The sequence below is a fragment of the Shinella sumterensis genome, from assembly GCF_004514425.2.
In the GTDB taxonomy this organism is placed as follows: Bacteria; Pseudomonadota; Alphaproteobacteria; order Rhizobiales; family Rhizobiaceae; genus Shinella; species Shinella sumterensis.
Genome location: NZ_MYFN02000001.1, coordinates 738126 through 795410 on the forward strand (window position 1 = coordinate 738126; position 57285 = coordinate 795410).

Sequence of the window (57285 nt, forward strand, 5' to 3'; positions counted from 1 at the left end):
ATTCCACCGCGCGGATGCCTTCGATACGCAGGGCCTTGCCGCGATCGAGCCGCGACCGACGCTTGCCATCGTTTCCGGCCTCTACGAACTCTTCCCGGACAATGCCATGATCGAGGCCTCGCTTGCCGGCCTCAGCCGTGCGCTGCAGCCGGGATCGCTGCTCGTCTATACCGGCCAACCCTGGCATCCCCAGCTCGAGATGATCGCCCGGGCGCTGACCTCGCATCGCGGCGGCGAAGCCTGGATCATGCGCCGCCGCACACAGCAGGAGATGGATCAGCTCGTCGCGGCGGCGGGCTTCCGCAAGATCGAGCAGCGCATCGACAAGTGGGGCATCTTCACCGTTTCGCTGGCCGAACGCGTCTGAGGCCGTCATGGGGGAAGGGGTCGCATCCATGCCGGGGAGTGAGCGTCGCGCCGTGTTGCGCGCGGCGGCGCTGTGGCTGCTTTTCCTGGCGCCATTCTTCTACCTGACCTACGGCACGGCGAACTGGCTGGCCTCGCTGCGATCCAATGTGCCGAACGTTGCCTTCGGCTGGGAACGTCACATTCCTTTCCTCGCCTGGACGATCGTGCCCTATTGGTCGATCAATGCCTTCTATGCCATCTCGCTTTTCGTGAACGACACGCCGGAGGCGGTCGGCCGGCTGGCGCGGCGTTATCTGACGGCGCAGGTCATCGCCGTCGCCTGTTTCGTCGCCTTTCCGCTCCAGGCCATTTTCGTTCGGCCGCAGACCGGGGGCCTGCCGGGCTTCATGTTCGATGTGCTCGGCGGTTTCGACAAGCCGTTCAACCAGGCGCCCTCGCTGCATATCGCGCTTCTGGTGATCATCTGGGATCACTGGCGTTTCCGGTTTGCCGGCGCGGCCAGAATGATCTGGCATCTCTGGAGCTTCCTGATCGGGATATCGGTGCTGACGACATGGCAGCACCACGTGCTCGACATTCCGGCCGGCGCGCTTCTCGGCCTCTTCGCACTCTGGCTTTTCCCGTTGGGCGACAAGTCGCCGCTTTCCGGCTTCCGGTGGACCGTGGAGGCAAAGGCGCGGCGGCTCGCTGCCTTCTACGCAGGCGGAGCAACGGTCCTGCTCATTCTGGCAATCCTCGCGACACGCAGTTCGGGCGCCGGTCTGCTGTTGCTCTGGCCGGCGCTGGCCCTCGCCATCGTGGCGCTCGGCTATGCAGGCGCGGGCGAAGCGGTTTTCCAGAAGGCGGCCGACGGCCGCATCAGCCTGGCGAGTCGCTGGCTGCTCATGCCCTACCGGTTCGGCGCGTGGCTCAACATGCTCTGGTGGACGCGCCGGCTTCCGGAGACGGTGGACATCGGCGATGGCGTGCTGCTCGGGCGCTTTCCTAAACGCAGTACGCTCTCGACGATTGCGACGGTAATCGATTTGACGGCGGAGTTCCCGCGCCTTGTCGTGCCGGGTCTTGCCTGGCGCGCCTTTCCCTGCCTCGATCTCTTGTCCTTGACGGCCGGGCGCATTCGCGAAGCAGCGCTCGCCGTTGAGGAAGCCCGCCGCCACGGCCCCGTTCTCATCTGCTGCGCGCTGGGTTTCCAGCGCAGTGCCGTGGTTGCGGCCTGCGTTCTGGTTCGCGCGGGTTATGCGGCAAGTGCTGCAATTGCCGTGGCGCAAATCAGGGCCGCCGGCCGGCCGGTTCATCTGCCGGTCGAGACATACGCTGTGATCGACGAGGCAGCGCGATGACGGACTGGAGGATGCCGATCACGAAAGCGGCGCTGAGCCTCAGGCGCAACGCGCTCGCGGGCGGCGCTCTTGCAGTGCTGATCCTCGCCATCGCACCGCCGACCGCCGGCGCCCATGGTTTTACCGCGCCGCTCGGCTGGTGGCTGCTGCTCGCCTTCTGTCTCGCGCCGCTCGCGCTTTCGGCTCACCTCCTGTTCGATGCGGCACTGTTCAGGCTGGCTGCCTCCCATGACGCGGAAGCGGCCGGGCTTTCGGCCATCGACGATGTGCTGGAGCGCATGGGCCTTCGAAAGCGCGACGGCCGGCCCGCACCGCTTGCTGTCAGACTTGCGGGATGCCGCCGGCTCATCTGGATGCAACGCATTCTTCTGGCCGTTGCACTTGCGCTTTTTGCGATCCTGCTGCTCGACGGCCTTGAGGGCGGCGGCGCATGAGCGGGGCGAGCCTTCTCCAGAGAGCGTCTGCCGCTATGCTCGCCGTGCTCGCCCGCGCCGTGACCGGCGTGCGCCCGATCTGGGCGGGCACGTCGCCGAACGGGCCGCTGCGCATCTATTTCGCCAATCATGCCAGCCACGGTGATTTCATTCTGGTTTCCACCTGCCTGCACCCGGCCGAGCGCGGCCGCACGGCGGCGGTCGCCGGCGCGGATTACTGGAACGCCGGTCGTGTCCGGCGCTTCATCGCCGGCAGGCTGCTGCGCACCGTGCTGGTGGAACGCAACTGGGTCGAGCGGCGGGCCGATCCGCTTGCGGTGATGCTCGCGGCCCTCGATGCCGGCGAGAGCCTGATCTTTTTCCCAGAGGGCACCCGCAACATGACGGAGGAACCGCTGCTGCGCTTCCGCTCCGGGCTGTACAATCTGGCCGCCGCGCGTCCGCAGGTGGAGCTCGTGCCGTGCTGGATCGAAAACATGTCCCGTGTCCTGCCGAAGGGAGCGTTCCTGCCCGTCCCGCTGCTCTGCCGCGTCGTGTTCGGCGCGCCGCTCAAGCTGGAAGACGGCGAGGACCGCAAAGTCTTTCTTGACCGCGCCCGTACGGCGCTTCTCGCGCTTGCGCCGCGAAAGGATGGAACACCGCAATGAGCGACGATACCACTTGTCTTTTCCTCGGGCTTGTCGCGGTGCTGACGGTGGCGAGCCTTGTCGCGGCCATCCTCTCCTGGCGCAGTCCCAAGCCTTTGCCTTCCACGCTCGACAACCTGAACGCCCGTATCAAGGCATGGTGGATCATGGTGGCGGGCATTTCCGTGGCCTTCCTGTTCGGCAAGGGCGGCGTGATCCTGCTTTTCGCCTTCGTTTCCTTCGCGGCGCTGCGGGAATATGTGACGCTGACCAATACCCGCCGCGCCGATCGCTGGACGCTGCTCGGCATGTTCCTGATCGTCATTCCGGTGCAATACTACCTGATCTGGATCGACTGGTATGGGCTCTATTCGATCTTCATTCCCGTCTACTGCTTCCTTGCCATGCCGGCGATTACGGCGCTGCGCGGCGATACGTCCCGCTTTCTCGAGCGGGTCAGCGAGCAGCAATGGGGCATCATGCTTTCGGTCTACTGCCTGAGCCATGTCCCCGCGCTGGTGACGTTGCCCATTCCCGGCAATGAGGGACGCGGCCTGCTTCTCATCGCCTTCCTGATCGCCACCGTGCAGGGCAGCGACGTGCTGCAATATATCTTCGGCAAGCTGTTCGGCCGGCACAAGGTGGCGCCTGCCATCTCTCCCTCCAAGACCTGGGAAGGCCTGATCGGCGGCATTGCCAGCGCGTCGCTGATGGGGGCGGGGCTCTATTGGCTGACGCCGTTCTCGCCGCTCGAAGCCGGGGTCTTGGCGGCGCTCGCCTGCATCATGGGCTTCTTCGGCGGCCTCGTCGCATCCGCCATCAAGCGCGATCGCGGGGTGAAGGACTGGGGCCACATGATCGAAGGCCATGGCGGCATGCTCGACCGCGCCGACAGCCTGGTCTTTGCCGCGCCCGTCTTCTTCCACATCGTTCGTTACGCGTGGACCTGACGGCGGGCCGGCTCTGTTGCCCGCCGTCCCCGTCGGTCACAGTGCCTGCAACACACTGCGGAGGGCGTCGAGAAGCGCGTCCGCGTTCTCGCGCGAAAAGACGAGCGGTGGACGGATCTTCAGCACGTTGGCGCGCGAGCCAGAGGCGCTGATCAGCACGCGGCGCTCGCGAAGCCCGTTGACAATGCGCGTCGTGAGCGCAGCATCCGCGGTCTTTGCCGCCGGGTCCGCGACGATCTCGACGCCGATGAAGAGGCCGCAGCCGCGAACGTCACCGATGGCATGGTAGCGGTCCGACAGGCTCTTGAGCCCGTCCATCAGATAGCGGCCGACATCCAGCGCATTCTGCTGGAGGCCTTCTTCGCGGATGACGTCCAGCACGGCCCTGCCGGCGGCGGCAGCGATGGGGTTGCCGCCAAAAGTGTTGAAATAGCGGGCGCGGGGACCGAATTCGGCGATGATATCAGGTCGAAGCACGATGCCGGCCATGGGATAGCCATTGCCCATCGGCTTGCCGATCGTCACCATGTCGGGTGCCACCCCGTGGCGCTCGAAACCCCACATGGCTTCGCCCGTGCGTCCGAAGCCGGGCTGCACTTCGTCCGCGACGAAGAGGCCGCCCGCTTCATGGATCGCGTCTACCGCGGGCTTCAGGAAGCCTTTCGGTCCCTCGAAAATGCCGTCGCTCGAAAAGATCGTATCGGTGATCAGCATGGCCGGCTTGATGCCGTGCCGCTTCAGGTCGGCGATCGCAGCGCGAACGTCGCGACCGAATTTCTCCATCGTTTCTTCTGGCGTTTGGCGATAGCTGTCCGGCGCGGGAACGGTGCGCACATGCGACCCGAGCGTGACGGATTCACCAAGTGAGGGCGAGAATTCCGCAACCGCGCTCGTCAGGCCGTGATAAGCGAGTTCCGTCGCGATGATGCCTGTTCCGCCTGTGACGAAGCGTGCGATACGCACGGCGAGATCGTTGGCTTCGCTGCCCGTGCAGGTGAACATGGCCTGGCTGAGCGCATCGGGGAACGTCGCCGTCAGCGTTTCGGCATAGTCGATGATCCCTTCATGGAGGTAGCGCGTATGGGTGTTGAGCACGGCCGTCTGGCGGGTGATCGCCTCCACCACGCGCGGATGGCAGTGGCCGACCGAGGCGACGTTGTTATAGGCATCGAGATAACGGTCGCCGGACGTGTCGTAGAGAAAAACACCTTCACCGCGCACGAGATGCAGCGGCCTTTCATAAAAAAGGCGATAGGCAGGGCCGAGCACTTTTTCCCGCCGGGCGATCAGTGCCCGGTCCGCTTCGTCGAGCCGCTCGAAGTCCTCGCGCGAAAATGCATTCACCATCGACATGATCAGGCCTCGGAAAGATTGGGCACGAGCCATGCGAGCCCGGCCGGGTTGAGATCGGAGATGTTCTGCAGGCCCCTGAGGGCGGTGGCGTGGTTGCGCATGATGTAGTCCCGGTTTTCCGGGAAAAGCGCCGAGCGCCACTCGGCAATGATGATGGACATGGCCAGCCGGCAGCGCAGGAGAAGCGGCAGAAGCTCGATCTCCGCCGTCTCCAGCGGGCGCGCCGAGAGAAAGCCTTCAAGGAAGCCGCTGACACGCGCCGTCCAGTTGTCCGTCGCCAGATGATAGGAAAGGCCGACGGCGAGATCGTTGATGAGCGGCGCATGCACCATGTCGCCGAAATCGATGATGCCGGCCACCGCGTCTGGCTCGGCCGGATCGAGCAGGATATTGTGCGGGTTGAAATCGTTGTGGATGATCTGGCGCCGCCTGAGGGCGTCGATGGCCGGCAGTGCGCGCTCGAATTCCGCCAGAACGGCTTCGGCCCTGGCGCGACGCTCGGGGGCGACGTGTCCGACGACGGCGGCAAGATCGAGCGTGTGGGAAATGTCCCACATCAGCTTTCCCTCCGGCGGGCGGCCCTTATAATCCTCAAGCCCACGGCCGAGTTCGGCGAGCGCACGGCCGACATTGCGGCTCTGCGCCGGCGTTGCGGGCGTGCGATATTGCAGTTCACCGGGCAGGAAGGAAAGCAGGCGCATGATGCGCGGCCCGTCGGGGCTCGCGAGCGTGTGGCTCTGCTCGCCCGCCTGGGTGCGGATCAGTCTTGGAACCGGTACGCAGGGGGCGGCCCTTTCGAGGTGGAGCAACGCGCCGTCCTGGAATTCCAGCGCCGCGGGGTCCTCCGCTGCGTTGGCGATCTTGAGGATGAACGCCGTGCCGTCCGTTCGCCTGAAGAGAAAGGTCTCGTCCCGCTCGCTTGAGAGGCGCTTGACCTCGCCCTCAAGCCCATACACCGCGGCGACCGCGGCCGCCGCATCCGGCAGGGCCGTTACGGTCAGCGTCGCGCGCATCGAATCTGTTCCGGGACTGGCGAGCGATGGCTCGGTCATGCTGGCTCCGTTGGCGCGTTCTGCCGGCGTGTCGTTTCGCCGGAGAGAGAAGGCATGCTGGATTTCCGAAGGTTTCGAAGAAGGAACGACGCTTGCGGCCGTCCCATACTTGAAACACGTCAAAAAAGATGCATCAAGTATCTTATCGCGCAATTTTATCGGTCGGTCCATGGCGGAATTCACCACACTGGAACATGAGAACCTGAACAGTGTTGTCTATGGCGCACTGTGCGACGCGCTGATGCAGGGGCGGTTTCAGCCGGGCGACCGGCTCAAGATCCGCGATCTCGCCGAACAGTTCGGCACCAGTGTCACGCCGATCCGCGATGCGATCCTGCGCTTGGCCAATGATGAGGCGATCGCGTTCCGCTCGCCGCGCGATATCCGCATCGCCGGGCTCAGTGAGAACCGCTACCGCGAAATCCGCGCCATTCGCGTACGTCTTGAAGGGCTTGCCGCGGAAACAGCCGCGCAGGTTGCCACAAGCGCCGATATTCAGGCTATGGAACAAATTCTTCTGGAAAATGAAGCCGCTATCAAAGACGGCGATCGCTTGAAGGGCACGCAGCTCAACCAGGCTTTCCACTTCATGCTGCCGCGGATCGCCGGGCTTCCCGTGCTCACGACGATCTTGCGGCGCCTCTGGCTTCAGATGGGCCCGCATATTTCGGACGCCTATCTGGCCGGCGGGCGGGCGATGATCGACCACCATTACCCCGTCGTGGAGGCCTTGAAGCGGCACGATCCGACTGCCGCGTCGATGGCCATCGTGGACGATATTCTTCTGGGCGGGAAGCCGATTCTCGACCGTATCGGCGGTGGATCGCCGGATGCACAGCCTTCGGTGTGAGGCCCGCCGAAAGGCTCTTGCATTTCGCTAACGGCCAATTACGATGTATCAAGCATCAACGGAGACTGCCGGATGACCGAAGAACGCCGCTACATGTTGCTGACGGGCGCAAGCCGCGGCATCGGGCACGCAACGGTCAAGCTGTTCCAGTCGAAAGGCTGGCGGATTTTTACCGTCTCCCGCCAGCCCTTTTCGGAAGAATGCGCCTGGCCATCCGCGCGTGAAAGCCACATCCAGGCCGACCTTGCCGACCTCAGCCAGATCGATCGTCTTGCCGCGACGGTGCGCGAGCGGCTGCCCAACGGCAGGCTGCATGCGCTCGTCAACAATGCCGGAATTTCGCCGAAGGGGCCGGACAGGAGCCGCCTCGGCGTGATGGGCACGGACGCCGAAGTGTGGACGCAGGTCCTCAACGTCAATCTCGTCTCGACGGCGCTGATCGCACGCGCGCTCATGCCGGAGCTGGAAGCGGCGAAGGGTTCCATCGTCAACGTCACCTCGATTGCCGGTTCGCGTGTGCATCCCTTCGCCGGTGTCGCCTATGCGGCTTCCAAGGCCGGGCTTGCCTCGCTAACCCGCGAGATGGCGCATGAATTCGGCAAGCGCGGCGTGCGGGCGAATGCGATCGCGCCCGGCGAGATCGAAACCTCCATCCTGTCACCCGGCACCGATGCGCTGGTGGCGGCGGAAGTGCCCATGGGACGGCTGGGAGAACCGCGCGAAGTCGCGGAGACCATCTATTTCCTGTGCACCGAGCAGTCGTCCTACATCAACGGCGCGGAAATCCACATCAATGGAGGACAGCACGTCTGACGATGATCAAGCCGCGACGGATTTCCGTTGACCGGCGATGATCGGAATGCATCAATCGGCCGACATGTCCCGGGGAAAGGACAGGCCGGCTGTAAAGGCTGCGAGGCCGCGCAACGTCGAAGGCGAGCGCGGAGCAGGGCCGAAGGTCGCGACAGAGCCGCACCGGCTCGTCGATAAAACAGAAAAGGGGAATGCCATGAAGACGATCGTTAAATCCGGAATCCTGGCGGCCGCTGCGGTCGCCCTCTCGGCAAGCCTGGTTCTTCCGGCCGCTGCGCGGGACCTTACCGTCGTTTCCTGGGGCGGCAACTATCAGGACGCGCAGCGCAACATCTATTTCAAGCCGTTCTCCGAAAAGATCGGCAAGCCGGTGCTCGACGAAGCATGGGACGGTGGCATCGGCGTCATCCAGTCGAAGGTCAAGGCCGGCGCGCCGAACTGGGATGCCGTGCAGGTGGAGGCCGAAGAACTTGCGCTCGGCTGTGCCGACGGCCTCTACGAGAAGATCGACTGGGACAAGATGGGCGGCAAGGACAAGTTCCTCGACAGTGCCGTCAACGATTGCGGCGTCGGGGCCATCGTCTGGTCAACGGCCATCGCCTATGACGGCGACAAGCTGGCCGAGGGGCCGAAGTCCTGGGCAGATTTCTGGAATGTCGAGAAGTTCCCGGGCAAGCGTTCGCTGCGCAAAGGCCCGAAATATACGCTGGAATTCGCTCTTTTGGCCGATGGCGTCTCCAAGGACGAACTCTATGACGTGCTGTCTACGGAAGAGGGTGTCGAGCGCGCTTTCAAGAAGCTCGATGAACTGAAGCCGAATATCGTCTGGTGGGAATCCGGCGCGCAGCCGATCCAGTTTCTCGCTTCCGGCGAAGTCGCGATGACTTCGGCCTATAACGGCCGCATCACCGGCATCAACCGCTCCGAAGGCAAGAACTTCAAGGTCGTGTTCCCCGGCAGCATCTACGCCGTCGACAGCTGGGTCGTTCTCAAGGACGCTGAGAACAAGGATGTCGCGCAGGACTTCATCGCCTTTGCGAGCCAGCCGGAAAACCAGGCCAAGCTGCCGGAATCCGTTGCCTACGGCCTGCCCAACAAGGAGGCTGCGGCCATGGTGCCGGCGGAGCTCGCCAAGGACCTGCCGACGGATCCGGCGAACCTGCCGGAAGCCATCGCACTCAATGTCGATTTCTGGATCGACAACGCGGAATCGCTGACGCAGCGGTTCAATGCCTGGCTGGCCCAGTAAGGATATTCGCGGCGAAGGGCGTCCTCACGGGCGCCCTTCCTGACTGGCCGGATGCGTCGCAACCCCTTCATGCCGCATCCTTCGCCGCTAGCGATGGAGCATTCCTTGGCCGAATTCATCAAATTCGATCGCATCACCAAATTCTACGGCCCGCTCTGTGTGGTCGAAAACCTTGACCTCAGCATTGCGAAGGGTGAGTTCGTTAGTCTTCTAGGGCCGTCCGGTTCCGGTAAGACGACGCTGCTCATGATGCTTGCCGGTTTCGAGCAGGCGACGTCCGGCAAGATCCTGCTCGATGGTGCGGCCATCAACGACGTGCCGACCCACAAGCGCGATATGGGTGTCGTTTTCCAGAGTTATGCGCTCTTCCCCCACATGACCGTTGGCGAGAACATCGCGTTTCCGCTGCAAATGCGCGGCATCGACAAGGCCGAGACCGCCGCGCGCGTCAAGCAGGCGCTCGATATGGTGCAACTGTCCGCACTGGCCGACCGCCGTCCCTCGCAGCTTTCCGGTGGCCAGCAGCAGCGCGTGGCGCTTGCCCGCGCGCTGGTCTTCGAACCGCGCGTCGTGTTGATGGACGAACCGCTCGGCGCACTCGACAAGCAGCTGCGCGAGCAGATGCAGCTCGATATCCGCGATCTTCATCGCCGGCTCGGGTTGACCATCGTCTTCGTGACGCATGACCAGTCCGAGGCGCTGACCATGTCGGACCGCGTCGCCGTCTTCAACAAGGGCAAGATCGAGCAGATCGGCACGCCGCGTGAGGTCTACGACGAGCCGGCGACCCGCTTCGTGGCCGAATTCATCGGCGAGACCAACCTCGTCGAGGGCGTCGTGGAAGCGATAGACGGGCGGGAGGCGACGGTGCGACTGCCGAATGGCGCGCATATCGTCTCGGCCGTCTCTGCTGGCGTGGCGGCTGGCCAGCCGGTCTACCTCTCCATCCGCCCGGAGCGCATCGATCTTGCCGAAGCTCGCGGTGAGGCCCGCAACGTGCTGGAAACGGAGGTCACGGACAGCGTCTACCAGGGGGATCACCTGCGCGTTCAGCTGCAGAACGACGCGCATCCGCTGATCGCGAAGCTTGGACGTCGCTCGCGGGAATTCGCACCGGGCACCAAGGTCTTCGCTGCCTTTTCGGCGGGCGATTGTCGGGTCATCGCGCCATGAACGGCCCGTCGCCCCGCATGGGGCGCTCCCTGTTGCTGCTTGCGCCGCTTTTTCTCTTCCTCATCGGCTTCTTCGTCTGGCCGCTGTTCAGCATGATGTCGCAGGCCGTGTCCGACCCTGCGGTCCTGCGCCTCTTGCCGCGTACCGCAGACGTGGTGGGTGAGTGGGATCGCCAGTCTCCGCCGAGCATGCCGATGCAGACGGCGCTGATGGACGATCTCAAGGCTGTCGACGACGATCAGGCGCTCGGCGACATGGTGCGCCGCCTCAACAGCGCCCGCTCCGGCTTTCGCACCTTGATGTCGAAGACGACGAGCGCGCTTTCTGATGCCGCAAATCCGCCGCCCGATCTGGTTTCCATCGACAAACGGTGGGAAAAGCCGGAATTCTGGATCGCGATTGCCGATGCACTGTCCCCACTCACCGACCGCAACCTGCTCGCGGCCGTCGATCTCGGGCGCAACGCGGCGGGCGCTATCGAGCATCTGCCGGCCGACCAGTCCGTCAACCGTGTGATCCTGGTGCGGACGTTCTGGATTGCGGCGCTTGTCACGTTCTTCTGCGCCTGTATCGGTTTTCCCTATGCGATCATCGCCGCATCGCTGAGCGGCTGGAAGCGTGACCTGATGCTGGCCGCCGTCCTGCTGCCGCTCTGGACATCTCTTCTGGTGCGCACGGCCGCATGGTTCATCCTCTTGCAGGAGCAGGGGCTGATCAACGACTTCCTGCGCGCCATCGGCCTCATCGACGCGCCGCTGGCGCTCATCTTCAACCGCACCGGCGTCATCATCGCCATGACGCATGTGCTGCTGCCCTTCATGGTATTGCCGATCTATTCGGTACTCATCACCATCCCGAAGAACCTCATGCCAGCGGCTGCTTCGCTCGGTGCGCCGCCGATGCGCGCCTTCCTGCGCGTTCTGCTGCCGCTCAGCCTGCGCGGCGTCGCGTCGGGGGGCCTGCTCGTCTTCATCTCGGCCATCGGCTACTACATCACGCCGGCGCTGATCGGCGGGCCGGGCGACCAGATGATTTCCTCGATCATCGCGTTCTACGCGACCGGGTCAGCCAACTGGGGCATGGCCGGCGCACTCGGCATGGTGCTGCTGGTGGCGACGCTGTTGCTCTACAGCGTCTATGCGCGGCTTTCCTCGGACGAGCCGGGGAGGCGATGACCATGCCGATGAAGATTGCAAAATTCACCTTCGCCCTGCTGACGATCCTGTTTCTCGTCGCGCCACTCATTGCCATCCTGCCGCTCGCCTTCACATCGAGCGTCATCCTGACCTATCCGATCCCATCGTGGTCCCTGCGCTGGTTCGAAGAACTGTTCTTCGCGGATGCCTGGCGCCGGGCGATCATCAACAGCCTGATCATCGGCGCGGGCACGACGCTGCTCGCAACCGTGCTGGGCACCGCAGCCTCGCTCGGCCTGCGCAACCGTCTTTTCTTTTTCCGCGGCTCCATGCGCACGCTCTTCCTGCTGCCCATGGTCGTGCCGGCGGTGGTGCTGGGCGTCGGCATGCAGGTGCTTCTCGCGCGCTTCGGCCTCATCAACAGTTATGCCGGCGTGATCATCGCGCATACGGTCGTGGCGGTCCCCTTCGTGGTGGTGAGCGTGACGGGCGCGCTTGCCGGCATCGACGAACGGGTGGAGCTTGCCGCCCAAAGTCTTGGAGCGCCGCCCGTCACCGTCTTCCGGCGCGTGACACTGCCCCTTGCCATGCCGGGCGTGCTGTCCGGCGCCGTACTCGCCTTCGCGACCTCGCTCGACGAGGTGGTGCTGACGCTCTTCGTCGCTGGCCCCAACCAGCGCACGCTGGCGCGGCAGATGTTCTCCAGCATTCGCGAGAACATCAGCCCGGCGATTGCCGCGGCAGCGTTCCTGTTCATCGCGGCGACCATCCTGATCGGCCTCGCCGTGGTGCTGTCGCGGTCTATGCTGGCGAAGCGGACGAGACCGGCCGCTTCATGACATCCGCAAGCACGGTATAGATACGCGGCTCGAGCATGAGGGCCACGTTGAAGCGCATGAAGTTGCCGGCACTCTGCGATACGCTGAACACGTTGCCCGGCGCCAGGACCACGCCCTGTGCGAGTGCCGCCTGCGCGACCTCGCCGGAATCCAGTCCTTCCGGCAGCCGGCACCAGAGGTAAATCCCGCCGCGCGGCATCAACCAGGGCTCGATTCCGAGGCGGGACAGGCGCTCGGCCGTCTCGCGCCGGACGCGCACCAGCTTGCGGCGCACATCCTCCATATGCTTGCGGTATCCGCCGCCCGCCAGCATGTGGGTGATGATCTCGCTGGCGACCGGGCTCGGGCCGCCGAAATTCGTCGCGATTTGCAGGTCGATCAGGCCCTCGACCCAATCCGGGCGCGCCGCGATATAACCGCAACGCACCGCCGCCGAAAGGGTTTTCGAGAAACTGCCGATCCGAATAACCCGCTCCAGCCCATCGAGCGCCGCAAGCCGGGTGGATGGCTCCGGCTCGAAATCCGCGAAGATATCGTCTTCGACGATGATGGTGTCATTGGCCGCGGCGGCGTTCAGCATTCGGTGGGCGACCTGCGGGGATAGGGTCGAGCCCGTCGGATTGTGGATCGTCGAATTGGTGACGTAGAGCCGGGGGCGGTGAGCCGAGAGTATCGCCTCGAAGGCGGCGATGTCGGGCCCGTTATGCGTGCGCGCCACGCCGACAACCTTGACCTGATGCGCCTTCAGCATCGCCTGGAAATTGAAATAGCAGGGGTCGTCCACCAGCACCGTGTCGCCGGGCCGCAGGAGGAAGCGGCAGATGAGATCAAGCGCCTGCGTCCCGGTGCTGGTCAAAACCAGATTGTCAGGCCCGGCCGGAATGCCGTTCTCCGCGAGACGGCCGAGCAGAAGGCGTCGAAGGGCAGGGGAGCCGCGCGTGCTGCCGTAGTAGGCCAGGAGCGCGTCGTCGCTGCGCGCAAGGCTTCGGATCGCCCGCCGCAGGGCATCGTTGGGCATCCAGTCGGCCGGCAACCAGCCGCAGCCGGGCTTGAGCGTCGTGTCATCAGCATCGAGCGACTGCCGCGATACCCAGAACGGATCGACGGCCCGCGCTTTGGGGGTTTCGGCCTCGGCGAGCTTCAGCGGCGGAAGGGCGGCGCCGGATACGTAGAAACCCGATCCCTGCTGGGCGCGGATCAGTCCTTCCGCTGCAAGCCGGTCATAGGCCTCCACGACTGTGGAAGGGGATACGCCCATCGTGGCCGCGAAATTGCGGATCGAGGGGAGGCGGTCCCCGGGACCAAGCATGCGACCGGCGATCCGCCCACGAACGGCGTTCATGACATCGGAGGTCCGTGTGCCTGTTGCTGTCGTCGTCATGTCAGGCCTTTGTATGGCTCACTGCACCAGTACAGTTTTTCAGAATTGTACTGCACTGTTCCTGTCATTTCCAGTGTCCCCGCGCTTAACAGGACGGGAAAGGCAAGGTGCTATGAAAACATCGATGGAAGGCTGGGGCAGCGGGCTGACGGGCGTTGTCATCTTCAGTGGGTCGCTCCCGGCGACGCGTCTGGCAGTGGGAGATTTTTCGCCGCTGTTTTTGACCTCCGCGCGGGCGGTGATCGCCGGGACGCTGGCGGCGATCTTTCTCCTCGCCTTGCGGCAAGCCCGACCGCGGCGGGACAATCTCCTGTCGCTCGCCGTCGTCGCACTCGGCGTCGTCGTTGGCTTCCCGCTACTGACGGCGATTGCCCTGCAATATGTCACGGCCGCGCATTCGGCGGTTTTCATAGGGCTCCTGCCGCTGGCGACCGCGATCTTCGGCGTGCTGCGCGGTGGTGAGCGGCCCAAGCCGCTGTTCTGGCTGTTCTCCTGCATCGGCAGCGCGACCGTCGTCGGCTTTGCTTTGACCGCCGGCGTGGAGGTCTCGCTTGCCGGCGATTTGCTGATGGTCGCGGCGATCATCCTCTGTGGCCTCGGTTACGCTGAGGGGGCAAAGCTCTCGCGCGCCATTGGCGGCTGGCAGGTCATCTGCTGGGCGCTCGTCCTGTCGCTGCCGCCGATGGCGGTCATCGCGCTTCTGTGGCTTCCGGATGCCTGGAGCGGCATTGCGCCACGTGCCTGGGCCGGTCTGTTTTACGTCTCCGTGTTCAGCATGCTGGTCGGCTTCTTCTTCTGGTACCGAGGTCTGGCGAAGGGCGGTATCGCAGCTGTCGGCCAGTTGCAGCTGCTGCAACCCTTTTTCGGTCTTCTGATCGCCGCGGTGCTTCTTCACGAGAAGGTCAGCCCGTTCATGATCGCGACGACGCTCGCCGTGGTGCTTTGCGTAGCGGGCGCACGGAAGTTCGCGCGTTAAGACGTAAACGAGGGGGCGTAAAACGCCCCTCGTCGACCGTTTTGCCGTGCTGCACGTGTCGTACGGTTGACCGCGTGGCCACCAGGCAGGACCGACAAAGAGGAGAAGAGACGCTGCCTGAAGCCAAGGAAATGGATAGGCGGAAGGGTGCCTTAAGCCTATGCCGGTCCGCTTGGTGCGTCGTCGGCCGGTCTCGTGATCCCCGCGTCGGTCTCGCAGACCTCGACATGGCGGGCGAGTGCTTTCGTGTTGAGGATGGCGGCGATGGTGGTGATGTCGCGGCGCTCGAACTTCGGCGTCTGCTGGACTGCTTTCAGTCTTTCCAGAAGGGCTAAGCGGGTCATGACAGCCTCCTTGCTATGCTGGTATGTGGTGATGCGCCCGAAGCGGGCTGCTTTCGGCTCGGTGTCCTTGCTGAGCGTTGAACGATGCCGCCCGCCCGGAAGGGCGCGGCGGCGTGATCGGTGGGAACCGTCAGGCGGCCTTCTTGCCGGCGTCGAAGGGGATTTCGATATCCACGGCGAGCGTGGAGACCTGCGCGCCGCGCTCCATCTTGATGCTGACCTTCTCGTCGTCCACCTGCATGTGCTTGGAAATCGCCTTCAGGATTTCATCGCGCAGCTTGTTGACGAGGTCGACGTCGCCGGTGGCGGCGCGTTCGTGGGCGAGCAGAACCTGCAGCCGCTCACGGGCTGCCGGCGCCGACTGGCCGCGGGAGAAGAAACCGAAAAGTTTCATGCCGCCTTCCTTCCGAAAATCTTGCCGAGGAAGCTGCGCTTCTCGCCAGGAATCGTGACCGGCAGGTCCTCGCCCTTGAGACGGCGCGTGGCTTCGAAATAGGCGAGCGCGGGCGCGCTGCGGCCGTCGGCCAGCGTCACGGGGGCGCCGACATTCGATGCGCGCAGCACGTCCATGCTTTCCGGGATGATGCCGAGCAGCGGGATGGAGAGGATCTCCAGCACGTCGTCGACCTTCAGCATGTCGCCACGTTCCGCGCGGTTGGCATCATAGCGGGTCAACAGCAGGTGTTTTTCGATGCGCTCGCCGTTCTCCGCCTTCAGCGTCTTCGAATCGAGAAGGCCGATGATGCGGTCGGAATCGCGGACCGAAGAGACCTCGGGATTGGTCACGACGATGGCGACATCCGCATGGCGCATGGCAAGCGTCGCACCGCGCTCGATGCCGGCCGGGCTGTCGCAGATCACCCAGTCGAACGCGCTCTTCAGCGCCGCGATGACTTTCTCGACACCCTCGGGCGTGAGATTGTCCTTGTCGCGGGTCTGCGAGGCCGGCAGCAGATAGAGCGTCTCGACGCGCTTGTCGCGGATGAGCGCCTGCGTGAGCTTTGCTTCGCCCTGGATGACGTTGACGAGATCGTAGACGACGCGTCGTTCCGCCCCCATGACGAGATCGAGATTGCGCAGGCCGACGTCGAAATCGACGACGACGACCTTTTCGCCGTTCTGCGCCAGCGCGGCGCCCAGTGCGGCCGACGACGTCGTCTTGCCGACGCCGCCCTTACCCGATGTGACAACGATGACCTTGCCCATATACCTCTCCAGTCCATAGGAATTCGTGTTCAGCCGAGTATCGCGGCCTTGATGGTTTCGCCTTCGAGCCAGATCTGCCCGGCCTTGCCGCGCAGTTCGGGTTCCATGTCTTCGGCAGTCTTGTAGAAGCCGTCGATTGCAATGAGTTCTGCTTCCAGCTTGCGGCAGAAGATGCGTGCCTCGGCATTGCCGGTCGAGCCCGCCATCGCCCGGCCGCGCAGCGCGCCGTAGACGTGGATGGAGCCACCCGCGACGACTTCGGCGCCGGATCCGACCGACCCGACGATGGTCACGTCGCCCTCGGGAAAGAAGATCGACTGGCCGGACCGCACCGTTCGGGAAACGATCAGGGACGGCGCTGCCGTGACCGGCTGTTGCAGGGGAGCGGCCGGGGCTTCGGCCTCAACGGGATCGACCGTCTCCTTCTCCGTCTTCTGCGATTCGGCCGGGGCTTCGAAATCGGCAGCCGGGCGGCCGTCGGTCATCGCCGGCGGCATGTCGGGGCCGAGTTGCGAGGTGCGCGCGCCCTCGATGCCCATCACCCGGACATTGCGGGACGACAGCTGCTCGACGAGTTCGCGCAGTTCCTGACGGTCGATATCGAGGCCATCGATATCCAGCACGACCGGACGGCGAAGGAAGAAGCCGGCCGAACGGGCCGCCAGATCGTCGAGCCGCACCAGCCAGTCCGCAACGGGCAGTTCCGGGGTCAGCGCAAGCGCAAGAAAGGACCGCCCCTTGAGGCGGATCGGCCGGGGTTGAGTTAACACGTCAGTCATCTTGGTTAATTTTCGGTAGCTTTGTGTAGCGGTGAAATGGTTAACAAAGCGTTAATTTCAGGTCTGGCTGGCGCGAGGCATGACGCGCCACAATTCGCCGGCAAGGCCAGCGCCAATGTCGCGCGGAAAAGGCTGTGAGGCAGGATTTGGCGTCATGCCCGGCAGGCAATTTGGCCGCCGCTGCGACGAGCGAAGTGACGTTCAGCCGTCATCCGGCCGGTTATGCATCACGCGGAGTATTCTTTTTGCCGGCGTAGCGGCAACGATTCTTCAGGCTGGAGCGATGAATTCGCCGACTCACTTGGCAGGCAGGTCTGGCGGCGACGTTACCGTCTCGGCGAATGCCATCCCGTCGGCTTCGGGAAAGGTGCGACGCGCAAGGGCGCGTCGCACAGATTTCGGGGAGGGTGCCGTCAGAGCGACGCTTCGATCTTTTCGGCGGCTTCCGGCGTGACCCAGGCTTTCCAGGTATCCTTGTTTTCGGAGAGGAAGTGCTTGGCGCCGTCCTCGCCGCTCGCCTGATTGTCGGTCATCCAGGCCATCAGCTTGTTGATGGTGTCGTTGCTCCAGGAGCGCTTGTTGAGATAGTCCATGACCTCGGGGCCGACGCGCTCGGAGAACGGTTTGGCAACCAGTGTGACGATCGTGTCCACCGGCCAGCCGTTCGGCTTCGGATCCGGGCACGCTTCGACGGTGTTGCAACGCTTCCACTCGGCCGCGTCGTTGTCGACGCCCTCGGCGAGGCGTACCATCTGGTATTTGCCGAGAAGCGCGGTCGGAGCCCAGTAATAGGCCACGAAGTTTTCCTTGCGCTCGTAGGCCTTGGCCATCGAGCCGTCGAGACCCGCCGCCGAGCCCGTGTCCACCAGCTTCCAGCCGAGTTTTTCGCCGTCGAAGGCCTTGAACAGCTGCGAGGTCACGACCGTGCCGCCCCAGCCCTGCGGACCGTTGAGGATGGCACCCTTGCTCTTGTCTTCGCTGTCCGGGAACAGATCGGGATGCTTGAGGAGATCCGGGATCGTCTTGATGTCAGGGTGGGCTTCCGCGACATATTGCGGGATCCACCAGCCCTGCACGCCGCCATCCGGCAGCGGTGAACCGACCTGCACGATGCGGCCTTCATCCGTGCCCTTCTTGACGACGTCAGGCAGAAGGTCGATCCAGGCTTCAGGCGCGATGTCGGGCTGGCCTTTTTCGGCCATCGACGTGATCGTCGGCACGGTGTCGCCGATCGTGATCTCGGCATTGCAGCCATAGCCGGCGTTGAGAATGATCTTGTCGAGGTTGGAAATCACCTCGGCGCTCTGCCAGTTCATGCTGGCGATGGTGACATCACCGCATTCCGCAGCATTGGCGATGGACGCGCCGGCGAAAAGGCCCAGTGTCAGACAGGTCGATGCAAGCAGTCTCTTCATTGTGGTTCCCTTTGTTTGCGGCATCTTCTCTGCGGGCCGCCGCTTTGGCCCCATCCTGCGTTGCTAGGAACCGTCTCCCAGGCGCAGCGATTTCTCTTGGGCCGCGGTCAGGCCCTGTGCGACGGCGGTGCGAAACCCCGCGCGTGTCATCGCCTCGATGGCCGCTGCGGTGGTGCCGCGATACTCGAGAAAGGTCCTGACCGTTTCGGCGGGACACTCGTCTCGTTGCTCCAGCATCCGGCCGGCGCCGATCAGAAGCATGTTGACCGCGCGGCGTGCGACATGCGGGTCGAGCCCCCTGGAAACAGCATCGGCCATCATGGCGTCGGCGAGGAGCGCCGGAAACGCCGGACCGGAGCCCGTGAGGCCGGTGAGATAGTCGATCTCCACTTCACTGCGCACCTCGTCCTGTACGCCACAGGCATCGAAGATCGCCCTGATGATCGCGCGGTCGGCGTCCTCGATCCCGTCGGCCGCCAGCCATGGCGTATAGGATTTGCGGACTTCCGCTGCGGCGTTCGGCAGGGCGCGGACGGCTCTGAGAGTGCGGTGGCGGTCGCCAAGTGCTGCAAGACGGATGCCGGCCATGACGGAGATCACGAGCTTGCCGTCCGCCGTCACGTTGAGGTCCTGCCAGTCGGACGGGCGGATGGAGAGGATGACGATATCGGAGCGATCGGCAAGCGCCTGGTTGTCTTTCGTCCAGAAGGCGCCGGGGAAACGGTCCGGGCGTGTGCTGCGGTAGGAGAGGGCGAGATTTTCCGGGGCGACGACACCCGACTCCAGCATCGCGGCGGCCATCGCACCGCCTAGCCAGCCGGCCCCGCCGATAATGCCGATCCTCAGGTCCTTGCCCTGTTCCACCCTGCTTTCACTCCGGTTTGTACCCATGCCGCGCGAAGAAGCGATCGAGTTCCCGCTGTTGCGGAACCTCGCCGGTATAGATCGCGATATATTCGGGGATGCGCTTCATTCGCAGCGCGATGTCCTCGCGCGACTGCATGGAGATATAGCCGATCTGGACGAGATAGGTGGTGCGCGCGCGAACGTCGGCGGGGCCTTCCTCATGGCCGAACCGCACGAACATCCGGCAGAGCGCTTCCATTCTCGTCTGGTCGGCCGCATGCACTTCCGCGAGGATATCGGGAGACTGCAAAGCCCAGCTGCGAACGGCAAATTCGAACTGTGAATCGAACAGGTCCTTGTTCAGCCAGCAATCGAAGACATTGAGCATCGCCTCGGCGAGTGTCTCCGCATAGGCCTCTGACTGTTTCACGAGGTTGCCGGTGTTCTTGTCCCTCCAGCGCGCGATCAGCGCATCGAGCAACTCTTCACGGTCCTTGAAGAACCAGTAAAAGCTGGTGCGGGAGAGATTGAGCCTTTTGGCCAGCGGCAGGATCTTGACCGAGTCGACGCCGGACTCGAGCAGCGCCTCATAGGCGGCCTCCAGCCATCCCTCCTGGGAGCCACGCCAGCCGCTGTCAGTGGTCGCCTGTTCCATGAAATCCTCCTAGCAAATCCGTCCTACTGGAGCAAGGAAAATGTACACATATGTCAATTAGCCGAACGAGCCTGTCCGATAATATTGACGCTTATGTACATTTCTGTTTAGCTTCCATCATAATTCCCCTAGACCGGAGCCCGGCGCATGTCGAACGATCCTCTGCTTCAGCCGTATCAGCTGAAGCATCTGACCCTCCGCAACCGCATCATCGTCACCTCGCACGAACCGGCCTATCCCGAGGATGGCATGCCGAAGGGTCGCTACCGCGCCTATACGGTGGAGCGCGCCAAGGGCGGGGTCGCGATGACGATGACGGCCGGCTCCGCTGCCGTCTCCAAGGACAGCCCGCCGGTCTTCAACAACCTGCTGGCTTACAAGGACGAGATCGTCCCGTGGATCCGCGAGATGACCGACGCCGTGCACGAGGAAGGCGCGGCCATCATGATCCAGCTGACCCATCTCGGCCGCCGCACGCGCTGGGACAAGGGCGACTGGCTGCCGGTCGTGGCGCCGTCGCATCACCGCGAGGCAGCACACCGCGCATTTCCGAAGAAGCTGGAAGACTGGGATATCGAAAGGATCATCAAGGACTTCGCCGATGCGGCCGAGCGCATGAAGGCCGGTGGCATGGACGGGGTGGAGCTGGAGGCCTACGGCCACCTGATCGACCAGTTCAATTCGCCGCTGACCAATGAACTGGACGGCCCCTATGGCGGCTCACTCGACAACCGCCTGCGCTTCTGTCTCGACGTGTTCAAGGCGATGCGCGAGCGCGTCGGCGACGATTTCATTCTCGGCGTGCGCTACACCGCCGACGAATGTCTTCCCGGCGGGACCGGAAAGGCCGAGGGCCTCGAAATCTCCCGCCGCCTCAAGGAAAGCGGCCTGATCGACTACCTCAACGTCATCCGCGGCCATATCGACACCGATCCCGGCCTGACGGATGTCATCCCGATCCAGGGCATGGCGAGTGCGCCGCATCTCGATTTTGCTGGCGACGTGCGGGCAGCCACGAAGTTCCCGACCTTCCACGCGGCCAAGATCCAGGACGTGGCTACCGCGCGCCACGCCATCGCGACGGGCAAGGTCGACATGATCGGCATGACGCGCGCGCATATGACCGACCCGCACATCCTGCGCAAGATCATCGAGAAGCGCGAGGACGACATCCGGCCCTGCGTCGGGGCGAACTACTGTCTCGATCGCATCTACCAGGGCGGCCTGGCGTTCTGCATCCACAATGCTGCGACCGGGCGCGAAGAGACGATGCCGCATGTCATTCCGAAGGCGGAGGTGCGCAAGAAGGTCGTCATCGTCGGCGCCGGCCCGGCCGGGCTGGAGGCGGCGCGTGTCTCGGCCGAGCGCGGTCACGAGGTCGTTGTCTTCGAAGCGGCGAACAATGCCGGCGGCCAGATCCGGCTGACGGCGCAGAGCGAGCGTCGCCGCGAAATGATCGGCATCATCGACTGGCGCATGAGCCAGTGCGAGAAGCTGGGCGTGACCTTCCATTTCAACACCTGGGCGGATGCCGAGACGATCACGGCTGAGACGCCGGATGTCGTGATCATCGCAACGGGCGGACTGCCGCATACGGATGTGCTCACCAGCGGCAACGAACTGGTCGTTTCCTCCTGGGATATCATCTCCGGCGATGTGAAGCCCGGCACCAACGTGCTCGTCTACGACGATGCGGGCGATCACGCCGGTCTGCAGGCCGCGGAGTTCATCGCGAAGGCCGGTGGCAAGGTCGAGATCATGACGCCGGACCGGTCCTTCGCGCCCGAGGTCATGGCCATGAACCTCGTGCCCTACATGCGCTCGCTGCAAAAGCTCGACACGACCTTTACCGTCACATACCGGCTGGAAGCGGCCGAGAAGAGCGGCAATCAGATCATCGCCCATGTCGGAAGCGACTACGGCGGCGTCTCCCGCCAGCGTACGGTGGACCAGATCGTCGTCAACCATGGCACAATTCCGCTGGATGACCTCTATTTCGAGCTGAAGCCCGGTTCGAGCAATCTCGGCGAGGTTTCCTATGACGACCTCGTCGCAGGAGCGCCGCAGACCGTACGGCGCAATCCTGACGGCGCCTACCAGCTCTTCCGGATCGGAGATGCGGTTGCCGCGCGCAACACCCATGCCGCCATCTACGACGCCCTGCGCCTGGCGAAGGACCTCTGATCATGCCACGCAGCGATGTCCTGCAAGGCTTCCTCGATGCCATCTTCGGCGCCTTCGATGACTGTGTGACGGATGCGCGGGCGCGCGCGTCGATCACGCAGATCGTGGCGGCGCTGAAGGTGCCTCATCCGGAACGGCAGGATATCGGCCGGCGGCTGCCGGTCTGCGAGGGGCATCTGACGAATGCCCTTTCGGTGGGAAGCGACCGGCCATCTCTGGGCCTGTTGCTGGAGCGGTTCAGGGCGCTGGAACCGCTTCTGGAGTGGAAAACCCGTCCGCACTTCGATGAAACGGCGAGCGACAATTTCGCGATTGGGCATGCCAATACGATGATCGTCGGCCCCGGCGGCCTTGAAGACCGGCGGGATATCTGGCTGGGCGTAAGCCTGCTGGCGCCGCAGGTGCGCTATCCCGACCATGATCATGCGCCGGAGGAGACCTATCTCGTGATGTCGGACGGCGAATTCCTGCACGGCGATTCCGGCTGGTTTTCGCCGGGCGTCGGCGGGACTTTCTACAATCCGCCCGGCATTCGCCATGCCATGCGCTCCGGAAGCAAACCGCTCTTCGCCTTCTGGGCACTGCTCCCCGACCAAACGAAGCGCTGATTTCCTATCTGTCTATGACGAGATCGCTGAGCGGTTTCGAGCAGCAGGGCAGGAAAAGGCCTGCGTCGATCTCCCGCTGCCGAATACCGCCATTGTGGTTCATGTCGACGCTCCCGGAAATCAGCTTGGATTTACAGGTGCCGCACACGCCGTTGGAACAGGACGAGGGAAGTTTCACGCCCGCCTTCTTGGCGCAGGACAGTATGGTCTGTTCGCCTGACACGGCAATCTCGCGCGCCTGCTTGGCGAAGGAAACCAGGAAGGTGCGCGTCGCTGCTTCTGCCACGACCGGAAGGTCGATGTCATCGATGACGGCCGCGTCGAAGCTCTCTTCGAGATAATTTGCCGAGGGAACCCCAAGCGCCGACGTGATCGTGCGCGCCGCTGTCATGAAGGGGGCAGGGCCGCAGCACAGCACGGTGCGTTCGGCAAGGTCGGGCACGGCAAGCTTCATGTAGTCGGAGGATATACGCCCTGTGAGGCCCGGCCAGTGCGCCTCACCCGTAACCGTTTCCGGCAGGAAATGGAGCCGCAGCCCCTTCACGCGCTCTGCCAGCCATGTCAACTCGTTGCGGAAGATCAGATCCTTCGGGCTGCGCGCGGCATGCAGGAAGACCACATCGGCCGGCTCGCAGGTATCGGCGATGTCGCGCAGCATCGACATGACGGGCGTGATGCCGGAACCGCCGGAAAGGAAAAGATACTTGCGCGCATGGGGCCGGATGAAGTGGCCAAGCGGGCCGTTCGCCTTGACCTTCGCATGAACCGCGAGGTTGTCGTGCAGCCAGTTGGATATCCTGCCGCCGGCAACACGCTTCACAGTAATGGAGAAGGCATGGCTTCGCTTCGGCGAGGAAGAGATGCTGTAGCAGCGGCTTTCCGTTTCACCCGCCACATCGAGGTCGAACAGGAAATACTGTCCCGCCTCGAAGGCGAAGCGTTTTCCCTCCGGCGACGCGAAGGTGAAGGTCTTCACGTCGTGCGTTTCCTGATGGATATCGATGCAGACGAGGTCTTCGTCCGTTTCCCGCTTCCAGAGCGGAGCGTGATGCACACGCTCGGCCGGCAGAATATCGCTTCTAGTATCCATGGGCGCGCATCCGGTCGATATACCACGTCGCGAACTTGTCGAGGTTCGTCTCGGAGAAGGGCGAATAAGGGCCGGGTATATAGGCGGGATCCTCCACGCCGGCCTGGGAGCGGGCAACGAGCTCGGCGTCCTGGTCCGTCGTCGCGATCCAGACATTGGTCAGCTTGTCGAGATCGTAGTCGACGCCTTCGACCGCATCCTTGTGGACGAGCCACTTCGTGCGCACCAGCGTCGTATCGGCCGTGAGCGGGATGACGATCGACACCACGGCGTGATCGCCCATGAAGTGGTTCCAGCTGTTGTGGCCCCATAGATGGACATCGCCGAGGTCCTTGCGGGTCATCGTGCCGAGCAGCTTGGCGGATGCAGCGGTCGCATCGGGTGTCTGGGATTCACCGGCGCCTGAGATGATCAGACGTTGCGTGCGGAAATTCGTCGCGCAATCGACCAGTTGCTCCACGGCGGCGGAGGGAAAGCCGTCCGCCTCCCACTGGCTGGTTCGCGCCTCATACAAGGCAAAATGCTCTTCCGCCTGCGCCTTGTCCTCGGGGCTGAGCGCGTCCGGATCGAAGCCGAAATCGAGATCGACGAAGGAAACGCACAGTTCCGGATGGTTGGCGGAGCAGTGGTAACATTCCCGGTTGTTTTCGATCGTCAGCTTCCAGTTGCCTTTCTCGATTACATCGGTCTCATGGGCGACCTTGGCATTACGGATGTCGTAGGGCGCAAGACGGTCCCTCATCACCTCTTCCAGACGCGCAATGTCCTCGGGCGGATCGTCAGAAAGACAGGCATAGACGAGGCCGCCGATCGACTTGAAGGCGACCTGCTTGAGGCTGCGGCATTCCTTGTCGAAGCCCTTGCCCATATGCGGGGCGTAGCTGAGTTCGCCAGTCAGTTCATAGGTCCAGGTGTGATAGGGACAGACGAGCTTGGAAACGATGGACTTGCCGGTATCCAGCAGGCGAGACCCGCGATGGCGACAGACATTGTGCAGCACGCGGATCTCGTTGTCGTCGTCGCGCAGCAGGATGAGGCTGGTTTTGCCGATATCGACCACCGTCGCGTCGCCCGGTTCCGGCACATCGCAATCCAGCCCGATGCAGATCCAGTGATTGCGAAAGAAAACCTCGAGATCGGCCTCGAAGACGTCCTGCCGGGTGTAGAGGCCGGCCGGCAGGGAATGCCCTTCGGCTCTCTCGTCGAGCAGGGCGGAGATCGGGGTTGCGAACGTCTGAAGCATAATATCACCTTATGTCGAGGCTGAAGTTCCCACGGCAGGGTCGCCCACGTTTATCGGTTGCTCAACGGCATAAATGTGCGAGAGTGGCATTACTAAATGTAATGCCTATCCCATCGTTCTCGAAAGGCCGCCCGCTTTGGCAAATCTGCGCAGGAAACTCCCGCCCTTGACCGCGCTGACGGCCTTTGAGGCCGCCGCGCGGAATGCCAGCTTCACCCGCGCCGCCGCGGAACTGGGCGTGACGCAGGCCGCCGTCAGCCGCCAGATCCATCTTCTGGAGGAGGATTTCGGTTTTCCGCTGTTTCACCGGCTGCATCGCAGGATCGAGCTTACGGAGAAGGGGCGCATGCTGTTCACCGCGGCAGGGGATGCGTTCAGCCTGATCGCCGATACGGTGGCGGACCTGCGCGCAGAAGGACCGGACGACGAGCTGGCGATATCGGCGACCATATCCTTCGCCCATTTCTGGCTGATGCCGCGCATTGCCGCCTTTTCGCGGGCGCATCCCGAAATCAAGCTGCGCATCATAACCCAGGATGCTAGGATCGGAACAGAAGGCGGCGATATCGACCTTTCGCTGCGCTATGGCATGGGAACATGGCCGGATGGACAGGCGGTGTTCCTGTTCGAAGACGAAGTCTTCCCCATATGCAGCCCCGATTACAGACAGGCGAAAGGCCCGGTCGCGACACCGGCGGATCTCGTGGATCACCCACTGATATCGAGTGATGCCGATGATCCGACCTGGACGGGATGGGACGAATGGTTGGCGGCGTTTTCCATGAAGGCGCCGAAGAAGGGGCGGGGGCTCCGGTGCAGCTTCTATACCGAAGTCATCTATGCCGCGATGAACGGGCAGGGTATTGCGCTCGGCTGGAGCCGTCTTGTGTCCGACCTTATCCAGCAGGGCCGACTGGTGCGCCTGACCGAAGCGTCGATCCGCACCCGCGCGGCCTACTTCGTCGTCATACCGGCGCGAAGGCCGGTCAAGGAAAGCGCGCGGCTGTTCATCGAATGGTTGGGTTCGGAGCATGCCTCGGCTGAGCCCTCCGCACCGAATGCGTGAGGGTCGGTCGCTCAGCTTTCAGCCGAGAAGCCGGCGCCCGCCATGTCCGAAAGCGTTTTCGTGGCATCCATCAGGAGCTGGATCGTGGTGGAGATGTCGGGCGCGGCCGGCGCATTGATGAGCGTGATGTAGGGCACGGTCAGCGCGGCGATCGCCGTGCCGTCGGCGCCCAGCACCGGGGCGGACAGGTTGATGACGCCCGCCGTCTGGGCGCTGGGCATCATCTCGTGGCCGCGGGCGCGAATGAGGTCGAGGCGCGCCAGAAATTCGGGCGTTACGCGTGCATCGTCTCCGCCGCCGCCGACATGTTCGGCGATCATGCGCCTGCGCTCTTCCGGCGAGCGGAAGGCAAGCAGGGCATGACCCGAGCCCGTATCGAACAGGCTGATGCGCGAGCCGACGCGGATGGAGATGCCCCAATATCCCGGCGCTTCCTGCTGCGCGATGACGATGGGATTGCCCCGATCGAAAACGACGAGCTGGTTGGCCTGTCGCGATGTCTCCGCAAGCTCCCGCATCAACGGAACGGCAAAGGAAACCAGCCGGCGAACGGGCGCGTGGAGCTGGGCGAGGCCGAAGAGCTTGAGGGTCAGCGAGAAACGATCGCCGTCGATGCGCGTGACATAGCCGCGCTTCACGAGGCGATCGAGCATGCGGTAGAACTCGTTCGGGCTGCGATCCAGCCGCTTGGCGATCTCGGCCTGCGTCAACCCACCGTCGACAGCGGCGAGCAATTCGAGGATGTCGAGGCCCTTGTCCAGGGCCGGCGCCCTGTATCGATCATTCTCGTCGTCGGCCAACCGCCACCTCCTGTGAATACTGAAATTCATATACGCATGGCGTAACGCCGGCAATGCGCCGGCGGTATATATTGCTTGACTATAAATGAATAAATGATTTGTATTTAAATCAGATCATCGCCGCAGATTATAGTAATGGGTCCTGCGCCATCCGGGTGCCTGACGCCTTATGCAAGGAGCAAACATGAGCCTTTCCCTTGAAAACAAGCGGGTCCTCCTGACCGCGGCGGGCCAGGGTATCGGCCGGGCGAGCGCACTTGCCTTCGCGCGCGCCGGCGCGAAGGTCGTTGCGACGGATATCAACGCCGACGCCCTGAAAAGCCTCGCCGCCGAGGCCAATATCGAGACCTATGTGCTGGATGTGCTCGATGCGGAAGCCGTCACCCGCATCGTCTCAGACACCGGTCCGTTCGATGTGCTCTTCAACTGCGCGGGTTTTGTGCATGCCGGCACGATTCTGGAGATGTCCGACAAGGATCTCGACTTTACCTTCGACCTCAATGTTCGCGCCATGGTGCGAACCATCCGTGCCGTGCTGCCGGCGATGCTGGAAAGGAAGGACGGGGCGATCATCAACATGGCGTCGGTCGCCTCCAGCGTGAAGGGTGTGCCGAACCGCGCCGCCTACACCATCACCAAGGCGGCCGTCGTCGGCCTCACCAAATCGGTCGCGGCCGATTATGTCGGGCAGGGCATTCGCTGCAACTGCATCTGCCCCGGTACAGTGGAGAGCCCTTCTTTGCAGGATCGCCTGCGCGCACAGGGCGATTTCGAGGCCGCACGCGCCGCCTTCATCGCCCGCCAGCCGATCGGCCGTATCGGCACGCCGGAGGAGATCGCCGACCTCGCCGTCTATCTCGCCGGCGCCACCTATACGACGGGCCAGGCCTACGCCATCGACGGCGGCTGGACCATCTGATGCATTGTCCGCCATCGGCATCGCACCGAGGGCCATTCGACCACTTCCAAGGGCCGCTTCCATGACCAAGATCACCAGCCTTCGCTCGATCGACCTGCGCTTTCCCACCTCGCAGAGCCTCGACGGCTCGGATGCCATGAACCCGGATCCGGACTATTCGGCCGCCTATGTCGTGCTCGGCACGGATGTGGCAGGGCTGGAGGGCCATGGCCTGACGTTCACGATCGGCCGCGGCAACGAGATCTGCTGCGCGGCAATCGACGCCATGAAGCATCTCGTCGTCGGCCTCGATCTCGACTGGGTGCGGGAGAATCCCGGCCGCTTCTGGCGCCATGTCACTGGTGACAGCCAGTTGCGCTGGATCGGCCCGGACAAGGGCGCAATGCATCTGGCGACGGGTGCGGTGGTCAATGCCGTCTGGGACCTGCTCGCCAAACAGGCCGGCAAGCCCGTATGGCGCCTGGTCGCCGAGATGCGCGCAGAGGAAATCCTCGATATCATCGACTTCCGCTATCTGACCGACGCGCTGACACCGGAGGAGGCGCTGGCCATCCTGAAGAAGGCGGAAGCGGGTAAGGCGGAGCGCATCGCAACGCTCGAGAAGGAAGGCTATGCCTGCTACACGACCTCCGCCGGCTGGCTCGGTTACGATGACGAAAAACTGCGCCGCCTCTGCCAGGAGGCCGTCGACCAGGGTTTTACCCATATCAAGATGAAGGTCGGCCGCGATCTCGAAGATGACAAGCGGCGCCTGCGCATCGCCCGCGAGGTGATCGGCGACGAGCGCACCATGATGATCGATGCCAACCAGATCTGGGAGGTGGGACAGGCGATCGACTGGGTAAGGGAACTGCAGCCCTATAAGCCGTTCTTCATCGAGGAGCCGACGAGCCCGGACGATATTGCCGGCCACAAGGCCATCCGCAACGCGGTTCACCCGGTAAAGGTCGCGACCGGAGAAATGTGCCAGAACCGCATCATCTTCAAGCAGATGATCGCTGGCGGCGCGATCGACATCGTGCAGATCGATGCCTGCCGCATGGGTGGGCTGAACGAGGTGCTCGCCGTGCTGCTGATGGCCGCGAAATATGACCTGCCGGTCTGGCCGCATGCCGGCGGCGTCGGCCTTTGCGAATATGTCCAGCATCTCTCGATGATCGATTACATCGCCGTATCCGGCACGAAACAGGGCCGGGTAATCGAATATGTCGACCACCTGCACGAGCATTTCCTCGATCCCTGCCGCATCGAGAACGCCGCCTACATGCCGCCCGCGCTGCCGGGCTTTTCCAGCGAGATGAAGCCGGCGTCGATTGCGGCTTATACATTCAGGCCGTGACGCATCTCGGTGATTTCACACGGAGCTGAGGAGTTCAACCCTTTGCACCTGCGCGGAATTCGGCAAAGATAAAGCCGTGACATCAGCATACAGGGAGCATCTGCCACCGTGACCCATATCCCGTCGACCTTCGCCACCGGATGCTTCGTCGGCCGGGCCTGGCTCCCCGAAGTTGCAGGGCCATCCCTTGTGACGGTCCGCGACGGCCGCGTCTTCGACATCACGGCGAGGGATTGCGCCACGATGCGCGACCTGCTGGAGCACGAAACGCCCGCAGATGTCGTACGCAATGCGCCGGGCCGGGACATCGGGTCGCTGGAAAACCTGCTCTCCCTCAGTGAGCCCGATCCATCCCGGCTCCACCTGCTTGCCCCCATCGATCTTCAGGCGGTGAAGGCTTGCGGCGTTACCTTCGCCCGCTCGATGATCGAACGCGTCATCGAGGAACGTGCGGCCGGCAATCCCGCGCGGGCGGCCAGCATTCGCGAGAAGGTATCGCAGATCATCGGCGCCAGCCTGCGCGACCTGAAGGCCGGATCGGACGATGCTCAGAGGGTCAAGGCAGCCCTGATCGAGGAAGGCCTGTGGTCGCAGTATCTCGAGGTCGGCATCGGGCCGGATGCGGAAGTCTTCACGAAGGCGCAGGCCATGTCCTCCGTCGGCACCGGATCGGCCGTCGGCCTGCATCCGATTTCGAAGTGGAACAACCCCGAACCGGAAATCGTGCTTGCCGTTGATAGCCAGGGCCGTGTGAAGGGCGCCACGCTTGGCAACGACGTCAACCTGCGCGATGTCGAGGGGCGCTCGGCATTGCTGCTGGGCAAGGCGAAGGACAACAACGCATCCTGCGCCATAGGACCATTCATCCGCCTGTTCGATGACACCTACACCATCGACGACGTGCGCAATGCCGAGCTGGACCTGCGCGTCGAAGGCAAGGATGGTTTCGTACTGCGCGGCAAAAGCTCCATGCGGGAGATCAGCCGGGATCCGCTGGATCTCGTCGCCCAGACCTGTGGGGCGCATCATCAATATCCCGACGGCTTCGTGCTGTTCCTCGGCACGCTATTCGCACCCGTCGAGGACCGCGATGCGCCGGGCGAGGGGTTCACGCACAAGATCGGTGATGTCGTGACGATCTCAAACGACCGGCTCGGCGCGCTCGTCAACACGGTGAGGCTGTCGACGGACTGCCAGCCCTGGACCTTCGGCGCATCCCATCTCATGCGCAACCTTGCAGCGCGCGGGCTGCTGTAGGGCGGGCCGGTTGTCTGACGGCCGACATTCAAATTGAAATCGGCATTCATCCCTTTACACCCTTGGGCGCACTACATAACGGGTGAATGATGTCCTCTACTCCATCCCATGCCGGACGCTGGCTGGTCCTTGTCGCCGTCATGCTTGCCTTCCTGCCCGTCGTGCTCGACATGACCATCCTGCATGTCGCCGTTCCGACATTGACGCAGGCGCTCGGTGCCTCCAGCACGCAGGTTCTCTGGATCATCGACATCTATCCTCTGCTGATGGCCGGCCTGCTCGTGCCGATGGGCACGCTGGCCGACCGCGTCGGCAACCGGCGTATTCTTCTTGTCGGCCTGACCTTGTTCGGCATCGCCTCGGCGCTCGCGGCATTCGCGCCGAATGCGCCCCTGCTGATCGGCGCCCGCATGCTGCTCGCGCTCGGCGGATCGATGATCATGCCCTGCGTGCTCGGCATTATCCGCCGCACCTTCGAGGATGACGCCGAAAGGGCGATGGCGCTTGGCCTTTGGGGCACGGTCGGGGCGGCAGGGGCCGCCATCGGCCCCTTGATCGGCGGCGCGCTGCTGGAGCATTTCTGGTGGGGCTCGGTCTTCCTCATCAATGTGCCGGTGATGCTGATCGTCGCGCCGGCCTGCTATCTGCTCCTGCCGCGCGCCGAGGTGACCAGTCCCGGAAAGTGGGCGATCGGGCAGGCGCTCCTGCTCATCGCCGGCATGATTTCGCTCGTCTATGCCATCAAGGCCGGCTTCGGCGGCAAGCACTCGCTGCCAGTCGTCCTGGTGGTGCTGCTGTTCGGCATGGCGATGCTCGGCCTGTTTGCCCGCAAGCAGCTGAATTCCAGCGAACCGATGCTGGATCTCTCCCTTTTCTCCCGTCCGGCGATCGTGGCCGGCATGATCATGGCGGTCGTCGCGACGGGCGCGCTGGCCGGTGTCGAACTGACGCTCGCGCAGGAACTGCAGTACGTGCTCGACAAGTCGCCGCTGCAAGCCGGCATCTTCATGATACCGATCATGGCGGCCGCCGCAGTCGGCGGCCCGGTCGCGGGCTATCTCTCCAATCTTCTCGGCCTTCGCATCGTGGCAAGCGCGTCCATGTTCGCCTCCTCGCTTGCGCTCGCCTATCTCGCCCTGAGCGACTTTCATCACCCGGGTGTCATGGTACCCTTGATGCTCGCCGTGCTGGGCCTGATGCTGAGCATCGGGCTGACCGCCTCCTCCATTGCCATCATGGGCGCGGTCGAGGCCGAAAGGGGCGGGGCCGCAGGCTCGCTCGAAGCGACCGGCTATGAACTCGGCACGGGAATCGGCATCACGGTGTTCGGCGTCTTCATGTCCGCCGTCTTCGGCCACACGGTCGTCGTTCCCGCCGGCTTGTCACCCGAACAGTCTGCGCAGGCGGCCGAATCGATCGGCGATACCTATCTGGTTGCCCAGCAGCTTTCCCCCGAACAGGCAGAGGCTTTGATTTCCGCCGGAAAGGCGGCATTCACGGCGACGCATTCCGTGCTTCTATCGACCTCTGCCGGCCTGATCGGCGCGCTGGCCGTTCTCGTTCTCATCATGCTGGCCGGCTATCGCGAAAAGGGTGGCGCGCACCATTAGGGTCGCATCAGCGCCGTTTCTCAAAGCGCGTCCGTCGGCAGGCTAACGTGAAATTTACCGACAATTAACGATATAATGTTCTGATTTCGAAAGGTTTTATTTCATTCATTTAAGTTCGGTCTCGGAGAAGACGATGCGCACATTTCGATTCTGTGTGAAAACTCCGAATATCGTTTCATCCGCATTGCTCGGCGATGGGCTCTGTCCTTCCCCGTCGATCCGGGTGCTTTGGCGGCCTGCCGTTGCGGGCGTTCATAACGGATCGAGGTTGGGTCGGCGAAGCCACGTCTGTCGCGTGCCATCCTACTTGGCTGCTTGATCACCAGTCTCAGGAACTTCGGCGACAGCTACGCGCTGACGGGAAGAATGGGTTTCAATATGCGGTTCTAACATATGGTTCCGCCGCGACCCCGGTGTTGCGGCGCAGCCATGTTGCTGCTATCGCCTGTCTTGCTATGCCGAGGGGATGATATGGCACGGCGGGATCTGAGCAGGAGCCTTGAATGGGCGGTGTGCATTCTCTGCACCATCGCGCTGATGGCTATTGCCTTTGGCCACCGCACGCCGGTCCTGGCCGCCCAGGCCTATACCCCCGCCGAAATCGCGCTTTACACGCTTTCGGACGGGACGCTGCCGGACCTATGCCTCACCGGGCATAACGACGGGGGCAAGGACCATGGCCAGGCGCCGCGCTGCGAGGCATGCCGGATCGCCGGCGATATCCTGGTACCGGAACCCGCCGACATCATCGGCGCCCGCATCGCATTTGCCGCCTCATTCGATCTGCCCGTTGCGATCGAGGGCGCCTACCGTAAGCTTTTCCCGCCAAACGCAAGCCCACGCGGACCACCCGCCATCGCCTGATCGCGGGACGGAAGCCACGCTATAGGCGACCGGCCCGTTCAGCTTCGCCGCTTCTTCAAGCAGAAGCGAACGATCGGGCTGTTCGATGGCATCGAAGGAATCGCGTCAAGCAAGGGTAAGCGTCCTTGTTCCTCCAGCGATCCCGCTGGATTGCCCCCGAACGGCCTCTCAAAAGCAAATTTCTCTGTCGATACGAGAATTTCGAGAGGTTCTCTCCATGTCCACCGTAACGGGGCTATCATCGCCTCCGAATGAAACCGCCGGCCTTTCGCGCCGGTTCTATCTCACCGCCTGGCGCTGGCATTTTTATGCCGGTCTCTATGTCGCGCCGTTCCTCATCATGCTTGCGGTCACCGGGCTCATCATGCTGTGGGCCGGCGTCCTGGTCGGCCGCGACGGTGAGAACGCGTTCAGGGTCACGCCGGGCCAATCGGTCGCCGCCGTGTCGAAGCAGGCGAGTGCGGCCTTCATCGCCGTGCCCGGGCAAGTGGTTCAATATATCGCGCCGCGCACCGCCGATGGGGTCTCGGTCTTCCGTATCGATCACGACGGCGCTGCCTCGATGGTCGCCGTCAATCCTTACACGGCGGATGTTGTCGGTCAGTGGAGCCGGCGCGATGCCCTATATGATCTCGCCAACGACATCCACGGCACGCTGCTCCTCGGCACCGTCGGCGACAGGCTGATCGAGATCGCGGCGGGCTTCGGTATCGTGCTTGTCATCACGGGCCTCTATCTCTGGTGGCCGCGCGACGGAAAGGGATTGCGCGCGGCGCTCGTGCCCGATCTGTCGGCGAAGGGGCGGCAGTTATGGAAGTCGCTGCATCTCAGCATCGGCTTCTATGTGTCTCTCATTCTTGTGCTTTTCCTGCTTTCCGGCCTCACCTGGGCGGGCGTGTGGGGCGAGCGCATGACGCAGGCCTGGAGCACCTTTCCGGCACAGAAGTGGGATAATGTTCCGCTGTCGGACATCACCCATGCCAGCATGAACCATGGCGGCATCAAGCAGGTGCCGTGGACGCTGGAGCAGACGCCGATGCCCGCCTCGGGCTCGGATGCCGGCATTGCGGGAACGCCGCAAGGCGAGCCTGTGACGATCGATGCGGTCGTAGCGCTCGCCCGCAAGCTCGGCTTCGACCAGCGCTTCCAGCTCGCTTTCCCGAATGGTGAAACGGGCGTCTGGACCATTGCCCGCGATACGATGAGCAATGACAGCGCCGACCCGCTATCCGATCGCACGGTCCATGTCGATCAATATACCGGCAAGGTTCTCGCCGATGTCGGCTTTGCGGATTACGGCCTGCCCGGCAAGGCGATGGCCGTCGGCGTCGCGTTTCACGAGGGCGACATGGGCCTGTGGAACCTCGTGCTCAACACGCTTTTCTGCCTGTCGATCGTGTTCCTGTCGGCGAGCGGTGTCGTGATGTGGTGGAAGCGTCGTCCCAAGGGTGCCGTCCGCCTCTTCGCGCCGAATATCAGCGAACCGGGCCCGCTCTGGAAGACCGGTGCCGTCGTCATGCTGGCGGTGTCGCTGCTGTTTCCGCTGACGGGAGCGGTCCTTGTGACGGTACTCTGCCTGGACCTGTTGATCATCCGCAACATACGGCCGTTGAAGAAGGCTTTGAGCTGACGGACTGAAAGTAAAAAAGGACCGCCGCCCGGCTTCGACCGGGCGGCGGTCAGGCCATCAGCCTGCGGCGAAGGGCACAGTGACGAAGGTCTGCTCGTCCTGGCGCTGCACGAGAAGCAGCACGGCCTTGCGGCCCGCCTTGCCGGCGTCGGCGACGGCAGTCTTGGCTTCGCTCGCCGAACCGACCGGCTTCTGGTTCACCGAGAGGATGACATCGCCGGGCTGGAGGCCTGCGTCAGCGGCCGGCTTGTCCGGATTGACGCCCTCCACGATGGCGCCCTTCTCGTCCTTCGGCAGGCCGAGGGATTCGCGCATGTCCGCCGTCAGGTCGCCGAGCTGTACGCCGATGGTCGGCACGCGCTGTTCTGCCTTGCCCGATTTGCCGCCCGCGTCGGCCACGACCTGTCCGCCATCGTCATTGTTACCGATGACGACAGAGAGGTCCTTGGTGGCGCCGTCGCGCCAGACCGTAAGACCCTCCTTTTCGCCGGGCGTCAGGTCCGCCACCATGCGGGAGAGCTCGCGCGGGGAGGCGACGGGCTTGCCGCCAAGCGCGGTGATGACGTCGCCGGAATGTATGCCGGCCGCCGCCGCAGGCGTACCGTCATCGACCCGGGCCACCAGCGCGCCGGCCGGCTTGGAAAGCCCGATGGCGTCCGCAATGTCCGATGTCACGGGCTGGATCTGCACGCCGATGAAGCCGTGCTCGATGGAGCCGTCCTTCATCAGCTTGGCGACGACGGTCTGCGCCTGGTCGGACGGAATGGCGAAGCCGACGCCCACGCTGCCGCCGTTCGGTGAGTAGATCGCGGTGTTGATGCCGACCACCTTGCCATCGAGCCCGACCAGAGGACCGCCGGAATTGCCATGGTTGATCGGCGCATCGATCTGGATGAAGTCGTCGTAGGGCCCGCTGTGGAGATCGCGGCCGCGTGCCGAGACGATACCCGCCGTGACCGTCGTGCCGATGCCGAACGGATTGCCGATGGCAAGGATGGGGTCGCCCGCCCGCAGTTTATCGGACTGGCCCCAGCCGATCGTCGCCAGCGGCTTGTCGCTTTCGATTTTCAACACGGCGAGGTCCGATTTCGGATCGGCGCCGATCAGCCTGGCGGGAAGCTCCGTCCCGTCGTCCAGCGTCACCTTTATCGTGCTCGCCTTGTCGATGACGTGGTTGTTGGTGACGATATAGCCGTCACTCGTCAGCACGAAACCGGAGCCGAGGGCCTGGGCCTTTTCGCTGCGCGGTTGCGGCATCTGGCGTTCGCCGAAGAAATCGCGGAACTGCTGGTCGAACGGGGAGTCCCCGCCGAACGGCATGGCGCCGTCGGCCGAAGCGTTCTCGGCCTTCAGGACCGTCGTGATGGTGACGACAGCCGGCTTGTCGGTCGAAACGATGGAGGCGAACGATCCATCCGCAAGGGGGGAATTGATGCTTGCAGGTGCTGCCGCCTGCGCGTTTCGAGCACCGACAAGGCCGGAGGTCGCGATCGGCGCCGACAGCAATGCGACACCGAGAAGCGCTGCGGCGCGATGTCTTTGAAGTATCCTGATCATGGTCGTTTCCTTTGTTCTGCTCGGTGTTGCGCTGCCCATTGTCTGGACGAGCAGCGGCACTCCGGCCGTGCTGCTTGCCGGCCGGTCTTGTTGTTGCTTCGAGGTGAGGGGGCGGCGCGGAAGGCACCAGGGTGAGGCCTTGACGCGACGCCGGCCGCCGCCAAGGGCGGAGGCGGCGCTATTTCTCAGCGGATCGAAGGTGACCCGCCGACCGGAGGTCTCAGCTCAAACGGACGATATCCCGGTCGAGCTTGCGGACGGCGGCTTCCAGACGCTGGTAGTTCGCCTTCCGAAGCGAGCCATGATTGGCGTCGGCGACTGCGATCGCCCGCTGGCGAATGCCGCGAGCCTCGGCCTGGAGACGCCCTGCGGCGCCAGCCGAAAGCTTGTGCATGGCTTCTTCCCTGCGGATGCTCTTTTCCGCCGAGCGGACACCGGCAAGAACCTGGTGCAGGCGCGGCTTGTAGGTCATGGCGGGCGTCATGCGCACGGGGGCGGGCTGTACCGGCATCATGAAATTGTCAGCGGAGTCGTGATCCCCGTAATCGCGATCATAGCGGTAGTGGTCTTGCAAAGCCGGATTTGGATTTGCTGGCCGGCTGGCAGCAAAGGCGCCGCCGGCGGCGAGCGAAAGAACAGTGGCGGCAAGAGCGATGGTCTTGAATGTCGAGCGCATGGTGCGTGTCCTCGAAAAGGGGAGAACTCTCCCCGGCAGGCTGTCCGGTGCCGTCGCGTCGCGGTTTCCAACCGCCGGCGGCATCCAGCCTGGCATCATTTATAGGTCCACCCGGCTCGCGGGGTCATGTTACAATTAAATAAAGTTTCGAAGGGCGGATTTGCCAAAATATTGCCGATTTCGCGGAGCGTTGCGTCGGCCTTGGCGAAAAATGTCTTTTGGATTCAATGGACTGGCCCCGCAGCCGTATTCAGGCTCGGCCGCCGACACATGACATGCCTGTAATGTTTCCCGCGCGCCGAGCGCTCGCGGCGTGTCATGACATAAGCCGCTTTTTCGCGATAAGGTCGCTACGCCGCTCCCAATAGACCAGCACAAGGCTTGCCGTCACGATGAAGATCGCGCCGATGAAGACGTTCAGGGCCGGGATTTCCGCCCAGATCGCGTAGCCATAGATGAAGGCCCAGATGAGCCCGGTATATTCCACCGGCGCAAGTGCCGATGCCGGCGCATAGCGGAACCCCTCGTAAAGCAGGTACTGTCCGATCGTCGCGATAACACCGAGCGCCAGCATCAGCGCCCAGCCTTCCGCATCCGGTGTGCGCCAGATCCAGGGAAACGACAGCGCGCAGGCGAGGCCGAACAGCAGGCTGGTCGCAAACATCTGCGTCAGCGTGCTTTCGCTGCGGCTGACCAGGCGGATGAGGATCGTGCTCCAGGCCCAGCAGAAGCCGGCGACGAGGCACATGACCGCGGGGATGAGGTTGGGGGAGTGCGACGGATTTGCTGCAATCACCACGCCGGCGAAACCGACCACGCAGGCTATCCACCGGCCCGCCCCGACAGCTTCCTTCAGGACGAGGATGGACAGAAAGACGGTAATGATCGGCGCGGAGAAATAGAGCGTCGTCAGTTCCGCCAGCCCGAGATAGCGCGCGGCATTATAATAGAGCAGCCATGCGATCAGCATCAGCGCGGCGCGCAGCACGACGGTTCCACGATAGGGGCTCTTCAAGATCGAAGGATGACGGTAGAAGCGTATCAGCACACCGGAGACCAGCACGATCACGACGCTGCGGATGAAGAGGATCTGCGGCACTTCGTAGGTCGCAACCAGCCACTTCACCAGCGCGTCCTGCAGCGCAAAGCAGGCATAGCCGGCCGAGGCGAGTGCGATTCCGGCAAGCGGCCGCGAGTCAATCAGCCCCACGCTCATGACGATATCCTGCCCGCGGTGGCGGGAATCGGTGTCGTGTCGGCGAAAATCGGGGGCGTGCGCATTCGGACGATCCAGGAAGGCTTCTGCGATACATGGCCGTAACGGCTGCATCCAGACGAAGAGACCCGCCTGTTTGATCGTTTTCCGGCGTTTTGCCAAGGGGAAAGCTGGGTTGCGCTAGCCGAACGTACGGAATTTGACCGAAATCCCACAGGTTCTGGCGTTGCGGTGTATAGTGTAGATAAGCGATTGCCGGCAAAATGAGAGAAAACGACTATTTGCTTGCTTCAAAGCAAATGAGGGTATTGCGGCTGCGGCCATGCACCTGTAGGTTTGCGCCCCATCGTCCATCGCTGAATTCTGGAGATAAATCATGGCGAACGGCACAGTCAAATTCTTTAACACCGACAAAGGGTTTGGCTTCATCACACCCGAAAACGGCGGAACCGACGTTTTCGTCCATATCTCCGCAGTTCAGGGCGGCACATTGAGCGACGGACAGCGCGTCAGCTACGACATGGGACAGGACCGCAAGACCGGTAAGTCCAAGGCTGAGAACGTTCGCGTTATCTAATTGATTTTACGGACGCCGGAGTTCATCCGGCGTCCGTATCCCGATCTCGGTCGATCTGAGGTCCCAGACTGCTATGGCCTTTCGCGCCTGGACGCAGCATCCTTTTCCCAACACGCATTATAGATAAAGCTCTGCCCGGCCGTTTGAAACGAACGGTGTGTTTTGCTGCGCCGTCCCGTCGGCAAGAAAAAAGCGCAGCCTATGCAGCTGCGCCTTGTTTATCGATGACACCGACCGTGCTTAAACGATTAACGCGTCGGCGTGGGGTGAATGCCTGCCTTCATTTCCAGCTGATGTGGTCGGGGGCCGTGCAGCCGAACGGTGCGTTGCCGTCGCCGAAGCGGCTCTTCAGCTGGTCGCAACCCCACCTGTTGAGCGCCTCGGGCATCATGTTGTTGATGTCCATTCCAGGTGAATTGTACTGTGACGGCGCGCTGGTCACATACCAGAGCCAATAGCCGAAAATGCCGCCGACAAGCAGCAGAAGGACGAGCGCGAAACCGCCCGCCCTGCGTGCCAGCGACATGCCCTGCTTTTCCGGCACGACGTGGCTGGTGGCGGACGCGTGGTCGGTCGACTGCGCCAGTTCGTGAAGCGGCGCGAGTGCGGCCGCGCGTTCCTGCTCCGTCATCTCGATCCGCTCCAGGCGGTCATCCAGCAGGACGGGGAGCGAGGTGTTGCCGTGCCAGACGGCAAGCGCGACCAGGTTGCTGCCGGCATCGCCGACGATGATCGGCTCCTGCCCGCGTTCGAAGCGGGTGAAGGCGACCCGTTTGGTTTTCCGCTCGCTGACGCGGTCGGCATAGGTGACGTTGAGGCGATTGCGCTTCGTATCCATGCCGGTGATCTCAACCGGGACCACCGTGAGCGGCGCCGGCTTGCTGAGCTGGCCGCTGACGCGCCAGAAACGCAGCAGCATGAAGATCATCACAAGACCGCCGCCGCCGAGCAGCACGGTGAAGACCGACAGCGTGATGATCCGGTTCCAGAGCATGTCCAGACCGAGCGTGATCGTCGCGAGTTCGGGGTGATCGCCCGAAACGACAAGGCCCGTTTCATAATCCCCGCTATGGATGTCGACGAACATGATCTCGACATCCTTGTCGTAGCGCTGGCCGCCCTGTTCGTAGGAAAGATCGACCTCGCAAGTCGTGAAGACAGCTTTCCGCGTCTTGCAGCTGCCGTCGATCATGCCGTCGACGAAAACCGGATTCTGGCTGATCGTGTAGTCGCGCAGAATGCCCGGCGCCTCCGACATCATCATGAAGACGGCGATCGCCAGCAGGATGGGGATGGAGAAGTAATAGACAAACGGGGTGGAGATCGTCCCACGCTTGATGGCAAGGGGGCGGGCGGGAAGCTTTATTGTCGGAAACGTCATGATATGCCTGAAGTGGTTCTGTTATTGTCTGCCATGGGGAAGACGGCGCAGGATCGCCATTCATTCGCTGAAATTTTGCGCTGCGGCATGCGATGAGCCGGCACACGCCTTCGCCAAAGGCATTTCGCTGTCAACGCGGTGCGTGGTGACAAGCCGAGCCCAATAAGGCCGTTCACTCTTCCCGGAAGGCGCGGTTGAGCTGATCGGCAAGCGGCTTGACGAGATAGGAGAGGGCGGTGCGCTCACCGGTCTGGATCATCGCCTCGGCCGGCATGCCGGGAAGCAGCGTGAGACCACCGAGCCTCTGCATCTCTTCATGCGGCACAGCGATGCGGACGACATAGAACGAGAGGCCGGTCCTTTCTTCGACCGTGAGGTCGGCGGCGATGCGCGAGACGCGACCCGACAGTTCCGGCGTCGTGCGCTGGTTGAACGCCGAGAGCCGGAGGACTGCGCGCTGCCCGGGCTGGATCTGGTCGATGTCGCGCGGCGCGATGCGGACTTCAAGTGCGAGATCATCCCCCTCGGGGATGACCAGCATGATCGTTTCGGCCGGGTTGACCACGCCGCCGACCGTATGTACCGCGAGCTGGTGCACGATGCCCGTTTGCGGCGCCAGGATATCGATGCGCTTCAGCTCGTCTTCGGCGGCCACCTTGCGCTCGACAAATTCGCCGATCTGTCCCTGGATTTCGCGCAGTTCCCGCCCGACTTCCGTCTTCATGTCCTGGTCGATGGAAAGAATCTGGAGCCGCGTCTCGGTGATCTTGCCCTGCGTCTGCGCCTGGTAGGCGATCTTCTCGCCGCGCTCGCCGTCATAGGTCGCTGCCTGGGTCTTCAGGCTGTTGAGACGCTGGACCGATACGACGCCCTTGTCGTGAAGTGATTCCTGCGAGGCGATTTCGGTGCGCAGCACCGTAAGCCCGCCGGCATAGGCCGTTTCCTGCGCCTTCAGCCCTTCGATCTCGTGCTCATATTGGGCGATGCGTTCTGCGAGCTGGGCCTTGCGCGCGTTGCGTGCTTCGCGCCGGAATTCGAAAAGGCGGGTTTCGCTCCTGACCGCCGAGATGATGTCGGGATCGGTGCTGTCCATGCTCAGGTCCGGCGGAAAGTCGATGGCCGCCCTGTCGTCGCGCTCGGCTTCAAGGCGTGCGAGGCGGGCGTGAAGCTCGTTCAACCGCTTCGTGACGATAGCAAGATTGGCCCGGGTCTGCGTGGCATCGAGCCGCAGGACGATCTCGCCGGCCTTCACCGTTTCGCCTTCCTGCACGCGGATTTCCCCGACGATGCCGCCTTTGGTGTGCTGTACCTTCTTGGGATAGGAGTCGACGACGAAATGGCCGGACGCCACCACCGCGCCGGCGAGATGCGTCGTCGCCGCCCAGCCGCCGACGCCGCCGGCAAGCAGGCCCACCAGCGCAAGGCCCGCTGCAAGGTGAAGGCGGATGGAGCGGGTTACGGTTGTCACGTCAGGTGTCGCCATCTGTCTTTTCCGGCTCGCTGTGTTTTTCGGATTTCGCGGGGTTTGCGACGACGCGCAGCGGCATGATCCCATGGCCGGTCGCGGCAAAGCCGTTTCTGCCTGCGTGAGCAGGCTTCAGCACCTGTCCGAGGACGGCGTCTCGCGGGCCGAATGCCTTCTGGCGTCCCCCCTCCATCATCAAGACCTGATCGACCACGCCGATGGCGCTTGGACGATGCGCAACCACGACGACGATGCCGTTGCGTTCGCGCACCGAGGCAATGGCGCGCACGACCGCGGCCTCGCCTTCGGCATCGAGATTGGCATTGGGCTCATCCAGCACGACGAGGAACGGATCGCCGTAAAGCGCCCGCGCCAGCCCGATGCGTTGGCGCTGCCCGGCTGAAAGGGAAGAGCCAGATTCGCCGATGCGCGTCTTGTATCCCTCCTCGAAGCGCAGGATCAGATCGTGGGCGCCGGCGGTCCGGGCAGCCGCGACGATGGCCTCGCTGTCGGCATCCTCCTCGAAGCGCGCGATGTTCTCGGCGATTGTGCCGTCGAACAGCTCGACGCCCTGCGGCAGGTAGCCGATATGGCGCCCGAGTGCTTCGCGGTTCCACTGGCCGAGACTGGCGCCGTCGAGGCGCACCTTGCCGCCCGCTGCGGACCATGCGCCGACAAGCGCGCGCGAAAGCGTCGATTTGCCGGAGCCGGAGGGTCCGATGATGCCGAGCGCGCTGCCGGCCTGAATTTGGAAGCCGACAGCGGCCACCGTCGGCCGCTTCTCGCCGGGCGGCACGATGGTGACGTTCTCGACACGGAGGTCCCGGCGTGGTGCCGGCAAAGCCATCGTCTCCGGCACAGGCGGGATTTTCCCGAACAGATCCTGCAGGCGCTTCCAGCTCTGCCGCGCCATGAGGAAGGGTTTCCAGCTTGCGATCGCCAGGTCGACCGGGGCAAGCGCCCGCCCCACCATGATGGAGCTCGCGATCATGATGCCGCCGGTCGCCTGCTGTTCGATGACCAGCCAGGCGCCAACGCCGAGCACCGCCGATTGCAGCATCAGGCGCAAGGTTTTCGACAGGCTGCCGAGGCCACCCGCGATATCGCCGGCTCGGCGGTTGGCGGCGAGATAGTCCGCGTTCGCCCGCCGCCACCGCGCTTCCAACCTTCCGGAAAGCCCGAGCGCCTGCACGATCTCGGCATTGCGGCGCGTGGCTTCAAGGAGACCGTTGCGGGCCATGTTGTGGGCGATGCTCTCACGAACGGGCTTCCGCGACAGCGCATTGGCGAGAATGGTCAGGGCGACGAGCACGACGGCACCGGCAAGCGCCGTCACGCCGATCCAGAAATGAAACAGGAAGCAGATGCCGAGATAGAGCGGCATCCAGGGCAGGTCGAAGAAGGCGGTCGGGCCCTGTCCGGAAAGGAAGCCGCGGACATTGTCCAGGTCGCGCAAAGGCTGAAGCCCGTCGCCCGGCATGCGTGCAACGAGAGGCAGGCGCACGACGGCATCGTGCACGGGGCCGCACAGCACGCCGTCCACGTGCTCGCCTATGCGCAACAGGACACGCGCCCGGACGATATCGAGCCCTGCCTGGAACAGGTAAAGCCCTGCCGCCAGGATGGCGAGCCCAACGAGGGTGGGCACGCTGCCGCTTGCGAGGACGCGGTCATAGACCTGAAGCATGAAGAGCGGCGAGGTCAGCGCCAGAACGTTGACCACGCCGCTGATGAGCGCTATCCCCAGGGATGCTCGTCTGAGAGGTGAGGCGACCGCCGCAGTCAGAGACTGCGACGGGGCCTGCTGTGGGGCTACCAACACTACAGCAAACTTCTCAGACGAACAGGTTCACGCCGCTGACCAGCGAATTGTTCGCAATGTCCTGGACGGAAATGCTGCCGTTCACGCCATCCGTGATGGTGGCGTCGTAGAGGCCGCTGGCGGCATCATAGGCATAGGTCACGGAAAGTGCGCTTCCGGCCGCCCATGCGGAGATATCGATGATGTCTTCGGCGGCATTGAAGTCGGTGATCACGTCGTTGCCATCGGTACCACCGAAAATGAAGGTATCGTATCCGCTATTGCCGGTCAGCGTGTCATTGCCGTTGAAGCTGTAGAGCACATCGTCGCCCGCGCTTCCGTTGAACGTGTTGTTCTGGCTGTTCAGCACGCTGATCAGGTTTGCCGGATTGCCCTGCATGATGCCGTAGACGAAATTGTGCACCGGGTTTGCGGCACCTGTGCCGGTCAGCCCGAGGCCGTTGATGTCGATGTCCCATGAGGACTGCGAGAAGGTGTCCGTGCCGGAATTGTAGCTGAGCCCCCGGCCGAAGGTCGCGCCATCGACGGCGCCCGCGAGAACGTGCGACGTCATATCGTAATAGAGATCGCCCGCGCTGCCGGAATCGAGCACCACGGTGTCGGCGCTGCCCACACCACCGACCGTCGCGCTGTTGCTGTCGGCGACGGCGAACTGGTTACCCGAAAAATCGACCGGATTGGTGGAGAAGAAGCCATAGTAACCGGGCGTGAAGCTCGCGTCCCACGCCTCCAGATAACCGAGGAAGTCAATGCCAAGGCCGTCGTTGTTGGCGTCATTGAAATCGATCGTTGCCATTTGTTTTCCTTTCTAGGGGTTAGCTGCATCCGGACCATGGATGCGGCTGGTCTCACGCCGGGTCATGTGTGAACCGGCGCGATTGCGGGATCAGAACCTGACCTTGAGCGACAGGGTCGCGGTGCGGCCGGGTGCTGGAAAATCGGATGAGTTCATCGGGTCGACATAGGCGACATCGGTCAGGTTGTTGACGGCGAAGCGCAGCGAGGCATTCTCGTTGAAATCCCAGGAGCCATAGATGTCGAAGGTGGTGAAGGGCTTGGCCTTGTAGCTGCTCGCGAACAGGCCGATCTGGTCGGAGGGAACGACACGGTTGGCGCGCGCACCGACATTCAGCCTGTCATCGAAGAACCGAACGCCGACATCGGCGGTGAAGCGGTACTTCGGGGCAACGGATACATAGAGGATCGATCCATTGCCCGTCGACGTCGGATTGCCCCAGGGGTTGTCGCTATATGTCTTGGGAAAGTCACCTTTGGTGTAGGTAAACGAGCCGCCGGCATAGTAGGGGCCGGCGTCATAGTTGCCCTCGATCTCGACACCGCGCAGGCGTGAATCGCCGATAAGGTTCGTATAGGCGTAGTAGCTGCTGACCTGGCCGCCAGCTGCAGGGTTTCCGCTCACGGTTCCAAGCGCAATGTAGTTTGCGATCGTCTTGTCGAAGTAGGCCGCCTTGAGCCGCAGGCTGTCTCCGCCGGCCAGCAGGTCGTCGGCGGTGATGTTGATGCCCGCCTCCCACGTTTGCGAGGTTTCCGGCTTGAGGTTCGCGTTCGGCGCATAGTCCATCAGGTTGCCGATATGCGAGCCGCCCAACAGCATTTCGCCGAGCGTTCCGGGGCGGAAGCCTTCGGCATATTTCCCGAAGATCTGGACGCCGTTCCATGGCTTTACGGCAACCAGTGCTTCCGGTGAGAAGCGTCCTGCGGAATGGTCGAGGGCGATATCGTGGACGATGTCTCGCACGCCATAAACCGGTCGCGTCACCCAAATTCGGCATTCGCCGTTGTTTCGATTTGGCGGCCAGTAAACGCGGCAGACACCGGGGTCGACGAGGTATGTCTCCGTACCGCCGTCGATCCGCGATGAACCCTTGATCTTGTAGTAATCGTAGCGTCCACCCAAGGATGCTTCCAACCAATCCTCATGCTCGTATTTTGCCGTGGCGAACGTGCTCGAAAGCCAGCGCTCGCCCGTCGGGTTGGGGCCGCTGAACCACCAGGCGTTGCCTGCATCGCCGGGGTCCCTGTTGAGGACCCCCGTGTCTGCGCGGTCGAGGAAGATTTCCGTCCCGTAATGGAAGGAAAGCTCGCCGGTGGGAAGCGCGACCCGGCTGGTGTTCTCCAGGCTGAGACCATAGGTGTTCAATCCGTAGTCGACATCAAACTCGCCATAGTCGTTACGGCCCGAGCGCCATTGACGGTTTTCCGTCCGGTTCCACCACAATTGGCCTTTCAGGTCGAACAGCGGATCGTCGGGATTGTAGGTATAGGTCAGCGTGCCCGTCAGATTGCGCACGTGGTTGGTGTTTTCGTTCGTGGCGAGCGCGGTGCTGGTCGTGAAGCGTGCATCGTAGCCGACGAAGCCCAACTCGATGCGCTGGTCGTTTTCCAGGTCGAGGCCGGCCTTGATGAGGCCGGATGTGGTGTCCGAGCCGGTGAAGACGGGCTTGTCGCCGCCGGGATTGCCCTCCAGCGTTCCATTCTTGCCGATCTGGTAGGTGTCGAGGTTCTTGCGGCTGAGCGCCGCCACGATGTCGATGCCGTCGTCGGTACGGGCTGCGAGCGCTGCCGAGCCGTAGAACTCGTAGGCGTTGGTGCCCCTGGTCGCGTCGATCCAGCCGCCGGCATTGTGGCCTTCGAGAAGCACATCGTCGGCCGTCAGTGTTCGGAAGCCCACGACGCCGCCGTGCGAACCGCCGCTGCCGACACCGGCGCCGGCATTCTTGTCGATCTCCACGGTCCTGATCAGCGCGGGATCGACATAGACATTCGACGTGTAGCCGTGTCCCGCCTGCTGGAAGTTCTGGCGCGCACCGTCGATCGTCGTCGTGACGCGGGTCTGGTCCTGCAAGCCCCGCACATTGATGGCAACACCGGGGTTCTGCGCCGCACCGGCGACCGAAACGCCGGAGACACCGGAAAACAGGTCATAGGCGTTGCGCGGCTGCTTCTTCTCGATGGCCTCGCGCGATACGACGCTGACACTTGCCGGCGTCTCGTAGACCCAGTCGGGTGTGCCCTGGAAACCGGCGCCGCTGGAGGCGCTCCGCGGACCTTTTCCCACATTGATGGTTTCCAGCACCGTCGAGCCATCGGTCGCGCCGAGATCGGACGCTTGGCCGCCGCCGCTCAGAATGGCCGAACTGCCGCTGACACGACCCTGTATGCCGGTGCCGGCAAGCATGCGCGAAAGGGCTTCCGACGGTGTGAAACTGCCGACAACAGCGTTCGTCCGGATGTCTCCCGCCTGCGTGGCAGAAAGGGTGACCTGGAGGCCGGATTGCCGGCCAAAGGCACCCACGGCATTGGCCAGTGTTTGGGCCGGAATGTTGAAGGCAATACGTGCCGTGCCCGTTGCACTGTCCTCGGACGCGCTTTCGGTCGTCTGCGCGTTTTGTCCCAGTGCTGGTGCGCACGCACACATCAAAGCGAGCGCCGTCGTCGCGAGAAATACCGTGTGGGAGCGGACGGTTCCGTTGCCTTTCGCAAGCGGCGTCACCGGGTATGTGGTATGCATGTCTTCGTCTCTTCGTTGCAGCGCGCTTCATGCGGCACTCAACGGAAAGACGGACAGCTGCGGATTTTTTCCCAGCTTTTTTCGTACTTTACGCTAAACCTTGATTATTTCAGTCATATTTTTATTATCAGAAGCGGCTGATGAGCCGCGCTATCGGCGAGACGCGTCGCACTTTGCCGCCATAGGGCATCACGAGCGCCTGTAGCGCCTGATCGGGATTGCGAAGGTCGTAGAAGCCTGTCACCCGCCGGCTGGCCAAGGTGCTGTCGGGCAGTGAGATCCAGGCGGGGTGATAGCGGCGGATCTGCTCCACGACGGAGCCGATCGTGGCATCCACCACGAATATCTTCCCGTCGCGCCACGTGGCGATATCGGAAACCGGGATTGTCGCGCGCGACACTTCGCCGGTGGCGCTGTTGGCCGTCAATTGGTCGCCGGGCGCGAGGAATTCCGCCGGCGCATCCCGGCCGACAGATGCCTTGACGGAACCCTCTGCCAGCGCGACGACGGTCAGATCGCCATCGGTCTGGACATCGAATTTCGTGCCGAGAACCGTGACCTCGACGCCGTTGGCGTCGACGGTGAAGGGACGGTTTTTATCCGGTGTGACCTCGAAAAAGGCCTCACCCGCAAGGAGACGCACGGCACGGCGCCCGTTTGCGAAATCCGTCGCAATGGCGCTCGCACCGGAAAGGTGAACGAGGCTGCCGTCTTCCAGTGTAATGGTCCGGCTTTCGGCGGTCTGCGTCCTGTAGTCGGCTTCCATGCGAAGCATGATGGCCGGCCCGACGATGAACGCGAGACAGAGCAAGGCGGCGGCTGCCGCCCCGAACATACCAGCGCGACGTGCCAAGCCTGCGCGGCGCGGATGGTAGGGTCTCGGAGAGGCCGAGGCGTGCGCGGCGTCCTTCCAGCTCTCCTTGAGGACGGGGACGGTTGCGCCGAGGGCCTGCCAGGCGACCTGCAACCGCGACCACGCCTGCCGGTGTTGTTCGGACTGGTCGAGCCAATGCTCGAACCTGTCCCGGCAGAGGTGGTCGCCCGGCTCTTCCTGCAGGGCAATCATCCATCCGGCCGCCTCTTCGGCAATGGCCTGGGGTATGTCCGTTCCTGTATCGCGCATGCCGGTCATCGCCTTCGTCTCGCCTGTACCCGCAGAAGCCGCCCTCGCGAATGTACTCGTCACCTATAAGACGAATAGCTCCGGAGATTTTCTCAGGAACGGATACGATTTCTCTTTCCTAGAGTATCTTTTTCAGCAGCTCGGCCAGCCCGGACTGGATCAGCCGATGGGCGCTCGATGTCGAAACACCAAGATGGCGCGCAATCTCCTCGATGCGGTAGCCGCCGAAACGATGCATTTCGAGCGCCATGCGCTTTTGTGTCGGCATCGTCTCCATGACGGCTTCGACCTGACGAACCCGATCGCACAAGAGAACTTGTTCCTCGGGTGTGTCGTGGTTTTGCGGCAGGCCCCACCAGGGCGTATCGTCGGGATGTCCGCGCGCCTCAAGCCGGCGCCGCCGCCTCGTGTCGAAGGCGAGGTTGCGCACGATGCGGTAGAGGTAGGACTTGAGCCGCGAGGGCTCATCCGCCGCCTCCGGCACGAAGCGCACGAAAGCCTCCTGCACGATATCCTCGGCATCTTCCCGGGAACCGACAATCGGCGTGGCATACCGCACCAGTTCGGCGCGATAGGCCACATAGGCTTCGTTGCGCGTATCCCGTCCCTGACTGCCCATATGCCCGCCAAGCGCCTTCCGTCACGGTCCAGCATGTCTTTTCGCAGGACACCGGCACTCCTGAATTGCCGTTGGTGACTCTGATAGCCATAATAAGCTGAGTTTTGCAATCATGTTATTGGGGCGGCGGGATATCGCAGATACGTCGTTGCAAGCGGTGCGGATACTGCATCTGGCAATGCGGTACTCAAACTGCGCGCGAGGCAAGACCGCTCTGGTCTAGCCGACGCTCAGGTTCGCGCAAACGGCTTTTGCCGTTTCCTGATCGGTTATCAGGATGGTGGCGATGCGGGCCTTCAGCATCCCATGGATCGCATCCACCTTTTCCGGGCCGCCGCCGATACAAAGGCGTTCCGGCACATTCAGGAAATCGTCGAGAGGCATGACGAGATGGCGGTCATCGAAACCTGTGCGGATGATCGCGCCGTCGATGTCGAAAAAGTAGCCTGAGGCGAAGCCGACCGCACCCTTGTCCTGATACTGCCGAAGCAGTTCTTCCGTCATGACGCCGGTATCTTCCAGCAGGGTGGGGCCTGTGATGTGGGTAACGCCGAAGAGCGATTTCGTGCAGTGCCGCAGAAGGTCGAAATGCTGTCCGACGATGGGCTCCTGCATGAGGAGCGACTTCATTTTCGCGTTGGACACGACACCCGGCGCGTGCAGGTTGACACAGCGCGCATTCAGGCGCGCGGCGATGTTGGACGTGCACAATTCCGGGGAGAAGTCGTAGGTTGCTATCGAGCTGCCGGTGACCTGGGCAACTGTGACGCCTGGCATGCTGGTCGGTGAAAGCGCCTTCGACAACGCCATGACCGTGCGCCCCCACGCAACGCCGACGACGTCGTCCTTTTCCAACTTCTGTTCGAAAATCCGTGCCCCGAGCCGCCCGATCTGTTCGGAAAGCGCGGCTCCGCCCGACGATGAGGGCAGGACATAACACTCGGCGAGCTGCCCCTTCTCCTTCAGCTCGACCGATAGGTCGGCGCGCTCGAGACGGGTCGGGTCGATTGTGATCGTGACGATCCCCTCATCGCGCGCTTTCTGAAGCAGGTTGAACACCGAGGAGCGTGATATGCCGAGCTGTGTGGCGATCTCGTCCTGCTTGAGGCCTTCTTCGTAATAAAGCCACGCCACCCACAAGGGCAGATCGGCGCCGAATTGCATGGGCGGCGCTTTTTTTCGGCCAATACGGTCTTGGGGGTGTTCGGATTGCATCTGCGTCGTGGGTCTCCCTTCCTTTCATTTGGCAGCTTTTAGGCTGCAAGTCCAGTTTCCGCCCGCGTTGGGCTGTAACGCGAATGGCAAAATTCAACTAATCATGAAAAATGTTATTGACATTTTGCATCCACAAATGAAAAATGCCATCAACAAGTCTGGGAGGACATGATGTTGCATGCGGCACCCGCCGCCCGACGACCGGTCGGGTGGCAAGACTGGAACACGCTTATTCGCGACGTGAGTGCCGGACGGTGGATCGATCCGGATACCGGCGTCGCCGCCGAGGTTCCCTTCAAGGCCATCTTCATCGAGGAAAGCGTGCGGGGCGGCGAGGCCGACTATGTCGCAAGCGTGATGCCGGCCTCGACCTATGCGGTCGTCGCGGATGCCGATACCTATGACGCGCTCGGCTATGCCGTTGCCCGAAGCCTCGGCGGGCGAGCAACGACCGTGGTGCTCGAGCACCCCCATGCCGACGAAGCCGCGATCCGCGAGCTTCGTGAGAAAACCCGCAACGCCGACGCCGTCATTGCTGTCGGATCGGGCACAATCAACGATCTGTGCAAATACACGACATTTCTGGATGGCAAGGACTACAGCGTTTTCGGCACCGCGCCGTCCATGAACGGCTACACGTCGACGACGGCATCCATCACGCTCGACAACGGGTTGAAGACAACGCTGAACGCACATGCCGCCAAGGGCGTCTTCCTCGATATAGAGGTCAGCGCGAATGCGCCGCAGTACCTGATCGCCGCCGGTTTCGGCGACAGTCTCTGCCGCTCGACGGCGCAGGTGGACTGGTATTTTTCCCATGTCATGCTCAGGACGGCCTATGCCACGTCTCCCTACGTCTTACAGGAAGCGGATGAGAGGGAGATGCTGGCGAGGTCCGCTGGACTGGGCCGTCGTGAGCATGACGCCATAGGCTATCTGCACCGCATCCTGACCCTTGGCGGGATCGGAATCAGCGTGACCGGCATGAGCCATCCGGGCTCAATGGGCGAACACCAGATTTCCCACTGGATCGACAGCTTTGCCGGCGCGCGTCATCCCGGCACGGTGCACGGCCAGCAGGTCGGCGTGTCATCCGTGACGATGGCACGGCTTCAGGAGATCATCCTGGCGAGCGAAAAAGCGCCCCAGATCAGGCCGACCCGTTTTGACGAAGCGGACATCCGGGCGCGCTATCCCGCCGCTGCGGTCGACCATTGCCTTGCTGCATCACGCGCCAAGGTTCTCGATGCCGCCTCCGCGGACAGGTTCAACGCACAACTGGAGGCGCTCTGGCCGCAGTTGCGTCGAACCCTCCAGCAGATGGCGATCCCCTCGGCCACCCTGGCTGCGCATATCCGTGCCGCCGGCGGCGGCGCGACCCCGCAAGAGATCTGCATCGACCGCGATCTCTATCGCGATGCGGTGCGCTATTCGAAGGAGATGCGCAACCGCTATTCCATGCTCGACCTGGCAGCCGATATGGGCGTGCTCGAGCAGTTCATCGAGGAGGAATGCTGATGCGCCCACTCGATGAACTTTCCGATAGCTTGCTGACACAAGTGCAGGTCGTCCTCACCGATATCGATGACACGCTTACCTCCGAAGGCCAGCTTCGCGCCGAACCTTACGCCGCCCTGCAGGCGCTGGCGCGCGCAGGCTTCGCCGTGGTGCCCATCACGGGCCGGCCGGCCGGGTGGTGCGACATGATTGCCCGCTTCTGGCCCGTTGCAGGCGTGGTCGGCGAAAACGGCGCCTTCTATTTTTCCTATGATCGCGAGGCGCGAAAGATGCGCCAGGCCTTCTTCGCCACTGAACAGGAACGTCGCGAAAATCGCCGGAAGCTCGATGCCTTGCGGGACCGGATCCTGCAAGAAGTGCCCGGTACAGGCATCGCCTCCGACCAACTCTACCGCGAGGCCGACCTTGCCATCGATGTTTGCGAGGATGTCGAACCGCTGCCGCAGAGCGAAGTGGAACGCGTACTGGCTCTCTTCAAGGAAGCAGGCGCCGTCGCGAAGCTGTCTTCCATCCACGTCAACGGGTGGTTCGGCAGCTATGACAAGCTGTCAATGACGCGGCGTTTCGCCGCCGATGTGCTCGGAATGGATCTCGACGCCGATAAGGCGCGGTTCATCTTCACCGGCGACAGCCCGAATGACGGCCCGATGTTCTCGTTCTTTCCGAACTCCTGCGGCGTGGCGAACGTGACCGACTTCGCCGGCGGCGAGACTGCGCTGCCGGCATTCGTCGCCTCCGAGCGTGGCGGCGAGGGGTTCGTCCAGATCGCGTCCCGTTTGCTGGCTGTCCGGCCCTCCGAGATCCGCGAGCGCGCCCATGCCTGAGATCTACGACATCGCGATCATTGGCGGCGGCATCAATGGGTGCGGTATCGCCCGCGACGCTGCGGGACGCGGGCTCGATGTCTATCTCTGCGAAAAAGGCGATCTCGGCGGTGCGACGTCGTCCGCGTCCACAAAGCTGCTGCATGGCGGGTTGCGCTATCTCGAGCATTGCGAGTTCAAGCTGGTGCGTGAGGCCTTGCAGGAACGCGAACGGCTTTGGGCGATCGCACCGCATTTCGTTCGCCCGCTGCGCTTCGTGCTGCCCTACATGCCCGGCATGCGGGCGAAATGGCAGCTTCGCCTCGGTCTCTTCATCTACGACCATATCGGCGGGCGCGTGCGTCTCCCCGGGACGACGAACGTTCGGCTGGCCGGGCAGGCGCTCGGTGAAGGACTGGCGTCGTCGCTGAAGTCGGGCTTCGAATATTCCGACTGCTGGGTGGAGGACAACCGTCTCGTTGTCATGAATGCCAAGGCCGCAAGCGAACTGGGCGCGGTGATCGAAACGCACACAGCCATGACGGCGGCGAAGCGCGATGGGGACGGTTGGTCCGTGACGGTCTCGCTCGGCGGACACCAGCGCACGATCCGGGCGCGCACGCTGATCAACGCCGCCGGTCCCTGGGCAAACGACATCGTCTCGCGCACCGCGGGTCGGCCGGCGCGCGGCAAGGTCAGGCTTGTACAGGGATCGCATATCGTCGTGCCGAAACTCTATGCGCACGATCGCTGCTTCATCTTCCAGAATAGCGACAGCCGCATCTTCTTCACCATTCCCTATGAGGGCGATTACACGCTGGTCGGAACCACGGATCGCGATTTTGATGGCGATATCGACCAGTTCTCCGCGACGGAGCAGGAGAAGGCCTATCTCTGCAATGCGGTCAGCCGCTGCTTCGACAGGCCGTTGACGACAGATGACATCGTCTGGAGCTATTCCGGCGTGCGTCCACTTTACGACGATGGCGCGAGTGCTGCCCAGAAAGCGACGCGAGACTATGTGATCGAGGTGGACGAGGAGGCCGGTATCGGCCTGATCTCGATCTTCGGCGGCAAGATCACGACCTATCGCCGGCTGGCCGAGGCTGTGATGGACAGGCTTGAGCCGCTGCTTGCACGGGACAAGGCGAAGGCCGTTGCGGCTCATGCCGGCTGGACGGGCAGGACCGCGCTGCCGGGCGGAGACTTCGCGATCGATGCCTTCGAGGAAGAGCTTGCCGCGCTACGCGCACGATATGCTTTCCTGAATGAAGAGCAGCTGAGGCGGCTTTTCACCTATTACGGAAGCCGGCTTCCCCTCGTGCTGGGCCATGCGAAGAGCCTCTCCGATCTCGGCAGGACCTTCGGCGCCGGCCTGACGGAAGCGGAAGTGAACTATCTCGTGCGGGAGGAGTGGGCGCAGAGCGCCGAGGACATCGTCTTCCGCCGCAGCAAGCTCGGTTTGAAGATGCGTTCGGAAGATATCGCGGCACTCGACCGCTTTCTGGAGGGAAAGCGGCAGTCGCTGGCGGGTTGAGGAGCCCGCCGCGGCCGGGAGAGACGCGCGGAGGAATAAATGGGAAAGCGGGTGCCCGAAAGGCCCGCATGGGAGGAGGAACCATGTATCTCGGTATTGATCTGGGAACGTCGGGCGTGAAGTCCATGCTGATGGATGAGAACCAGGCGCTGGTTGCGGAATCGTCGTCGCGTCCGATAGGCGTGTCGCGGCCTCATCGGGGTTGGTCGGAGCAGCATCCCGAACAATGGTGGGATGCCGTCTGTGAAAGCCTCGACGCGCTTGCGACGAGCCACCCGAAGGCGATGGGTGCCGTCAAAGGCATCGGCCTTTCCGGACAGATGTATGGCGCCACGGTTCTTGACGAGAGCGATACGCCCATCCGCCCGGCCATCTTGTGGAACGACACGCGCACCGAAAAGGAATGCGCCGATCTGGAAGCGCGGGCGCCGGATATCCGTCGTATCGCGGGCCGCAGGCCGACGCCCGGCGTCACCGCGCCCAAGCTTGCCTGGCTGCGCGACCATGAGCCGGACGCCTTCCGCCGCATCCGCACTGTGCTGTTGCCGAAGGACTATCTGCGGCTGAAGCTCTCCGGCGAAAAGGCATCCGACATGGCGGATTCCAGTGGCACGATGTGGCTCGACCTTGCGGCGCGGGACTGGTCAGACACCCTTCTGGCGGCAACCGATCTTGATCGCAGGCAGATGCCCAAGCTGTACGAAGGTATTGATCCGACGGGACATCTACGCGCTGAACTTGCGGAACGTTGGGGAATCTCGTCTCGCCCCGTCATCGCCGGCGGAGGTGGCGACAATGCCTGCGGTGCCTGCGGCACAGGCGTCTTCCGTGACGGGGAGGGCACCGTATCCCTCGGGACATCGGGCGTGCTGTTCCTGGCCACCGGTGAGGTGCGCCCGAGCTACGATCACGCGATCGAAACGCTCTGCCACTCCATGCCCGATGTCTGGCACCAGATGTCGGTGATCCTGTCGGCGACGTCCTGTATCAACTGGCTATCAAAGGTCGTGAAGCGGCCGGCATCCGAGCTTGTCGCTGAACTCGGCACATCGCTCGGCGCGCCCAGCCCGGTTCTCTTCGTGCCCTTTCTGGACGGGTGCTGGTCGCCGCGGGCGGATGTGGAAATCCGCGGCGCGCTGCTTGGCCTGCAGCACTCCTGCGACGACGAGGTCCTCACGCGCGCCGTTCTGCAAGGCGTCGCCTTCGCGCTGCGTGAATGCGCCGACGCGTTCCGTGCTGCCGGCTCTACCATCGGCAGCCTGCTGGCGATCGGCGGCGGGTCTCGTTCCGAGCTCTGGCTGTCGATGATCGCGACGTCCCTCGGTGTGGACCTGCGCGTGCCCGAGGCGAGCGAATTGGGCGCGGCCTACGGCGCGGCGCGGCTCGCGCTGATCGCCGAAAGTGGCGAAAGCCCGGAGAGCGTTCTGACGTCACCGCGCATCAAGCGCGTGATTTCCCCGGTGCAGAACCTCGCGCCGGCCTATGCGGACGCATACGACACCTGGCTTTCGGTGATGCCGGAGGTTCGCCGGGCTTCGGTCGCGCTGGGAAACGCGGCCTGAAATATCGCGTCGCGCCCCGAGGAGGTCGGGTCATGCGCGAATTGTTCCCGAGCCCAGCAGGGTTCGGGTCTGGAGGATGACAATGTCTATCTGGGAGGAGACCAAGGACATGGACAAGTTCAATTTCGATATCTCACGGCGTGCCTTGCTCGGAGGCAGTGCCGCGCTCTTTGCGGCACAATATCTCGCGGCATCGGGTGTCCGTGCCGAGGCCGCCGACCGCAAGTTCGCCGCGGCACTCGGCTGGACGACCTACGACTCCGGGCGCCACCTTCAGGACGGCTTCACCGCCGCCGTCAAGGAACTTGGCGGCACGCTTACCACGACCGATGCCGGCTTCGACGCCAAAACCCAGACGGACCAGATCGACTCGCTGATATCGAGCAAGCCGGAGGCGCTGTTCATCACGCCGGCCGATGCGGTCGCCATCGCACCGGCCGTGCAGCGGGCCATCGCGGCCGGCATTCCGGTGTTCTGCGCCGACAGCGCCGTTCCGGGTGTTGCCGTCAACACGACGTCGATGTCCAACAATTTCGGAATGGGTGCTTATTCCTGCGATTTCATTGCGCGCAAGTTGAACGGTAAGGGCAATATCGCTCGCGTCCTGCTGCCGCAGAACGAAAGCTGGGATCAGCGCACCCTCGGGATGGAATGGACGCTGCGCCGCTATCCCGACATCAAGATCGTCGCCGACTGGGCCTTCGCACTTGCCGGTAACGTCACGCCGCGCCAGGCGGTCGACAACATTCTGACGGCCAATCCGGATATCGACGCGATCTGGTGCGCCTGGGATGGGGCCGCGGTCGAAGGCACACTTGCGGCACGCGCCGCCAACAAGCCCGATCTCATCATCACCGGCATCGACGGTGGCTCGCAGGCCTTCAACTACATTGCCGGTCCCTCTCAACTGAAACTCTCCATGGCGCAGAGCTTCTATGAGATGGCCTATCTGTCGGTGTTCTACGCACACCAGCATCTGGCCGGCCAGAAGACGCCCCGCCTGGTCGTCACGCCGACTTATGCCGTGGAAGAGGCCATGCTGAAGGATGGCATTCCCGACGACTTCGACGTTCCGGGCCGCGCCGACCAGCTTGGCTGGGTCCGCGCCGTCTGACCTGAGCGACGGGCGGTTCGCTACGGCGGGCCGCCCCATCCGACCAAGACAAAGCGAAGGAGTGGGACATGACGGCTCCAGCCTTGCGCGCACGGGCGATTTCCAAACGTTTCGGCCCCGTGAATGCGCTCAGCGAAGTCGATTTCGTTCTCGATACCGGAGAAGTTCACGCCTTGCTCGGGGTCAACGGCGCGGGAAAATCGACCTTCATCAAGATTCTCTCCGGTGTCTACCGCAAGGATGAGGGCTCCATAGAGGTAGGCGGGGAAGCGATCGACTGCCGCGACCCGAAGGAGGCGATCCGGCACGGCATCGCGACCGTCCAGCAGCATCCTGAACTTGTCGCCGATTTCACAGGCTACGAGAACATTTTCCTCGGACGCGAGGCGGCTCGTTCTGGCCTGTTCTCGCGCATCGAGCGCACCGATCTCTCGCGCCGCGCCAACGCGCTTTTGAAACGTTTTCCCGTCGATATCGATCTCTCTAAGACGGTGGCGGAGATGTCTGCTGTCGAACGCGAGATCGTCGCGATCCTGCAGGCACTCGCCGGCGATCACATCCGTGTCCTCATTCTCGATGAGCCCACCTCCACGCTGACGGAAGTCGAGAAAACGGTGCTGTTCCGCCTGCTCGACACGCTGCGCCAGGGCGGCATTTCCGTTCTTTATATCACTCACCGCCTGGAAGAGGTGATGGAGATCGCCGACAGGCTCTCCGTGTTTCGCGGCGGGCGCATGGTGGCGAGCATGCCCGTCGCCGATGTGAAAGCGAAGAACCTTTCACTCGCCGAGCTGATGCTGGGCGAGGCGCTCGACCACGTCTTTCCACCCAGGGCAGAACCTGATGCCATTGGAGAGACGGTCCTGGCGGTGCGTGGCCTGACAGCGGCCGGTGCTTTTTCCAACATCGGCTTCGAGCTCAGGCGCGGAGAAATCCTCGGCATTTTCGGCCTTGTCGGTTCCGGCGCTGACGAACTGGCCAAGGCCTTGTTCGGCGCGATCCCCGTCGAAGGCGGCAGCGTCGTCCTTAAAGGGCACACCATCGCGCCGCGCTCGCCGCGCGAAGCCCTGAAGGCGGGGATCTTCCTCGTGCCGGGGGATCGACGCGTCGAGGGGCTGGCGCTCACGGAAACCTCGATTTTCAACATCACGCTTGCCAATCTCAAGCGCGCC

General features: G+C 63.2%; 52 protein-coding genes (2 of these 52 running past the window's edge). 28 read left to right on the top strand and 24 right to left on the bottom strand.

What is annotated here, in order from left to right; translation table 11 throughout:
- The 5 genes in view from B5M41_RS03475 to B5M41_RS03495 are tightly spaced (at most 28 nt apart) and all read left to right on the top strand, a layout consistent with a single transcriptional unit that may run on beyond the window.
- Positions 1-367 carry the end of a bifunctional alpha/beta hydrolase/class I SAM-dependent methyltransferase gene (locus B5M41_RS03475; protein ID WP_134648795.1) on the top strand. The gene continues 1370 nt to the left of window position 1, outside the view, so only the last 367 of its 1737 coding nucleotides appear in the window; the start codon falls outside the window, past its left edge; the stop codon is at positions 365-367.
- 28 nt (positions 368-395) lie between these two features.
- A complete protein-coding gene (locus B5M41_RS03480) occupies positions 396-1709 on the top strand; it encodes a phosphatase PAP2/dual specificity phosphatase family protein (RefSeq protein WP_230639965.1) in 1314 nt (437 codons plus the stop codon).
- The gene (locus B5M41_RS03485) at positions 1706-2143 is read left to right on the top strand and encodes a hypothetical protein (RefSeq protein WP_134648797.1); all 438 of its coding nucleotides are present in this window, start codon (positions 1706-1708) and stop codon (positions 2141-2143) included. Before B5M41_RS03480 ends, B5M41_RS03485 begins: the two co-directional genes overlap by 4 nt.
- Entirely contained in the window at positions 2140-2790 is a 651-nt protein-coding gene (locus B5M41_RS03490; protein WP_134648798.1) for a lysophospholipid acyltransferase family protein, read from the top strand. The genes B5M41_RS03485 and B5M41_RS03490 overlap by 4 nt, the downstream gene beginning before the upstream one ends.
- On the top strand, positions 2787-3719 hold the full coding sequence (locus B5M41_RS03495; protein WP_134648799.1) for a phosphatidate cytidylyltransferase: 933 nt from the start codon (positions 2787-2789) through the stop codon (positions 3717-3719). Before B5M41_RS03490 ends, B5M41_RS03495 begins: the two co-directional genes overlap by 4 nt.
- A gap of 36 nt (positions 3720-3755) precedes the next feature.
- Here B5M41_RS03495 and B5M41_RS03500 read toward each other — a convergent pair whose 3' ends face one another.
- The gene (locus tag B5M41_RS03500; RefSeq protein ID WP_134648800.1) at positions 3756-5072 is read right to left on the bottom strand and encodes an aspartate aminotransferase family protein; all 1317 of its coding nucleotides are present in this window, start codon (positions 5070-5072) and stop codon (positions 3756-3758) included.
- 2 nt (positions 5073-5074) lie between these two features.
- Positions 5075-6124: a phosphotransferase gene (locus B5M41_RS03505; protein WP_134648801.1), complete on the bottom strand. Its 1050-nt coding sequence runs from the start codon at positions 6122-6124 to the stop codon at positions 5075-5077.
- A gap of 169 nt (positions 6125-6293) precedes the next feature.
- Between B5M41_RS03505 and B5M41_RS03510 the strand changes: the two genes are divergently transcribed.
- The 6 genes from B5M41_RS03510 (at position 6294) to B5M41_RS03535 (ending at position 12184) form a co-directional block, all read left to right on the top strand.
- Positions 6294-6974 carry a GntR family transcriptional regulator gene (locus B5M41_RS03510; RefSeq protein ID WP_134648802.1) on the top strand — a complete coding sequence of 227 codons (681 nt, stop codon included), beginning with the start codon at positions 6294-6296 and terminating at the stop codon, positions 6972-6974.
- A gap of 72 nt (positions 6975-7046) precedes the next feature.
- Entirely contained in the window at positions 7047-7787 is a 741-nt protein-coding gene (locus B5M41_RS03515; protein WP_134648803.1) for an SDR family NAD(P)-dependent oxidoreductase, read from the top strand.
- 196 nt (positions 7788-7983) lie between these two features.
- Positions 7984-9036, top strand: coding sequence for an ABC transporter substrate-binding protein (locus B5M41_RS03520; protein WP_134648804.1), 1053 nt, complete (start codon positions 7984-7986; stop codon positions 9034-9036).
- 93 nt (positions 9037-9129) lie between these two features.
- Positions 9130-10209 (top strand): ABC transporter ATP-binding protein, encoded by a 1080-nt coding sequence (locus B5M41_RS03525; protein ID WP_134648805.1) that lies wholly within the window; start codon positions 9130-9132, stop codon positions 10207-10209.
- On the top strand, positions 10206-11384 hold the full coding sequence (locus B5M41_RS03530) for an ABC transporter permease (RefSeq protein ID WP_134648806.1): 1179 nt from the start codon (positions 10206-10208) through the stop codon (positions 11382-11384). The genes B5M41_RS03525 and B5M41_RS03530 overlap by 4 nt, the downstream gene beginning before the upstream one ends.
- Positions 11385-11386: 2 nt before the next feature.
- Entirely contained in the window at positions 11387-12184 is a 798-nt protein-coding gene (locus tag B5M41_RS03535; RefSeq protein WP_134648807.1) for an ABC transporter permease, read from the top strand.
- Here B5M41_RS03535 and B5M41_RS03540 read toward each other — a convergent pair.
- On the bottom strand, positions 12147-13565 hold the full coding sequence (locus tag B5M41_RS03540; protein WP_230639966.1) for an aminotransferase-like domain-containing protein: 1419 nt from the start codon (positions 13563-13565) through the stop codon (positions 12147-12149). The genes B5M41_RS03535 and B5M41_RS03540 overlap by 38 nt on opposite strands.
- Before the next feature lie 112 nt (positions 13566-13677).
- On the opposite strand from B5M41_RS03540, the gene B5M41_RS03545 reads away from it, so the two are divergent.
- On the top strand, positions 13678-14541 hold the full coding sequence (locus tag B5M41_RS03545) for a DMT family transporter (RefSeq protein ID WP_134648808.1): 864 nt from the start codon (positions 13678-13680) through the stop codon (positions 14539-14541).
- Between the two features lie 158 nt (positions 14542-14699).
- On the opposite strand, the gene B5M41_RS03550 is transcribed toward B5M41_RS03545, so the two are convergent.
- From B5M41_RS03550 to B5M41_RS03580, 7 genes are all read right to left on the bottom strand, one after another.
- Complete coding sequence (locus B5M41_RS03550; RefSeq protein ID WP_134648809.1) at positions 14700-14885, bottom strand: hypothetical protein; 186 nt, start codon at positions 14883-14885, stop codon at positions 14700-14702.
- A 130-nt stretch (positions 14886-15015) separates the two neighbouring features.
- Positions 15016-15279 carry a cell division topological specificity factor MinE gene (gene minE, locus B5M41_RS03555; RefSeq protein ID WP_134648810.1) on the bottom strand — a complete coding sequence of 88 codons (264 nt, stop codon included), beginning with the start codon at positions 15277-15279 and terminating at the stop codon, positions 15016-15018.
- Complete coding sequence (gene minD, locus B5M41_RS03560) at positions 15276-16091, bottom strand: septum site-determining protein MinD (RefSeq protein WP_134648811.1); 816 nt, start codon at positions 16089-16091, stop codon at positions 15276-15278. Before minD ends, minE begins: the two co-directional genes overlap by 4 nt.
- Positions 16092-16120: 29 nt before the next feature.
- On the bottom strand, positions 16121-16870 hold the full coding sequence (minC, locus tag B5M41_RS03565) for a septum site-determining protein MinC (RefSeq protein WP_134648812.1): 750 nt from the start codon (positions 16868-16870) through the stop codon (positions 16121-16123).
- Positions 16871-17283: 413 nt separating this feature from the next.
- Entirely contained in the window at positions 17284-18285 is a 1002-nt protein-coding gene (locus tag B5M41_RS03570; RefSeq protein WP_134648813.1) for an ABC transporter substrate-binding protein, read from the bottom strand.
- A gap of 63 nt (positions 18286-18348) precedes the next feature.
- On the bottom strand, positions 18349-19176 hold the full coding sequence (locus B5M41_RS03575; protein WP_134648814.1) for a pyrroline-5-carboxylate reductase family protein: 828 nt from the start codon (positions 19174-19176) through the stop codon (positions 18349-18351).
- A complete protein-coding gene (locus B5M41_RS03580) occupies positions 19157-19786 on the bottom strand; it encodes a TetR/AcrR family transcriptional regulator (RefSeq protein ID WP_134648815.1) in 630 nt (209 codons plus the stop codon). Before B5M41_RS03580 ends, B5M41_RS03575 begins: the two co-directional genes overlap by 20 nt.
- 147 nt (positions 19787-19933) lie before the next feature.
- Here B5M41_RS03580 and B5M41_RS03585 point away from each other — a divergent pair, with 147 nt between their 5' ends.
- Both B5M41_RS03585 and B5M41_RS03590 read left to right on the top strand, forming a co-directional pair.
- Positions 19934-21970 (top strand): NADH:flavin oxidoreductase, encoded by a 2037-nt coding sequence (locus B5M41_RS03585; protein ID WP_134648816.1) that lies wholly within the window; start codon positions 19934-19936, stop codon positions 21968-21970.
- Entirely contained in the window at positions 21970-22578 is a 609-nt protein-coding gene (locus B5M41_RS03590; protein ID WP_167718985.1) for a dimethylsulfonioproprionate lyase family protein, read from the top strand. The genes B5M41_RS03585 and B5M41_RS03590 overlap by 1 nt, the downstream gene beginning before the upstream one ends.
- 4 nt (positions 22579-22582) lie before the next feature.
- Here B5M41_RS03590 and B5M41_RS03595 read toward each other — a convergent pair whose 3' ends face one another.
- On the bottom strand, positions 22583-23668 hold the full coding sequence (locus tag B5M41_RS03595; protein WP_134648818.1) for an FAD-binding oxidoreductase: 1086 nt from the start codon (positions 23666-23668) through the stop codon (positions 22583-22585).
- The gene (locus B5M41_RS03600) at positions 23658-24911 is read right to left on the bottom strand and encodes an aromatic ring-hydroxylating oxygenase subunit alpha (RefSeq protein ID WP_134648819.1); all 1254 of its coding nucleotides are present in this window, start codon (positions 24909-24911) and stop codon (positions 23658-23660) included. The genes B5M41_RS03595 and B5M41_RS03600 overlap by 11 nt, the downstream gene beginning before the upstream one ends.
- Positions 24912-25077: 166 nt before the next feature.
- Here B5M41_RS03600 and B5M41_RS03605 point away from each other — a divergent pair, with 166 nt between their 5' ends.
- Positions 25078-25977: a LysR substrate-binding domain-containing protein gene (locus B5M41_RS03605; RefSeq protein WP_230639967.1), complete on the top strand. Its 900-nt coding sequence runs from the start codon at positions 25078-25080 to the stop codon at positions 25975-25977.
- 11 nt (positions 25978-25988) lie between these two features.
- Here B5M41_RS03605 and B5M41_RS03610 read toward each other — a convergent pair whose 3' ends face one another.
- Positions 25989-26807, bottom strand: a complete 819-nt coding sequence (locus tag B5M41_RS03610) for an IclR family transcriptional regulator (RefSeq protein ID WP_370360174.1) — start codon at positions 26805-26807, stop codon at positions 25989-25991.
- A gap of 154 nt (positions 26808-26961) precedes the next feature.
- Between B5M41_RS03610 and B5M41_RS03615 the strand changes: the two genes are divergently transcribed.
- The 6 genes from B5M41_RS03615 to B5M41_RS03640 all read left to right on the top strand — a co-directional run bounded on the left by B5M41_RS03615 (position 26962) and on the right by B5M41_RS03640 (position 34396).
- Positions 26962-27696 carry an SDR family oxidoreductase gene (locus B5M41_RS03615; protein WP_134648822.1) on the top strand — a complete coding sequence of 245 codons (735 nt, stop codon included), beginning with the start codon at positions 26962-26964 and terminating at the stop codon, positions 27694-27696.
- 61 nt (positions 27697-27757) lie between these two features.
- Positions 27758-29035, top strand: a complete 1278-nt coding sequence (locus tag B5M41_RS03620; protein ID WP_134648823.1) for an L-fuconate dehydratase — start codon at positions 27758-27760, stop codon at positions 29033-29035.
- Positions 29036-29152: 117 nt separating this feature from the next.
- A complete protein-coding gene (locus B5M41_RS03625) occupies positions 29153-30292 on the top strand; it encodes a fumarylacetoacetate hydrolase family protein (protein ID WP_134648838.1) in 1140 nt (379 codons plus the stop codon).
- Between the two features lie 89 nt (positions 30293-30381).
- Entirely contained in the window at positions 30382-31902 is a 1521-nt protein-coding gene (locus B5M41_RS03630) for an MFS transporter (RefSeq protein ID WP_134648824.1), read from the top strand.
- Positions 31903-32373: 471 nt separating this feature from the next.
- Positions 32374-32766, top strand: a complete 393-nt coding sequence (locus B5M41_RS03635) for a hypothetical protein (protein ID WP_134648825.1) — start codon at positions 32374-32376, stop codon at positions 32764-32766.
- Between the two features lie 217 nt (positions 32767-32983).
- On the top strand, positions 32984-34396 hold the full coding sequence (locus tag B5M41_RS03640; RefSeq protein WP_134648826.1) for a PepSY-associated TM helix domain-containing protein: 1413 nt from the start codon (positions 32984-32986) through the stop codon (positions 34394-34396).
- Between the two features lie 57 nt (positions 34397-34453).
- Here B5M41_RS03640 and B5M41_RS03645 read toward each other — a convergent pair whose 3' ends face one another.
- From B5M41_RS03645 to B5M41_RS03655, 3 genes are all read right to left on the bottom strand, one after another.
- A complete protein-coding gene (locus B5M41_RS03645; RefSeq protein WP_134648827.1) occupies positions 34454-35953 on the bottom strand; it encodes a DegQ family serine endoprotease in 1500 nt (499 codons plus the stop codon).
- A 220-nt stretch (positions 35954-36173) separates the two neighbouring features.
- Positions 36174-36629 (bottom strand): hypothetical protein, encoded by a 456-nt coding sequence (locus B5M41_RS03650; protein ID WP_134648828.1) that lies wholly within the window; start codon positions 36627-36629, stop codon positions 36174-36176.
- A 316-nt stretch (positions 36630-36945) separates the two neighbouring features.
- Positions 36946-37845: a DMT family transporter gene (locus tag B5M41_RS03655; RefSeq protein ID WP_134648829.1), complete on the bottom strand. Its 900-nt coding sequence runs from the start codon at positions 37843-37845 to the stop codon at positions 36946-36948.
- Between the two features lie 376 nt (positions 37846-38221).
- Between B5M41_RS03655 and B5M41_RS03660 the strand changes: the two genes are divergently transcribed.
- Complete coding sequence (locus B5M41_RS03660) at positions 38222-38422, top strand: cold-shock protein (RefSeq protein ID WP_134648830.1); 201 nt, start codon at positions 38222-38224, stop codon at positions 38420-38422.
- Between the two features lie 280 nt (positions 38423-38702).
- Here the strand turns inward: B5M41_RS03660 and B5M41_RS03665 are convergent, their stop codons facing one another.
- The 8 genes from B5M41_RS03665 to B5M41_RS03700 all read right to left on the bottom strand — a co-directional run bounded on the left by B5M41_RS03665 (position 38703) and on the right by B5M41_RS03700 (position 49528).
- Entirely contained in the window at positions 38703-39803 is a 1101-nt protein-coding gene (locus B5M41_RS03665; protein ID WP_134648831.1) for a hypothetical protein, read from the bottom strand.
- A 172-nt stretch (positions 39804-39975) separates the two neighbouring features.
- A complete protein-coding gene (locus B5M41_RS03670; protein WP_134648832.1) occupies positions 39976-41286 on the bottom strand; it encodes an HlyD family type I secretion periplasmic adaptor subunit in 1311 nt (436 codons plus the stop codon).
- Positions 41273-43090: a type I secretion system permease/ATPase gene (locus B5M41_RS03675; protein WP_413713156.1), complete on the bottom strand. Its 1818-nt coding sequence runs from the start codon at positions 43088-43090 to the stop codon at positions 41273-41275. Before B5M41_RS03675 ends, B5M41_RS03670 begins: the two co-directional genes overlap by 14 nt.
- Before the next feature lie 13 nt (positions 43091-43103).
- Positions 43104-43886: a hypothetical protein gene (locus B5M41_RS03680; RefSeq protein ID WP_134652585.1), complete on the bottom strand. Its 783-nt coding sequence runs from the start codon at positions 43884-43886 to the stop codon at positions 43104-43106.
- A gap of 90 nt (positions 43887-43976) precedes the next feature.
- Entirely contained in the window at positions 43977-46622 is a 2646-nt protein-coding gene (locus B5M41_RS03685; protein ID WP_134652583.1) for a TonB-dependent receptor, read from the bottom strand.
- 127 nt (positions 46623-46749) lie between these two features.
- Positions 46750-47745 carry a FecR family protein gene (locus tag B5M41_RS03690; protein WP_230639968.1) on the bottom strand — a complete coding sequence of 332 codons (996 nt, stop codon included), beginning with the start codon at positions 47743-47745 and terminating at the stop codon, positions 46750-46752.
- Positions 47746-47863: 118 nt separating this feature from the next.
- Entirely contained in the window at positions 47864-48364 is a 501-nt protein-coding gene (locus B5M41_RS03695) for an RNA polymerase sigma factor (RefSeq protein WP_134652581.1), read from the bottom strand.
- A 219-nt stretch (positions 48365-48583) separates the two neighbouring features.
- On the bottom strand, positions 48584-49528 hold the full coding sequence (locus tag B5M41_RS03700) for a sugar-binding transcriptional regulator (RefSeq protein ID WP_167719459.1): 945 nt from the start codon (positions 49526-49528) through the stop codon (positions 48584-48586).
- A 222-nt stretch (positions 49529-49750) separates the two neighbouring features.
- Here B5M41_RS03700 and B5M41_RS03705 point away from each other — a divergent pair, with 222 nt between their 5' ends.
- From B5M41_RS03705 to B5M41_RS03730, 6 genes are all read left to right on the top strand, one after another.
- Complete coding sequence (locus B5M41_RS03705; protein WP_134652577.1) at positions 49751-51097, top strand: sn-glycerol-1-phosphate dehydrogenase; 1347 nt, start codon at positions 49751-49753, stop codon at positions 51095-51097.
- A complete protein-coding gene (locus tag B5M41_RS03710; RefSeq protein ID WP_134652575.1) occupies positions 51097-51921 on the top strand; it encodes an HAD-IIB family hydrolase in 825 nt (274 codons plus the stop codon). The genes B5M41_RS03705 and B5M41_RS03710 overlap by 1 nt, the downstream gene beginning before the upstream one ends.
- Positions 51914-53437, top strand: coding sequence for a glycerol-3-phosphate dehydrogenase (glpD, locus tag B5M41_RS03715; RefSeq protein ID WP_134652573.1), 1524 nt, complete (start codon positions 51914-51916; stop codon positions 53435-53437). The genes B5M41_RS03710 and glpD overlap by 8 nt, the downstream gene beginning before the upstream one ends.
- A gap of 83 nt (positions 53438-53520) precedes the next feature.
- Entirely contained in the window at positions 53521-54999 is a 1479-nt protein-coding gene (gene xylB, locus B5M41_RS03720) for a xylulokinase (protein WP_134652571.1), read from the top strand.
- 82 nt (positions 55000-55081) lie between these two features.
- Positions 55082-56113, top strand: a complete 1032-nt coding sequence (locus tag B5M41_RS03725) for a sugar ABC transporter substrate-binding protein (protein ID WP_134652568.1) — start codon at positions 55082-55084, stop codon at positions 56111-56113.
- Between the two features lie 68 nt (positions 56114-56181).
- Positions 56182-57285: the 5' portion of a sugar ABC transporter ATP-binding protein gene (locus B5M41_RS03730; RefSeq protein WP_134652566.1), read on the top strand. 417 nt of this gene lie beyond the right edge of the window; 1104 of the gene's 1521 nt are visible here — the first part of the coding sequence; it begins with the start codon at positions 56182-56184; its stop codon lies beyond the right edge, outside the window.

Excerpts from the sequence above, each read along its gene's own strand:
- B5M41_RS03655 (WP_134648829.1), bottom strand. The coding sequence starts at position 37,845 with ATGAGCGTGGGGCTGATTGACTCGCGGCCGCTTGCCGGAATCGCACTC.
- B5M41_RS03550 (WP_134648809.1), bottom strand. The coding sequence starts at position 14,885 with ATGACCCGCTTAGCCCTTCTGGAAAGACTGAAAGCAGTCCAGCAGACG.
- B5M41_RS03490 (WP_134648798.1), top strand. The coding sequence starts at position 2,140 with ATGAGCGGGGCGAGCCTTCTCCAGAGAGCGTCTGCCGCTATGCTCGCC.
- B5M41_RS03505 (WP_134648801.1), bottom strand. The coding sequence starts at position 6,124 with ATGACCGAGCCATCGCTCGCCAGTCCCGGAACAGATTCGATGCGCGCG.
- minD (WP_134648811.1), bottom strand. The coding sequence starts at position 16,091 with ATGGGCAAGGTCATCGTTGTCACATCGGGTAAGGGCGGCGTCGGCAAG.
- B5M41_RS03635 (WP_134648825.1), top strand. The coding sequence starts at position 32,374 with ATGGCACGGCGGGATCTGAGCAGGAGCCTTGAATGGGCGGTGTGCATT.
- B5M41_RS03480 (WP_230639965.1), top strand. The coding sequence starts at position 396 with ATGCCGGGGAGTGAGCGTCGCGCCGTGTTGCGCGCGGCGGCGCTGTGG.
- B5M41_RS03545 (WP_134648808.1), top strand. The coding sequence starts at position 13,678 with ATGAAAACATCGATGGAAGGCTGGGGCAGCGGGCTGACGGGCGTTGTC.
- B5M41_RS03645 (WP_134648827.1), bottom strand. The coding sequence starts at position 35,953 with ATGATCAGGATACTTCAAAGACATCGCGCCGCAGCGCTTCTCGGTGTC.
- B5M41_RS03670 (WP_134648832.1), bottom strand. The coding sequence starts at position 41,286 with ATGGCGACACCTGACGTGACAACCGTAACCCGCTCCATCCGCCTTCAC.
- B5M41_RS03640 (WP_134648826.1), top strand. The coding sequence starts at position 32,984 with ATGTCCACCGTAACGGGGCTATCATCGCCTCCGAATGAAACCGCCGGC.
- B5M41_RS03680 (WP_134652585.1), bottom strand. The coding sequence starts at position 43,886 with ATGGCAACGATCGATTTCAATGACGCCAACAACGACGGCCTTGGCATT.
- minE (WP_134648810.1), bottom strand. The coding sequence starts at position 15,279 with ATGAAACTTTTCGGTTTCTTCTCCCGCGGCCAGTCGGCGCCGGCAGCC.
- B5M41_RS03710 (WP_134652575.1), top strand. The coding sequence starts at position 51,097 with ATGCGCCCACTCGATGAACTTTCCGATAGCTTGCTGACACAAGTGCAG.
- B5M41_RS03705 (WP_134652577.1), top strand. The coding sequence starts at position 49,751 with ATGTTGCATGCGGCACCCGCCGCCCGACGACCGGTCGGGTGGCAAGAC.
- B5M41_RS03495 (WP_134648799.1), top strand. The coding sequence starts at position 2,787 with ATGAGCGACGATACCACTTGTCTTTTCCTCGGGCTTGTCGCGGTGCTG.
- B5M41_RS03650 (WP_134648828.1), bottom strand. The coding sequence starts at position 36,629 with ATGCGCTCGACATTCAAGACCATCGCTCTTGCCGCCACTGTTCTTTCG.
- B5M41_RS03615 (WP_134648822.1), top strand. The coding sequence starts at position 26,962 with ATGAGCCTTTCCCTTGAAAACAAGCGGGTCCTCCTGACCGCGGCGGGC.
- B5M41_RS03665 (WP_134648831.1), bottom strand. The coding sequence starts at position 39,803 with ATGACGTTTCCGACAATAAAGCTTCCCGCCCGCCCCCTTGCCATCAAG.
- B5M41_RS03540 (WP_230639966.1), bottom strand. The coding sequence starts at position 13,565 with ATGACGACGACAGCAACAGGCACACGGACCTCCGATGTCATGAACGCC.
- B5M41_RS03570 (WP_134648813.1), bottom strand. The coding sequence starts at position 18,285 with ATGAAGAGACTGCTTGCATCGACCTGTCTGACACTGGGCCTTTTCGCC.
- B5M41_RS03630 (WP_134648824.1), top strand. The coding sequence starts at position 30,382 with ATGTCCTCTACTCCATCCCATGCCGGACGCTGGCTGGTCCTTGTCGCC.
- B5M41_RS03610 (WP_370360174.1), bottom strand. The coding sequence starts at position 26,807 with ATGAATTTCAGTATTCACAGGAGGTGGCGGTTGGCCGACGACGAGAAT.
- B5M41_RS03510 (WP_134648802.1), top strand. The coding sequence starts at position 6,294 with ATGGCGGAATTCACCACACTGGAACATGAGAACCTGAACAGTGTTGTC.
- B5M41_RS03520 (WP_134648804.1), top strand. The coding sequence starts at position 7,984 with ATGAAGACGATCGTTAAATCCGGAATCCTGGCGGCCGCTGCGGTCGCC.
- B5M41_RS03500 (WP_134648800.1), bottom strand. The coding sequence starts at position 5,072 with ATGTCGATGGTGAATGCATTTTCGCGCGAGGACTTCGAGCGGCTCGAC.
- B5M41_RS03525 (WP_134648805.1), top strand. The coding sequence starts at position 9,130 with ATGGAGCATTCCTTGGCCGAATTCATCAAATTCGATCGCATCACCAAA.
- B5M41_RS03485 (WP_134648797.1), top strand. The coding sequence starts at position 1,706 with ATGACGGACTGGAGGATGCCGATCACGAAAGCGGCGCTGAGCCTCAGG.
- B5M41_RS03515 (WP_134648803.1), top strand. The coding sequence starts at position 7,047 with ATGACCGAAGAACGCCGCTACATGTTGCTGACGGGCGCAAGCCGCGGC.
- B5M41_RS03620 (WP_134648823.1), top strand. The coding sequence starts at position 27,758 with ATGACCAAGATCACCAGCCTTCGCTCGATCGACCTGCGCTTTCCCACC.
- minC (WP_134648812.1), bottom strand. The coding sequence starts at position 16,870 with ATGACTGACGTGTTAACTCAACCCCGGCCGATCCGCCTCAAGGGGCGG.
- B5M41_RS03600 (WP_134648819.1), bottom strand. The coding sequence starts at position 24,911 with ATGCTTCAGACGTTCGCAACCCCGATCTCCGCCCTGCTCGACGAGAGA.
- B5M41_RS03595 (WP_134648818.1), bottom strand. The coding sequence starts at position 23,668 with ATGGATACTAGAAGCGATATTCTGCCGGCCGAGCGTGTGCATCACGCT.
- B5M41_RS03580 (WP_134648815.1), bottom strand. The coding sequence starts at position 19,786 with ATGGAACAGGCGACCACTGACAGCGGCTGGCGTGGCTCCCAGGAGGGA.
- B5M41_RS03585 (WP_134648816.1), top strand. The coding sequence starts at position 19,934 with ATGTCGAACGATCCTCTGCTTCAGCCGTATCAGCTGAAGCATCTGACC.
- B5M41_RS03695 (WP_134652581.1), bottom strand. The coding sequence starts at position 48,364 with ATGGGCAGTCAGGGACGGGATACGCGCAACGAAGCCTATGTGGCCTAT.
- glpD (WP_134652573.1), top strand. The coding sequence starts at position 51,914 with ATGCCTGAGATCTACGACATCGCGATCATTGGCGGCGGCATCAATGGG.
- B5M41_RS03685 (WP_134652583.1), bottom strand. The coding sequence starts at position 46,622 with ATGCATACCACATACCCGGTGACGCCGCTTGCGAAAGGCAACGGAACC.
- B5M41_RS03700 (WP_167719459.1), bottom strand. The coding sequence starts at position 49,528 with ATGCAATTCGGCGCCGATCTGCCCTTGTGGGTGGCGTGGCTTTATTAC.
- B5M41_RS03575 (WP_134648814.1), bottom strand. The coding sequence starts at position 19,176 with ATGGGTACAAACCGGAGTGAAAGCAGGGTGGAACAGGGCAAGGACCTG.
- B5M41_RS03530 (WP_134648806.1), top strand. The coding sequence starts at position 10,206 with ATGAACGGCCCGTCGCCCCGCATGGGGCGCTCCCTGTTGCTGCTTGCG.
- B5M41_RS03690 (WP_230639968.1), bottom strand. The coding sequence starts at position 47,745 with ATGCGCGATACAGGAACGGACATACCCCAGGCCATTGCCGAAGAGGCG.
- xylB (WP_134652571.1), top strand. The coding sequence starts at position 53,521 with ATGTATCTCGGTATTGATCTGGGAACGTCGGGCGTGAAGTCCATGCTG.
- B5M41_RS03725 (WP_134652568.1), top strand. The coding sequence starts at position 55,082 with ATGTCTATCTGGGAGGAGACCAAGGACATGGACAAGTTCAATTTCGAT.
- B5M41_RS03660 (WP_134648830.1), top strand. The coding sequence starts at position 38,222 with ATGGCGAACGGCACAGTCAAATTCTTTAACACCGACAAAGGGTTTGGC.
- B5M41_RS03535 (WP_134648807.1), top strand. The coding sequence starts at position 11,387 with ATGCCGATGAAGATTGCAAAATTCACCTTCGCCCTGCTGACGATCCTG.